Consider the following 44,641-nt stretch of genomic DNA (forward strand, 5'->3'; position numbering starts at 1 on the left):
CGCACCCGGGCCCCGCCGTGCGCTCCAACACGCCGCGCGGGCCCGCAGCTCCCGCAGCACGCCAACTCGCCGGTCGCCACCGGTTGGTGGAGCCGTCGGCCGCTACCGAGTGCCGCCCCCGGCGGATCGCGCGGGAGGCCTGACCTCCTGGACGTCGGAGGATTTCAGGAACGCGAGCCGGTGGTTGTAACGGATCGGGTAGTAGGTCTCCGTGCCGACCACCAGGGTCCGGTCGTCGGGCGCGTCGCCGTTGATGTTCTGGTCGTAGAAGAAGTCGCCGGGCTGTGGCGTGTCGTCGACGGCCGTATACGCCTGCCCCGCGGGGACGGTCGCGTTCAGTGCCACCACCGGGCGCGCCTTGATGGCGGGGTAGGGGCTGTACGCGGAGGCCTCGGGGAAGGCCCTGCCGTACACCGGGACGGAGTCGAGGCCGGGGCGCGGGGTCAGGACCGTCGGCCCGGCCGGGTTCGCAGGGTCGTCCGACCGGTCGGGCAGGGTCGGCGAGGTGGAACGCCTGTCCGTCCTGGCGGTGCGCCCGTTCGGGTTGAAGAACCAGCACTTCTGGCCGTCGTACCAGATTGCCGTCCAGTCGCCCTGCTGGTCGGCGACCACGTAGATGGCGCCGGTCACCGCCTTGTCGCTCCAGTCCTCGGCCTTGGTGGTGCCGCCGTTGACCAGTGGGGCGTCGGCGGCCGGCCGGGTGCGCAGATAGACGAAGTTCTCCGGCCGGGCTGCCACTTGGCTGACGGGAGGCTGGTTGGTCGCGTCGAAGGCCGGGGCGATGGTGACGGTGTCGCCGGCCTGCGGCGGGGCGTCGGTGCCGGGAGCGATCGGTGCCTTGAGCAGGTCCAGGTAGTGGGCCCAGTCCCAGAAGGTTCCCGGGTCCCAGTGCATACCGGCGGCGTCTGCCTGGGTCGGCGGGGGAACGTCGTCGTGACCGATGATGTGCTGACGGTCCAACGGGACGCCGAACCTTTCGGCAAGGTAGCGCACCAGCGCCGCCGAGGACTCGTAGAGCTGCTCGGAGTACCAGGTCGGTCGGTCCTTCGGAAGGGCGAAGCCCTCGTGTTCGATCCCGATGCTGTGCATGTTGACGGTCTTGTTGCCGGAGTGCCAGGCGATGTCCCGGGTGTGCACCAGCTGGGTGACGTGGCCGTCGTGGGCGCGTACGAGGTAGTGCGCGGTGGCCTGCTCGCGAGGGTTCTGGAAGGACGCGATCGCCCCGGCGTAGTCGCTCTCCGTGTCGTGGATGACGATGTAGCGGATCTTCTCGCCGTCCTCCGGCCGGTTGGCCGGGTTGTAGTTCCCGTAGGAGGTGGGATCGTTCGGGTCCGTCAGCGCGTATGCGGCGGGCGTGAAGTCGCACCCCAGACCGGCCGGGCACTCGACGCTCTCCCGCACGGCCCTGACCGGGACGGTTGCCGCAGGCCCGGCCACGACGAGCCCGGGGTCGGCGGGCAGGGTGACCCGTTGCCCCTCGGAGGTGGCGCGGGAGGCGCCCGCGCGCATGGTGGCGTACACCCGGTCCGCGAAGACGCGTCCGGCCGCCTCCCCGTCCTTCCCCGTCAGCCCGCCCCGCCCGAAACGGGCCACCGCGTCGTACCAGAGGCCGGGGTCGGCCGAGACGGGCGCGTCGGCGGCTCTCTGATACCGGGCCAGCAGGGCCGCACCACCGCGGATGTTCTGCGCGGTGTCGCTTCTGAGCTGCTCGGTGGGGCGGTGGATCAGTTCCGCTGCGTCGTCGAGCGTGTGCAGCGCGGGGGAGTCCACGAACGGGGCCGGCTCGGTGACGACGGACCGGTTGCGTCCCAGCGGCCCTCCCTCGCCCTGGCCGTCCGTCTCGCTACCGGAACGGCCGGCGGCGGAGGCGTTCTCGGCAGCGACATCGACCTGGGTCAGGCCGAACACTCCGTAGTTGCCCGTGGTGCTCGGCCGTCCCTGATGGGACTCCCAGCGGGTCTCCTGGTAGGCCAGCGCCAGCAGCACGCTCCGTGGGACTTCGAACTCCCGTGCAGCCAGGGTGAACTGTCGCTGCATCACCGCCGATGCAGCCGCCCCGGAACCGGCATCAGCCGCGGATCCCGGGCCGGTGTCGGCCGGCACGGCGAAGCCGGTCGCGCAGGCGGTGACCGTGGCGATCAGAGCTGTCGGCAGGCGCAGCCGACGGGCGGCGGCGGGCAGGGAAGGACGGTGGGCGGCCAACGAGGTCCTGGTCATCCGAGGACCGACAGCCGGGGAGCTGGTCATGGCTGACACTCTAGGTGACGACTTGTCACATCAGGTAACCGGCCGACCGGATGCCGTTCGGGCGGCAGGCGGCGGCAGCTCTCCGGATCGCGCTCGCCACCGGAGAACTCCGGTGCCCACAGCCCGGGCAGGGTCCGGCCCGGGGCCCTGCCGAAAGAGCCCGGTGTTCCACCGGGGGAAGCTGACGGTCCGTCCGGCCACTGTTCCAGGCGCAGCCCGGGTGCCTACGGAGAGCCGGGATCAGAACCCGAGCCGGTCAGTACGCGCCGGGCGCCAGCCGGTAACCGATGCCCCGTACGGTCTGGATGGCGCAGTCGGCCCCGGCCGCGTCGAGCTTGCGGCGCAGCGCCGCGATGTAGACCTCGACGATGTTCACGTCGCCGCGGAAGGCGGAGTCCCAGACGGCGTCCAGGATTTCGGTCTTCGGCACCGCCTGGTCCGGGCGCCGGGCCAGGGTCTCAAGAACCCCGAACTCCTTGACCGTCAGCCGTAGTTGGTTCTCGCCGACGGTACACCGCCGAGCCGCCGGGTCGATCCGCAGATCGCCGACGGTCAGCACGGTGGGCCGGCTCGCCGCACCGCGACGCAGCAGCGCACGCAGCCGGGCGGTCAGCACGACGTAGGAGAACGGCTTGCTGAGGAAGTCGTCGGCGCCGCAGTCCAGTGCCTCGGCCTCGTCGTACTCGCCGTTCTTGGCGGTGAGCATCAGGATCGGCACCGGGTTCTCGCTGCGGCGCAGTTCCTCGCAGACCCGGAACCCGTTGAGGCCGGGCAGCATCAGGTCGAGCACGACGGCGTAGTACTCCCCGGACTGCGCGAGCTCCAGGCCGCTCGGCCCGTCGCCGACCACGTCCACCGCGTACCCCTCGGCCCGCAGCCCCTGGCTGAGTGACTGTGCCAGCCGTTCTTCGTCCTCGACCATCAGAAGTCGCATCAGAACAGCATAGATCAATTGACGAACCCGACGGAGAGGGGCTGCCGGAAGTGCCGGGAACATCCGTTCTGAAAACATCTTCAGCTTGCCGAATCGGCCTCGCTGAATCAGCCTCGGGCCCTTTCGGATTGACGCCGGGTGAAATTCCTGCGGGTATATCCGGGCCTGAAACGTGAATGGCCGACATGCGGTTCCATGGCTGCCGACCACGCAGCCCCGGGCAGTTGACCGCAACCACCCGGGGGGCCGTGACAGCTCAGTCTCCCGGCCGCGCCGCCACGTGGTCGGTGAGCGTGTCGACCGCCGACAACGGGGCCGCCAGGTCGGCGGTCAGCGCATGGCGAGCCGCCAGCCAGGCCGGGTCGAGATAGCTCATCCATGCGGCTCCGGCATCGTCCTGCCAGACCAGTACCTTCAGCGGAAGGTCGATGGCGCTGAGCGGCGCGGCGACCATCGCGGGTGTGCCGCCCAAGGGGTTGCCGAAGATCAGCAACTTGGTGTCGCGGAGCACCAGCCCGACGTCCTCCGCCTCGCCGCTGTGGTCGATCAGGGAGAACACCCTGGCCCCTGCCGCCCGGACCGCCGTGGTGAGCCGTTCGACCGTCTCGCCGACGGGGTACGGACTGCGCTTGTGGACCACACCGGCGGTCGGGCGCGTCCCGGCCGGAGTCGCAGGGGGAGGTCCGCTCATGGTCTGCCTCCGGGGCGTTGGCGCTGGTTTTGACGTTGGCTCTGGCGTGCCGGTGCGGTGAAGGTGCTGCCGATGGCGGGGTGACGGAGCGTTCGTCCGTGCGCTGGCGGATGAAGCTCACGGGTCCGGCCTCCGCGGGCGACACCGCGCTCCAGTCTCGGTCCGATCGCCGCTGCCCCACGCACAGGGCCGGCTGGACGCGTGGAGAGCTCACCCGCATGGCGGCACCACTGGAGGGGGCCCGGGACACGCCGACCGCCCAGGCCCCGCCTGGTGGCTACTGCGCTGGGCGGAGCTCGGGCAGCGAAGCGGCGGTCCGATGCTGCCTGAACGGACAGCTGCCCTCCTACCGCTGCTTTCCTTCGGCCCGCAAGAGCGGCAGCCGACTGTGATCCGCGGAGGATGCGGCCTCGCCTACCGGGCGGAGGGCGAGGTGAGATTTCACTGAACTGCGGACAGAGCCCTGAATCCGGCCCACCCCGGGCTTCAGGGCGGCCAGGTCTGCTCGCCTTGCGTCCCCACCAGAGCGGGGGGCCGTGACGCCGACTCCCATCCTCGGCGCGCAGTTGACGGTGCGGTTCGCGAAATTCCTTGGCGCGGCAGCTTCTTGGGCTGCTGAAATGAGGGCATGAGCCTCTTGCCTACCGACGGGACCGACGTCGTTGTACCGGTCCTCGTCCGTGATCTGACGCCCGCGGATCTGCCGGCGTGCACATGGTCCGGTTCCGCCGTCCATCTGGGCCAGGTGGCAAAGGAGTTGGAGCGCGCGGCGTCCGGCGAGGTGGACTACCTGGCGGTCTGCACAGCGGTCGACCTTCCCGTGGCCATCGGCGGCGTCGACTACCAGGTCACGTCCGGAGCGGGCACACTGTGGCAGCTCGCGGTGCTTCCGGCGCTGCAGTCGTGCGGCCTCGGCTCTCTGCTCGTCCGGGCCGCGGAAGATCGCATCCGGTCGCGCGGGATCCTGCGGGCCGAACTCGGTGTCGAGGAGAGCAATCCGCGGGCCCGCGCGGTGTACGAGCGGCTCGGATACGTGGCCTACGACAGGCAGCCCGACGCATGGGACGTGCAGGCACCGGACGGTTCGATCCACAGGTACGAGACCATGTGCACGCTGATGCGCAAGGACTTGTCGTAAGGAGGGCGTCGGCGTGGCTTAGGAGAGGAGCATCGGCAGCTTGCGCATGTCGTCGAACACCACGGTGTTGGGGCCTTCGAGCCACTGCGCGGGGGTCAGCCCGCCGGCATAGCCGAGCGACCGCATGCCGGCCGCGCGGGCTGCCTGGACCCCGTACTTGCTGTCTTCGACGACGATGCAGGCCGAGGGGTCGACACCCATCCGCTGGGCCGCGTATAGGAAGAGATCAGGGGCGGGCTTGCCGTGAGCGACCTCACTGGCACTGAAGATGCGGCCCTCGAAGTACTGGTGGATCCCGGTGCGGCCAAGGGTGTGGCGCATCTTGTCGTGACTGCCGCTCGACGCCACACAGGTGGGAAGCACGATGGCGTCGAGCGCTTCGCGAATGCCGTCGACCGGGGTCAGTTCGGCATCGACTGCCTCACGGTGGAGCTGCTCGAACCTCTCCTGCCAGGCGGCGGCTCGACTCGACCCCAGCCGAGTGGCGATCTGCTCGCCCAGTGCACCGCCGCGTTCGACCAGACGACCGGCGTCGGCACCTATGTGGCCATGGAGTCCTTCGAAGGCTCGCTGCACGGCCGGAACGGCGCCTTCAACTTCGCACACCCGGCGACGACCTCAGGCAGCGACCGTACCGCCGAGTTCTTCGTCATCGCGCCCTCACGCGGGACCGGAGAGCCGGCCGGGATCGCCGGTGCCGGTGGGATGACGGTCGACGCCGACGGCACGCACCGGATCTGGTTCGACTACGAGATCGGCTGAGGGTCCGCACCGGCGTTCCCGGAGGCGGGGGGCCCGTCTGCGGCAGCGCCGGTGGCTCCGGTGGCCGCGGTCGACGCTCGGACGTCGTGGAAGTGCGGGCGCTGTTTCACCCGGGCGTTGTGTCACTCGGGTGCTGTCCAACCGGGCGATGTTCCACCGTGATGTCGAGTACTCGGTGGTCGAGAGGTGGCTTCTGCTCCCAGACTCTGCGCTGTTCGAGATGGACCGTGGCCCGTCCGGGGTGGAGAGCGTCGAGGACTGCCAGTTCGTCGACGCTGGCGCCGATCGGTCTGCCGGCGATCTCCGAGGCGGGGGCGGTGGTGACGGAGACGGCGAGCGCGTTGGAGTCTCCTTCCACACGGGAGGTCCAGGTGTAGCCGGCGGTGCCTCGGCCGGGCAGGCGCACGACGTAGCGCTCGCCTGTCCGGAGCCTGATCGCGGTGCTCTGTTCGCTCATGCCTTCTGCCCGTCCTGACAGCCGGGGCGGTGCCTGACCGCCCCGGCAGGGGATGCGGCTCCCTCGGGATGGACCGCGGGTCAGGCCGGGCCGATCAGAACTCCCTCGTTCCAGCCCGTGCTGTCGCGCCAGTAGTGCTGGAGCTGCCCGTCGTTGCGCAGGACGACGACCTCGAGATCGAATCCGAAGCTGCTCTCCAGCAGCCCGGCGACCGCGGCGACGTCGTGCCCGAAGGTCGCGCTGTGGTACCAGCTCATGTCGCCCTGGTTGTCGCGCCACCAGTGCTGCACCTGACCACCTGCGGCGACGCACAGCTCGAAGTTGCCGACGGCGTCCTCCGTGCTCATGCCGTACTGGCCCTGGATCATGACCGGGGGAGTGTCGATGCCGCTGCCGAAGACGGGACCGGGGTTCCAGACCATTCCACCGTCGTTGTCCCGCCACCAGTGCTGCATCTGGCCGTTGTTGAGGACGCAGACGAGCTCGAAGTTGCGGTGATTGGTGCCGTTGCCGCCTTCGATGAGGTTGCCGTTGTGCAGGCGACGCTTGGTCCACGGATCGGGGTTGGTGGCGAGGACACCGTACTTGGCATTGGTGTCGATGTTCACCTCGCCGTATCCGATCCGTACGTAGCCGCTGTCTCCCCAGTTCTTGCCCCAGGAGTTCTTGGCGATCCAGCAGTTGTCCACGTCGCTGTAGCCGACGATGGCCACGCAGTGCCCGCCCCGGTAGGTCCCGGTCGTGTGGTGGTAGACGCCCGAGCTGTAGGCGTCGAAGTCGGTGTAGACGTCGAAGCAGGCCTCGATCGGGCCCACGGTGTCCAGCCAGAGCTTCTGGTCGTCGGTGCTTCCGAGCGCCTGGTAGTCGTCGATCTTCACCGTGCGCCCTTCGCGGTCGGGCGTCGGCTGGTAGACCGGGTCGTCGGTGCGGTAGGGCCAGCATGCCGGGTCGCAGATTCCGTTGGCTTTGATCCAGTTGAGGTAGGTGTCCGGCCAGGAGCCGTCCGGGCACTTCAGCCCGAGCCCGTGTTGCTTGTCGGGTGGCTCTCCAGCACCGGAGCCAGGCGCACCGGGGGTACCTCCGAGGCCGGCTGCAGCCGCTCGGGCGCCCCGACGCCGAGCGGGTGCTCGACGACGGTGTCGCTGTCCCGAGGCGTGGGAAGCGCCTGCCAACGGGCGTTGGTCTCTCGGAGAACACGGCGGATCTCGCCATACGTGGCCATACTGGCTCCTCTTCGGGGGTCTCGTGGCTGCGCACGAGCAATCCAGGGCCGCGCCCTTCTGCCAGGTGGCAGCTCTTCGTCCGGGCGGGCCGGGAGGCCGGAGTCCTGCTGCGGCATCCAGTCATTGAGCGTATTTGCGGATGATTAGCTCCGGAGTATCGCAAATGGGTGAAAATATTAAAGTACGTGTCTGATCTTGATTTCTTGTGGCCGCCTGCCACGCGTCCACTGTTGACCGTGTGCATGCTGAATGCCTCGTGTGCGCCGATCGACCTCACGTCTGCTGACGGGTCGTCGCTGACGGCGAACCGGCCTTCGCGTGCTCCTGAACTCGCCGAAGAGGTGGGGAGTCGGCGCGAAGGCCATGGCTGGAACAACTGCCCCGCACATCCGTTGTATGCGTGTACGGCCAAGCACTGCCAAGCACTGCCAAGCAGAGCCGAGCGCGGTCGTCCACGGCCTCCGTGGCCGTCGACGGCAGAGGTCTCGGCCCGACCGGGAGGACAACCCGTGATCGTAGTAACCGGAGCAAGCGGCAACATCGGACGTGGCCTCGTCGGCCAACTCCTGGCGGAGGGTGCGCAGGTACGCGCCCTGACGCGCAACCCCGAGCGTGCCGGGCTGCCGGAGGCGGCCGAGTCCGTCCGGGCCGACCTGACCGACTCCGTATCCCTCGAACGTGCTTTCCAGGGCGCCGAATCGCTGTATCTCAACCTCGCGGCGGGCGGCAGCACCGTGGTGGGCCAGGTCGTCGACGCCGCCGTCAAGGCGGGCATTCGCCGTGTCGTCCTCAACTCCTCGCTGTCGGTGACCGACACCCCCGCCGACGACGAGGGATTCATCTCCCGGATGCACGTCCTGGCCGAGCGCGCGATCCGCGCCTCCGGGTTGGAGTGGACCTTCGTGCGCGGCGGGATGTACGCCACCAACACGCTCCAGTGGGCCGAGGGCATCAGGGCCGCCGGCGCGGTCCACGGCCCGTATCCGGAGGCGGTCGCCGCGCCCGTCCACGAGGCCGACCTGGCCGCTGTCACCGCCCGCGCCCTGCTGGACCGCAGTGGCGCCCACCTCGGTACCGCTCCCTACGTCACAGGACCGCAGGCGGTGACCCAGGCCGGACAGGTCGCCGCGATCGGGCGCGCCATCGGGCGCGAGCTCCGTTTCGAGACGGTCTCCCCGGAGGCGGCCGCCGAAGCGATGGCCGCTCCGGGCTTCCCCAAGGAGGCCGCCCTCCAGCTCATCGGCTACCTCGGCGCGTCGGTCGGAACCGAGCCCCTGATCACCGACGAGGTCCAGCGCATCACCGGACGCCCGGCCCGCACCTTCGAGGACTGGGCCCGCGACCACGCGGACGACTTCCGCTGACGCTCCGTCAACCGGCGGGGCCCGCCGCGCCTCAGGCCGGCGGGCCCCGTCATCGCCTCGGACCGGAGGCCCGGATCGGGGTGCGGCGCGGGCCTGCCCAGGATGGATGGTCGTGATCACCCACCGGGAGGACGGATACGAGATCTCGGCCGATCCGGACCGCCAGGCACCCCGGCTCGGCCGGGACACCTGGCTCACGGCCACTGCTCGCAGCAGCCGTGCGGGAGATGGCAGGCGCGGCCGGATCAGCCTTCGGCGATCTCGCGGACCTCGGAGGTGACGGTCCAGTGCTCCGGGTGGATCTGGAGGAAGCGCTTGGTCCACTCCAGAGCCTCGGCCTTGTCCTTCGCCCGGAGGATGGCGTAACCGCCGACGACCTCCTTGGTCTCGGTGAAGGGCCCGTCGGCGTAGCTGAGCCTGCCGCCGGACCAGGTGACCCGGGTGCCCTCGGAGGTCGGGGTGAGGGCGGCCGTCTCCAGCATGACCCCGGTCTTGGTGATCTCCTCGAACAGTGCGCCCATCCGCTCCGCGAACTCGGGGCCGGGATCGTCGGTGGGGGCGTTCTGCTCGTCGATGCGGATCAAAGTCAGGTAACGCGGCATGGTGACTCCTCGGTCGGGAGAGCTGGGACTTTCCCCGCCTCTCACCCTTGCGTCGAACGGGAGACGGCCGGATCGACGGCCCCCACGGAATTCTTCTGAGAATCTTCCGGGGCGGCCACCAGTGCGGTGAGCTGGTGGGCGGGCCGGCGGGCCGGGCCTATCGCCCGACCGGCATGGTGATGAAGCCCAGGGCGGCGACCAGCATGACGCCGGGGGCGACAGCCGAAACGAGACCGCGTCCGCCTCGCGGCACGAAGCGGACGACGGGCCACTGGAGTACCACGAGTACGACGGCCGCCGTGATGGCCGACTCCGAGAACGAGTACTGCGCGGAGGCCTGCGGACAGCCCGTCGACGTGCAGGGGTCGAAGGCCATGGCCGCGAATCCCGAGATGACGCGGACGACGGGGTAGAGCAGGATCGTCAGAACCGTCGACACCAGCGGCGCCCGCCACCGGGAACCGCTCGGGGCCGAGGTGTCGGGCAGCTTGCTTCGAGAGTTCGTCATACGGCGATCCTGTCCGCCGGCGAGGTCCGGCGCATCCGCCCCCGTACTCAGGGACGCCGGGACGACGTACTCATTCGCCCGCTCCCACGGCCGGGTCCTTGATCGCCTGCGACCGCTGGGCTCGTCCGGTCTGCCGTCCCCGGCCGGTCGCGCGCAGGTGAGGGCGAGGGGCATCTGCGCGAGGTCACGGCATCGGGGCGGCTCGGTCGTTCACGCGGCTGGGCGCAGCCGGCGGCGGTACTGGCCCGGCGGTAGGCCGTGGGTGCGTTTGAAGGCCTTGGCGAACGCGAACTCCGAGCCGTAGCCGACCAGTTCGCCGACTGCCCCGAGCGCAGTGTCCGACTCGCGCAGCAGCGTGGCCGCGGTGGTCATCCGCCAGCGGGTGAGGTAGGCGAGCGGGGGTTCGCCGACCAGTGCGGTGAATCGGCGGGCGAAGGCGGCGCGGGACAGGCCGACGCGATCGCCGAGGTCCTCCACCGTCCAGCGGCGGCCCGGGTCGCTGTGGATCGCGCGCAGCGCGGGCGCGATGGCGGGGTCGGTCAACGCGGCGGCCCAGCCCGCCTTCGCGTCGGCGGGCTGGTCGTCGTACCAGGCGCGCAGGATGTAGAGCAGCAGCAGGTCGATCAGCTCGGCGACGATCCCTTCGGAGCCTGGCCGGGGCTGCTCGACCTCCGCGCCGAGCATGTCGATCGCGTAGCGCAGCGCCTGGTGGCGGCTGCGGTGCGGGGACAGGTGGATCACCTCGGGCAGCGCGGCGAGCAGCGGGTGCGGCTGTTCCTGGTCGAGGTGGTAGGCGCCGCAGAGCAGGGATGTGCGGGGCCCGGGGCCGTCCACCGTGATCTGCCCGATGGGGGAGGAGGGATCGGCCCGCTCCGGTGCGAACTCGACGACGGGGGAGCCGGGGTTGTCGGTCAGGATGTGCTCCGCGCCGTTGCGCAGGAACACGATGTCACCAGGGCTCAACGGAATTGACGAGCCGTCAGGTGTGATGAGCCAGCAGGTGCCCGACATGACCACGTGGAAGCCGGTGCCCTTGCCTTCGGGGAAGCGCAGGCCCCAGGGCGCCCGGCACTCGGTGCGGGCGGAGCGCGGCCGGCCGGTCCGCATGGAGGCGACCACCTCGGTGAGGATGTCCATAGGGCGAGTCTAGGGCCATGACGGGCGAATGGGGAGGCTATAGCGAGACGATGAGACATTAATCAGAGATTCTTGGCCATTCATCGTCTCTCTGTGGCTCTCTATCGTTGGTTCCAGAGGCGGTCGGCAGCAGCCGGACCGCAGTCGGAAGGAGCAACCAGTCATGCGAGTCGTCACCCAGCAAGCCTTCGGAGCGCCCGAGGTCCTCCAGGTGGCCGAGGCCGCGAAGCCCGAGCCGCTGCCCAGCGAAGTCCTGGTCCGGGTGCACGCCAGCGGGGTGAACCCGGTCGACGCCTACGTCCGCGCGGGCGCATTCCCCTTGCTCGGTGAGCCGCCTTTCGTGCTCGGCTGGGACGTCTCCGGTGTGGTCGAGGAGGTGGTGCCCGGGGTCACCCGGTTCGCCGTCGGCGACGAGGTCTACGGCATGCCGTTCTTCCCGCGCGCAGCGGGCGGGTACGGCGAGTACGTCGCGGCACCCTCGCGCCAGTTCGCCCGCAAGCCCGAGGGGTTGGACCATGTGCAGGCCGCCGCGCTGCCGCTGGCCGGACTGACGGCATGGCAGGGACTGGTGGATGCCGCAGGTCTGGCGGAGGGCCAGCGAGTGCTGATCCACGGTGGCGGTGGCGGTGTCGGCCACCTGGCGGTGCAGATCGCCAAGGCGCGCGGCGCGGAGGTCTACACCACGGCCAGTGCGGCCAAGCGCGACTTCGTCCGCGAGCTCGGTGCGGACCACGTGCTCGACTACCGGACCACCGACTTCGCCGAGGAGCTCCGCGACCTCGACGTCGTCCTCGACACCATCGGCAACGGCTACGGCGAGCGCTCGCTGCGTACCCTGCGGGGCGGTGGTGCGCTGGTCACCATCGTGCAGCGTACCGACGCCGAACTCGCCGCCCGTACCGCAGCGGAGGGCAAGCGCTTCGCCGGCGTCACGGTGGAGCCGGACCACGTCGGCCTGGAGGCGCTGACCGGGCTGGTCGAGACCGGCCGCCTGCGACCCTACGTCGAGCACGTGCTGCCGCTGGAACAGGCCGCCAAGGCGCATGCGCTGGTCGAGTCGGGCCGCACCCAGGGCAAGATCGTGCTGACCGTCTGAACCGGACGCCGGACGGCGGCTCGGAGAGTGCCCCGAGGGGCGCGGTCCCGGGCCGCTCTCCGGGATCCGCCGGAGGAGTTGCTGTTTCCGCGGTGAGTGCCGGCAGATGCGAGTGGGGCAGTGAAGTAAGGCCCTGGCCGGAGCTGTTGGGCTTCCCACTGGTGAAGTCCAAGATCATCCGCCAGAATGGCGGCGGCCGGAGTCCCGGCCTCCATTTCTTCGCGCCCCGGGGGATCCCGCATGTCCGATCAAGCTGCGCCTGCGCCTGCGCCCGCCCGCAGAGGCTCCGCCAACCTGGTCGGCTGGCTGACCACTGTCGTCTTCAACGTCGTCGCGCCGATCGTGATCTACGGTCAGCTGAAGGACCACGGGTGCAGCGAGTTCACCGCGATCCTGCTCTCCGGCCTCGGTCCGGTGATCGACATAGCCATCTACCTGGCCTGGCACCGGCGGGTGGACGAGTTCGCGATCCTCTCGCTGGTCTTCGTGGCGCTCAGCCTGGTGATCTCACTCATCGGGCCGCACGATGCCAAACTGCTGCTGGCCAAGGACTCCTTCGTCACCGGTCTGCTCGGCGTGGTCTATCTCGCCACCCTGGCGATGCCCCGCCCGCTGATGTTCTACTTCGGTCGCAAGTTCGCCACCGACGGCACGCCGCAGATGATCGAGTGGTGGAACGGGATGTGGCAGTACGAGGGCTTCCGCCGGGTGCAGCGCAACCTGACCATCGGCTGGGGCGTGGCGTTCATCGCCGAGGCGGCGATCCGGATCGCCCTCGTGTACAGCCTCTCGGACGGCACCATGGTCACGGTCAACAACGTCCTGCCGTACGCGGTCATCGGCGGCCTGGTCTACTGGACGATCACCTACAGCAAGCGGGCCGGCGCCAAGGGTGCGGCGAGGCTGGCCGCGGCGCAACAGGCCGCGAGCGCTGAAGCTGCACAGATGTAGACCACTGCGGACGGACGGTGTCGGGCACGAAGCTCGGCGCCGTCCGTCCGCCCGGTCGGATCGGGCTCTTCTTGCTGATCACCGGTCCCGGCAGTTGGCCGGCCTGGTCGGGGAGTTACGGGAGGCCCTTCGCGACCGGGCCAGCGTGATCGTCGTCCCGCGGATGCATCTGGCGCACCTCGATGTCGAGGACCGGGGTGTGCTGCTCTACTGCCTGGCCGTGGGCCTGGGATACCCCACGGGTACCGATCCCCGGCAGAACCAGGTCGTGTGGCCGGTGACCGCCCGGGCGAAGAACGGCGAATACTTCGCCACCTACTCGGAGTTGGACTCCGAGGCCGCCTACCACACCGACGCGCAGTACTACCCGGACCCGGAGCGGTACTTCCTGCTCTACGCGGTGTGGTCCGCCCGTTGCGGAGGGGGCGAGAGCCGGCTCCGGACCAACGACCACATCATGGAGCACCTGAGTGCCAGCGGCGAGGGCCGCCGGGCGCTCAGGGTACTGCGGGCCCTGGACGTTCCCTTCAGGATTCCGACCGTCTACACCGGCAGCGGCAGAGCCGAGGAGAAGAAGTACACGCTCGCGCCCGTCATAGGGGAGAAGAACACGCTGCGCTGGCGGAAGGACACGGTCGAAAAGGGCCTTGCCGAACGCCCCGAATACGACCACCCGGATCTGCGCGACTCCCTCAGGACGCTTGAGACGGCACTGGCGGAGGCACCGCACGAAGTCCGGTTGACCCTGGGCGACGACAGTCTCGTACTGGTCGACAATCACCGGGCGGTGCACGCGCGTACGGCGTTCACCGATCACCAGCGCCATCTTCTGCGCATCCGGTTCCACGACCGTCAGCACGTACGCTGATCTGCCCTCTGAGGTAATTCGTTCGGCGGCATCGGATAAATCGAGGAGACCTGTTCATGGTCATGCGCTGGACGCGCGCTCCAGCCGGCGGCGGCCTGGCGGTTCCGGCCACCGGTGGGGCGGGAGAGCGCGGCGGCACTGACGGTCCGTCCGGGACGGTCCTGTCGCCCACCCGGAAGCGGCTGGTGCTGACCGTCGCGTGTATGAGCACCGTCCTGGTGAACCTGGACAACACCATCGTCAACGTGGCGTTGCCCGGGATCCGTGCGCAACTGCACCCGAGCCTGTCCGGCCTGCAGTGGATCGTCGACTCCTATCTGATGACGCTGGCCGCGCTGCTGATCCTCAGCGGGTCCCTGTTCACCGTCATCGAGGTGCCACGGCTCGGCGCCGGTTCGGGCCTGATCCGGGGAGGCATCGTCGTCACCGTCCTGTCCGCTGCCGCCCTGGTGATGGTGGAGCGCCGTCGCACGGACCCGCTCATCGACTTCCGGTTCTTCCGCAGCGTGCCCTTCTCGCTCTCGATGCTCATCGCCGTGCTGACCTACTCGGCCATGGGGGGATTCCTCTTCCTCAACACCGTCTACCTGCAGGACGTCTGCGGCTATGCGCCGTTCCGGGCCGGCCTCTACACCCTGCCGATGGCGCTCGGCACGATCGTCGGAGCGCAGCTGGCCGCGTGGTTGGTCCGGGTGCGGGGTGCGGTGGTCGCGCTGGTGGCGGCCGGGGCCAGCATGACGGGCGCGGCGGTGATCACCGGCGCGGTCGTCGGCAGCGACACGTCGTTCTTCCTGCTGACCGGCTACACGCTGCTCGGTCTGGGGTTCGGCGGTGCCAACACGCCGGTCAACAACACCGCGATGGCGGGGATGCCGCGCAGCCGGGCGGGGGTTGCCGGCGCGCTCGCCTCCAGCAGCAGACAGCTGGGCCAGTCGCTCGGGGTGGCCGTCTACGGGGCCATCTCCAGCGCCGGTTCCGGGAGGTACTCCGTTGCCGCCTATGCCTCGGTGAGCCTGCCTGGGTGGTGCGTCATCGCGGGAACCGGGCTCGTCATCACCGTCCTCGGCGTCGTGGCCTCCAGCCGCGGTGCCCGGCGGTCGGCCGAGCGCGTCTCCGTCGGCTTCGACGAGTCCTGAGCCCGGGGCGCCGGCTCGCCCTGTATGCGTCGGTGCCCCCACGGCGGGTTCTCCCGAACCAGGCGCAGGATCAACCCCCTTGCCTCCTCGGGTATCGGCGGTCGGGGAACGGCGGGTTCCGGCAGGCCTGCGGCGGGCTTCGTCGGCAGCGCGGTTCGGCCGGCTCGGGCGCGGCCGGCGTCAGGCGTTCTGGACTCGCTGACGGGCGCGGTAGGCCCGCAGGTTGGCGGCGTTGCCGCAGGTTTTGACGTCGTGCCAGACGCCGCTGTTGTTGCGTGAGCGGTCGTAGAACGCGGCGCGACAGCGGGGGTTGCGGCAGGTCTTGAGGCGGCGGCGGGTGTCGGCCCGCTGCCCTTCGAAGGCGGCGACGAGCACGAGCGAGGCCAGGCGTCGCCAGCCGGTGCCGCGCGACTCCAGGCGGACGAGGCCGTCCTCGCCGAGCTGTAGCGCGGCAGTCGCGCTGTGCAGCACCGGCACCGCCGATTCGGTCTCCGGCACGTCCTCGCGTGCCTGGGTGGTCAGTCGGTGTAGCTCGTCGCGGAAGGCTCGCAGCTCGTCCAGGCCGTCGGCGTCCAGCGCCACCTGGGGGACGGGCTGCCCGGTGACGGCAGACCACTGGGCGGTCGCGTCGTCCACCCAGGCTTGCGCGGCAGCGAGGTCGGAGAGAAGATCCGCTTGCCGCGGTGCGCCTGCGGCGACGGTGTTGAGCAGGTCCTGGACCAGGCCGAGGCCGCCAGGGGCGGACTCCAGCTCGTAACGGGCGGTTGCGGGCCAGGTCATCGCGGAACACCTCCTGAACGGCTGACGGGCTGTCCATCCTTGCACAGCTGATCGACACGCCCGGCGGCCCTGTCGTCAGCCGCCCTGGAAATCCAGGGGGTGGCGTCGGTCTTGATGCTCTCGCTCATGGCGGACGACTCCTGACTTGGGCGCCGGCCGTCCCTGGCGGGCGCCAACGCCTTGATATGTAAGAGCCGTAACTCTGTAAGATGTGTCAGGCAAGGGATGTCGCCATCGACGGCTGATCGGCCTGGCCGTGCCCGGCGCAGGGCCGGAGCATCGCTGGTGTCCGGTCATGGACGGCTGCCGGTTCCGTGCACCGACGCACCTGCGGTTACTGGATCGTGCCCTTCGTGGGCATGCCCAGGGGGATGTTCTCGAGCCGCCAGACATCGGAGGGGCGCTCCAGTGCCCCGTCGATGAGCTCGCGGATCCGTGCGTAGACCCGTCCGTGGGCGTGCGCCTGGAGGTGTTCGGGTGTGGTCCAGCGCTCGACGATGAGGACCGACTCGCCGTCCGTTTGGACGGCGAACAGCTCGCAGCCGTGCTCCTGGTGGATCAGCGGGACTGTCTCGCGGTAGGCGTCCAGGACCTCCTGCAGGCGGCCGGGTTCGGGGTGTACGTGGGCGATGACGATGGCCATGCCGTCTTCTCCTCGGGTGGCTTTCCGGTCACACTCCGGAACCCGGCCGCGGATACAGGGCAGCCGGATCACCGGAGAGAGCGGCCTTGACCTGACGGCTCATCTCGTCGGCGAGGACCTCGTATGCCCCGGCCTCGATGCCGTCGAGGGCGGCCCGCGCGACCTCGGCCGGGTCGGACTTCGGACCTTCCTGACCAGCGGCCAGGTCGGTGTCCATGAGGCCGACGTGCAGGGCCGTGACCTGGGTCCGCTGCTCCGCGAGCGAGATCCGCAGGGAGTTGGTGACCGACCATTCGGCCGCCTTCGCCGCGCAGTACGCGGCGGTTCGGGGGACGGCGAGCCAGGAGAGCACGGACAGGACGTTGAGCAGGGCGCCGCCGCCGTTTCGGCCGAGGACGGGTGCGAAGGCCCGGCTCACGTCCAGGGTGCCGAAGACATGGGTGTCCATCTCGCGGCGGTAGTCCTCCAGGCTGCCGTCCAGCACGCCGGAACCGGTGGAGATTCCGGCGTTGTTGACCAGCAGGTTGACGTCCTGCGCGCGCTCGGCCGCTGCCCGGACCGACGCCGGGTTGGTGATGTCGAGCGCGAGCGGCACCGCGCCCGGAACGCGGACGGCGTCGGGATTGCGGGCGGCCGCGTAGACCTTGGCCGCGCCGCGGTCGAGAAGCGCCTTGACGAACTGCTCGCCCAGGCCGCGGTTGGCTCCGGTGACCAGGGCCACCGCTCCGTTGATCTGCATGGCTGACGTCTCCTCGGGGGATCAGGCGTGGTGGAAGTGGTCGCGCTCGACCTTGCCGGTCAGCCGGGTGATGATCAGGCCGGCCCCGCCCCGCGCCCGACGGGCGTAGTAGGCGGCGACGTCCGCGCCGGGTACACCGCCGGGGGAGAACTGCCTGGTCACCGGCGCCATGGCGATCCGGTTGTGCAAGGTCAGGTCGCCGAGGGTGAACGGCCGGTCGAGCAGTCGTGCCGCTCGCGAGTCGTCGGGCGTCGATGTCATGGTCCACTCCTCAACCGTGCAACAGTCGCTTACGAAATAACCGTAACACGTATGGCTATGTTGAGTTGTGGGATGCCGACCCGGGGCGAGCCGTACGCGAGCCGAGCGATGACCAGGCCACGTCGCACAAGGCCCCGCCTCGCACCTCGTGCGCCGGCGCGGGCGCCGAGCTCAAGGCGGGGGATCGAGGCGGGGGATCGAGGCGGGGCTGGTTCGCCTTGGAAACGGCGGTGGCTGCAGTCCCAATTCCTGGCGATCATCCAGCGGTGCCAGGCCGGCAGGATTCCCGGCTTGACGGGAGAGACCTGAACGCAGCTGCCGCGCGGTGTCAAGCGGGACAGAGCGGAGAACTGGAGCCGGACGACCGGCTTCTGGAGCCTCGCGCCCCTGGGATGCCCCGTCCTGACGGGTTGCCTACTGGCGGACACTCTTGGCGCACCGGGACTTCAACCGCTGCCGCAGGACCGCGTTCGCGTGCCGCAGCGCCGGCGCCTCGGCATTCGTGGAGGCCCCGCTGTGCGCAGGCGCACAGCGGGGCCGGAAAGCAGCTTCCAGGTCACCGGTACAGCACCGGGATGATCACCGAGCCCCACAGGGCCGATCATCAAGAGATCCGGCGAGGGGCATGGGGCTCGCTGCCCCGACACCGACGGGAGAGCGAGTGCCTCCCGTCGGCGGGGGCGGTACCTCCGGCAGGCGGAGCGGATACGTCAGCCGGCCGCGGTCCCACGGCGACGGCGCAGGTAGACCGCGCCGCCGCCGACGGTCAGCAGGGCTGCCGCACCGGCTGCGGCGGGCTGCCAGGACGACGGGGAAGCGGGCTTGGGCTGGTCCTGGGCCAGACCGTAGCCGCCGGCCAGCCCCTTGCGGTCGTAGCTGGAACCGGGGAGCTTGTCCCCGTAGCGCGCGGTGACCAGTTTCTGGTACGCGGCGAGGGTGACGCTGTGCTTGCCGCCGAGGCCGGTGGTCGCCTCCTGGTTGAGGGGCTCGACGGTGCCCTTCTCGGTGAGGCGGTACCAGGCGTGGATCTGCGGCTCGGTGAAGGTGCGGGCCTGGGCGGTGCCGCGCTCGGCGAGGCTCACGTCGGCGTCGCCGTCCCGGATGCCGGCCAGTTGCCAGCTCCGGTCCTTGGGCTGGGGCGCCAGCAGGACGGCGGCCTGGTGGCCGTCGGCGGCGGTCACGCGGGAGGCGAGGTAGGAGAGCCGCAGAGCGCTCGGTGGCGTCGGCTGTGCCTTGCCGGAGACGAACTCGGGGGTGAGTTCGTAGAGCGGTACCGGGTCCTTGAGGTCGAAGCCGGGTGCCGCGCCGACCGCGTTCGGTGTGCTCCGTGGGGCGCCGACGGTGCCGCCGTCGGCGGCCGGGGCGGCGGCATGCTCTGCGGCGGTGAGGAAGCGGGAGACGGTGTCGTGCACCTGGCCGGAGCGGAGCACCTGCTGGGCGGCGCCGTAGTCGGGTACTCCGGACCCGTCGGCTGCCTGTGCCCGGGCGGTGGCGCACACGGTGGTGAGGGCGGCCCCGGCAAGGACGGCGGTGAGGGCGAGGAATCTCGTCTTCTGCATGGTCGGTCGCCTCCTCAGGCGTGGATGCCGATGCGGGAGTGGGTCCACTGGAACGAGCTGTTACTGCTGTAGGTGGCGTAGTTCCACCAGGTGTAGGTCTGGGTACTGGGCCAGGGATCGCCGACCGCGATCATGTTGCTGGTGCTGTCGTAGCCGTAGATGACGTTCATATGGCCGCCGCCGGTGGACCAGCCGATCCGCACCGCGAACGGTCGGCCGGAGGCTATCTCGCCCGCGACCTCGCCGAAGGAGGCGCTGCGGTTCAGGTTGTAGCCGCTGTTGCGGAATCCCACGTGGGACAGGCCGTTGGCCATGTCGTCGAGGGTGGCGGGCTGGTCGTTGCAGTCGAGCCAGCGGCCCTGCGCGGCGAGGTGGCAGAAGTCGTACTGGCTGTACTGGGTGTAGCCCCAGTAGTTGGCGATGGTCAGGCCGGAGGCGTCCCAGCACCACTCGTCCTGGACCTGCTTCTGCATGCTGATGTTGAGAGCCGTCCAGCCGGCCGGGCGGGTCGAGCTGCAGACCGGCAGGTTGCCGGTGTCCTCCGCGATGAAGGCGTCGGCAACGTAGTACACGCCGGACCAGATCCACCGGGAGTCGTTCTCGACCAGGTCGCCGCTGATGCGGCAGATCATCGGAATCCGGTCGCCGACCATGGAGGTACCGGTGATCTGGGACGACAGCGACGGCAGGGTGCGCTGGTTGATGGTGCTGTAGTTGCCCTGCCCGGCGACGACGGTACCCGTGATCAGGCCGGCCTGGGCGAAGGCGCCGATACCCAGCAGAAGCGCGCCGGACAGTGCCGCGACGATCGCTGCCAGCAGGGCCTTACGGCGCGACGATTTACGGAGCCTGTGCATATGTCAGATCTCATTCCCCGTCAGATGAGTGAATGCGGGGAAGTCTGTCAGAGCCGCTCCGGCTGTCGAACCCGCCGATCTTCGCGGGAAGAATTGCCTCGCCGCGACAGATCTGACGCTTCATCAATGCGCCCTGATAGCCGACTACTTGTCAGTGTTCGGATGCTATGGTCTAGTCCACTGTTGTCGAATCGTTATATCCTGAGGCCCATTGCAAGACTGTCTGTCAGCATGTGCAATTGCACACCGTAGGTGCAATGTCACGATGCATGACGTTCCAGAAGCAGCTTTTGATGAATTCATAGCCGCCCTTATGGTCGCGTCTCCTCGACGATCACCGGTGCGCGGTGGCCGCCCCGGCGGAGCGGTCGAGGCGGGGGTGCCCGTGGCCGCAGTGGCGGTCCGTCGCGATTCCGCGGAACGCGGGCAACAGGGTGATTCCGCAGGAGTCGACGTGACCTCGGGGTGATCGCTTCGTTGGCGAGTTCATGGGATTCGTGGTTGCCGCGCCGCGCCGCACGAGCGTGACCACGGCCTGACGAACGCGACTCGACCAGCCATGCCCGTGGATCTCGGGCCGGGAAGGGATCATGAACAAGCTGCCTCGGATCACCCTGGCTTTCTGGGTCATGAAGATCTGCGCGACAACCCTGGGCGAGACGGCCGGAGACCTGGTCTCCATGACCTTGAAGGTCGGCTATGCCGCAAGTTCAGTGATCTTGGTCGGGCTCTTCCTGGTCAGTGTTGTGGCGCAGTTGAGGGGCAGGACGTTTCACCCGGTGCTGTACTGGACGGTCATCCTGACAACCAGCACGGCCGGTACCACCATGTCGGATCTGATGAACCGCACTGCGGGGCTCGGCTACACCATGGGTGCGCTCGTCCTCGGCTCCGCGCTGGCGGTGGTGTTCGTGGTCTGGAAGCTCTGCGGCCAGACCTTCGACGTCGAGCACATCGGTACCTTCAAGGGCGAGATGCTGTACTGGAGTGCAATCCTGCTGTCCAACACGCTGGGCACCTCCACCGGGGACTTCCTGGCCGACACCTCCGGCCTCGGTTTCGCCGGAGGCACGCTACTGATCACGGGCTTGCTCGCACTGATCGTCATCGCCAAGCACTTCAGCCCGGTGTCCAACACGCTGCTGTTCTGGATGGCCTTCGTCCTGACCCGCCCGTTCGGCGCGAACGCGGGAGACTTCTTCAGCAAGCCGACCCGATCGGGCGGCTTGGGATTCGGGCCGCTGGGCGCCTCCCTCGTCCTCGCGGCGATCCTGATCGCGCTGATCCTCTACACCGTCCGTCGGCAGCGACGGGACCAGCGGCCAGGGGCGGCCGAGGAGTGGGGGCGGGTACCCACAACGCTCCAGTGACCGATCGCTGCCGCACGAGCGCCGGAGGTGCTGAGCCGCCGTCCGCCCGCCGGCGGCAGGCGAACGGCCCGGGTGCATGTCGGGGCGGCGCTCCATCGTGGTCGGCGAGTCCGCCTACCGGCCGACGGCTCCGTCGATCTGCTCGCGGAGAATGTCGGCGTGACCGGCGTGCCGAGCGGTCTCCTCGATCATGTGCACCAGGACCCAGCGCATCGACGGCGGAGGTGTCTCACGGAGCGATCGAGCGCCTGGCCGATCCAGGTCGTCGCAGGCTTCGACGATCCCGTTGCACCGCCGGACCGCCTCGCGATATGCCGCGAGCAGGCCTTCGGCGGTGTCGTCGGCAGCGGGCTGGGATTCGTCGTCGCAGAGTGCGACGTCGGCCCCGGCATAGGCCCAGGCAAACCAGTTGAGCTCAACCGCAGTCAGATGCTTGATCAGGCCGAGGATGCTGGTGCCGGACGAGACCCCGGCACTGCGGACTTCCCGGTCGCAGAGCCCGGAAGCCTTGGCAGCGACCGCATCCCGCAGGTAGTCGAGGAAGGCCAGCAGTGTCGTCTTCTCGTCGGCGTCAAGGCTCGGCGGGCGCAGATCGCCACGCGAATCGGTATCCGTCACGCCGTGACCCTACTCGTCAACTGCACCTGGATGCAGAGATCTTCAGCCGATCGCACCTGTCGACCTCCACAGCCGGCCACCCCGAGGGGGGTCGGTCAAGGTGCCCCGACGACCGCCGGGGGATTCTCGGGGCTGAGCCGAATCGGCGGGATCGTCGTCACGCGGGTTCTGGACTTTTTGTCCAGTCTGGACGTACAGTCCAAACATGGGGAACGTGGAAGAGGGCCGGGACCCTCGTGTGGCGATGTGGGCGCCGGTGTGCCAGGCCGTGGCGCTGCTGCTCGGTCCGTACGCCGAGGTCGTCCTGCATGATCCGGAGACCGACCGGGTCCTGGAGATCTGGAACCCGATGACCTCCCGCGGCCCGGGGGATCCTTCGCTGCTCGGCGAACTGGACGAGCTCGACCCGTCCGCGCGGGACGTGTACGGGCCCTACGAGAAACTGCTCGCGGACGGCCGTCGTCTGACATCGGTCAGTGCGGTCCTGCGAGATACGCGGGACCGGCCGTCGGCGGTGCTGTGCATCAATCTCGACCGCACGCCGCTGGAACAGGCTGCGGCAGTCCTGTCCGCCTTCGGCGCACCGACCGTGCAGCGCCCCGAGCCGCTGTTCGAGCAGGACTGGTCCGAGCGCATCCAGCACGTGATCGGCACCTATGTCCGCGAAACGGGCCGCCCCGTCGAACGCATGACCCGCCAGGACCGCCTGGCCGTCCTCGGCCGGCTGGACGAGGCCCGGGTGTTCGCGGTGCGCCGCGCTGCCCCGGTCGTCGCCGGGGCGCTGCGGGTGTCCCGGTCCACCGTCTACGGCCTGCTGGCCGAGCTCAGAGCACCAAGCGCAAAGGACTGACCACCATGACCCGGCTGCCCGACTTCCGACTGGAAACGTACTTCTCCCGCTGGGAGTTCACCGCCCGCCACCACCTGACCGCCTCCGACGTCCAGACCATGACACTCGGCGAGCTGCTCGACCTGGCCGACGACAAGGACCGAGACGCCTTCGAGAACCTGTCCCTGGGCTACACCGAGACCTTCGGCGACCCGGCCTTGCGGGAGGTGATCGCCCAGACGTACGAGCTCGCCGGCGCAGACGACGTCATCTGCTTCGCGGGCGCCGAGGAGGCCCTCTACCTGGCGATGAACGTCCTGCTCGACGCGGGTGACCACGCGGTGGTGGTGACCCCGAACTACCAGGCCGCCGAGACCGTGCCGCTGGCACTGTGCGAGGTCACCGGCGTGGCCCTCGACCCGGACCGGGACTGGGCCCTGGACCTCGACGAGGTGGCGGCGGCAATCCGGCCGAACACCCGGGTCGTCTCGGTGAACTTCCCCAATAACCCCACCGGCAAGGTCGTCGGCGCCACCGACTTCACCGCGCTGGCCCGCCTGTGCGACGAGCGCGGCATCCACCTGTTCAGCGACGAGGTCTACCGCGGCCTCGAACGCGACCCGGCCCGCATCCTGCCGCAGGCCACCGACCTGTCCGAGCACGCACTGTCATTGAACGTGACCTCGAAGTCCCTGGGCCTGCCCGGGCTGCGCATCGGCTGGATCACCTGCCGTGACCGCGCGCTGCGCTCGCGCCTGGAGCGGGCCAAGCACTACACCACCATCTGCAACTCCGCGCCCAGCGAGGTCCTGGCCCGCATCGCGTTGAAGGCCCGCGAGACGATCCTGGACCGCAACCGGGCCCTGATCACGGCCAACCTGCCGGCTTTCGAGGCGTTCTTCGCCGAGTTCGCAGACGACTTCGAGTGGCAGGTGCCGGACGGCGGATGCGTCGCCTACCCGCGCTACCTCGGCGCCGACGGGGTGGAGGAATTCTGCACTCGCCTGGTGGAGGAAGCCGGCGTCCTGCTGCTGCCCGCGAGCATCTACCGCTCCGAACTCACCGCCACCCCCACCGACCGGTTCCGCATCGGCATCGGCCGCCGCAACCCGGAAGAAGGCCTGGCCGCCTTCGCCGAGTGGATGCGAGCACGCCGGTAACCTTTCCCGTCCTCGACGTGCTGATCCGCTCGGCTGCCACGGCAACCGGCCTCGGTCTTCCGTCCAGCCACGCGCAACCGCTCCGGAGATCTGTCAGGGGCAGTTGGTTCAACCGTCCTTCGGCGGGGTGGTAGAACCCTTCACGGGCAGAGCTGACACTCCGTCAGGATCTGGAGGTCCCTTGCGCTTTGCGGAGTTGAGCCGCCGTAGCGGGGTGTCTTCGGCGAGCATCAGATTCTACCTGCGCGAAGGGCTCCTGGAGCCGGGAACACCGGATGACCGCCCGCCAGGCCGAGTACGGCGAGGAGCATCTGCGCCGACTGCGGCTGATGCGCGCGATGCTGACGGTCGGCGGTATGTCCGTCGCCCAGGCCCGGGGCGTGCTCGCGGTGGCCGACGACCCGGCGTTCGGCCGCCACGAACGCCTCGGCATCGCCCTCTGCAGGCTGTCCCCGCAGGTCACCGCTCCCGGCCGGCGCGACCCCCAGCACGAGCTGTGGACCGCCGTCCACGCGGAACTGCGCGCCCTTCTCGACGAGTTGGGCTGGCGGATCTACGACGAGGCGCCCGCGCTCAACACCCTGACCCGGGCGGTGGTCGCCCCCGCTGCCGGGCCGCCGTTGAGAACGATCACCTGAGTCATCACGGCGCCGGAGCAGAGGCGCCACCGCAGGAGCCGAAGGGATTTCCGGTGGGCCCTGCCAGGCCCGCCGCAACCCGGTGAACCTACCCGATCACAGTACCTGTGAGGCCGGGGCCGTCTCGATGGTTGGCCGCCGCGGACCCCGGCCCGAGATCATGTTCCCCACCGTGCTGAGCGGAAGGTGGGCGGCACGTGTCAGGATGCCTCCATGGACAACGTGTTCTTCAACATCACCATCAACGGCCAGGACGAGGGGCGGATCGTCTTCCGGCTCTTCGACGACGTGGTTCCCAAGACGGCGCGCAACTTCCGCGAGCTCGCCACCGGCCAGCACGGCTTCGGATACGCGGGCTCGACGTTCCACCGGGTCATTCCGGAGTTCATGCTCCAGGGCGGCGACTTCACACGCGGCGACGGCACCGGCGGCAAGAGCATCTACGGCGAGACGTTCGCCGACGAGAACTTCACCCTCAAGCACGACCGGCCGTTCCTGCTCTCCATGGCGAACGCCGGGAGGCACACCAACGGCTCGCAGTTCTTCGTCACCACGGTGGTGACGCCGTGGCTGGACGGCAAGCACGTGGTCTTCGGCGAGGTCGTCGAGGGTGAGGAGCTGGTGCGCAAGATCGAGTCCCTGGGGTCGCGCAGCGGCAGCACCAAGGCGAAGATCGCCATCTCGGAGTCCGGGGTCGTCCCCTCCGAGTAGGTTCCCCGTCAGCCCCTGCCCCGCAACTGCCGGCTGCCCGCCGAGCCATCGGGCTCGGCGGGCGGCCGGGCGACGAGTACGGACCCGCCTCGTGCGGCCTGCTGCTACATGTCCTGTGCGCACCAGCCGGTCCAGCGGGTGACGCTGATCGCCACGACCGGACCCGCGGGGGGCTGCTCGCCGTACTGGCGGCGGTACTTCTCCAGGAGCGGGGCCAGCAGGGCGGCCGATGCCGTCGACTCGGTGGCGGATGCCAGGACCCGGGCGCTGCCGTCGGCCCGGGACCACCACAGGCGCGTCCAGTCCTCGTCGTAGCGGTCCGCGAGGAGCACGACGGCGGGGTTGGCCGCGATGTTGGCCAGTCGCGTGAGGTGCCGCGATCGCTTCGGCTTCTGGTCGACGGCGAAGACCACGGTGTCGCCGCGCACGGCGAAGACCACCGGCACCAGGTGCGGATGCCCCGCCGCGTCCACCGTCGCCAGCCGGGCCACCCGTTCCCGGGCGAACCGCTCCCGCGCCTGATCGCTCGTCAGACTCGCCACCGGAGAACTCTGTTCAGCGGAACCGGGCCGCAGCCTCGGCCAGCTTGTCCAGGCGCTCCAGCGACTCCTTCTCGGGGTGGGTCGGCAGGTAGAAGAGCAGCCGATCGACGTCGAGCGCCGCGTACTGCTCGATCGCCTCGGCCCGATGCGACGCCGCGTACACGGTGACCGGCACGGCGCGGCCGGCCACCTCGCGCAGCCGCTCGATCTGCGGGCTCAGTGCCTGCGGTGACAGGCTGTTGGCCAGCCATGCGTCACCGAACTCCGCGACGCGCCCGAACGCGCCCTCGCCGCCGCCGACGTAGATCGGCGGATGGGGGCGCTGCACCGGCTTCGGCCAGCAGAACACCGGGTCGAAGTCGACGAACTCCCCGTGGAACTCGGCCTGGTCCTGCGTCCACAGCGCTTTGATCGCGCGCAGTCGCTCGTCGACGAGCCGGCCCCGGGTGGTGGGGTCGGCGCCGTGGTTCTCCATCTCCTCACGGTTCCAGCCGATCCCGACGCCGAACACGGCTCGACCGCCGCTGACCAGGTCGAGGGAGGCCACCTCCTTCGCCGTGATGATCGGATCCCGCTGCGCCACCAGTGCGATGCCGGTGCCGAGCAGCAGCCGTTCCGTCACCGCGGCGGCTGCGGCGAGCGTGACGAAGGGATCGAGCGTGCGGTAGTAGATGTCCGGCAGCTCGCCTCCGCCCGGGTAGGGCGTTCGGCGCTCCACCGGGATGTGGGTGTGCTCGGCGATGAACAGCGAGTCGAACGCGCGCTCCTCCAGCGCCGGGGCGAGCGCGGTCGGCGCGATGCCCTGGTCGGTGACGAAGGTGGCGATCCCGAATTCCACGACGGCTCTCCTCCAGATGGCGGACGCTCGGAAGGGCGGGTCACAGCAGTGGCGTCCAGGTTCTCACAGAAGCCCCGCATCCCCGGCGCTCGACGCGGCCCGAGGGAGAACGGTGCCCTACGGCGGCCGGGTGCGTCACCAGGCTCCGACGACCGCACAACCCGATGACCCCACCGCTGAAGGAGACCGCCATGACCGCCGTCCACGAACCGCCCGCCGCCTTACCAGCGGACGAACCCGGGATCCCGCCCCGGGGATGTCGCCGGCACCGGTACCGGTGCCGGGTGCGCGCCAACCCGGCCGGGTCGTGGACTCCGCCGTCAGAACGGTTCGGTGCCGCTGCCCTTGATCTCCAACCGGCCCTCGGCAACCGTGTGGCCGGTAGTCGTGAAGTGACTCTCCCTGCCACCGGGCAGGCGCAGGACTCCCCAGTGGCTGCCCGGCAGCGTCCAGAAATCGGCATCCTGATCGGTGTCGGCTGTGGCCCGGACAGTGCCCCGCCATGTGGACACGTCCTCGGTCGGGTGTTCGGCATGGAGGTCCGCCTCGACGGGAATCTCCATGCCGCCGTGGATGACGACGGCCGGGCCGTGGTAGCTGCTCATGTCCTCAGGCTATGCGTGGCCGGCCGGTAGCAGACCGGCTTGCGGTGGGCCATCAGGCGTCGGCTGGACGATCGGGTGCGGTGGCCAATGCCCGCTTGACCTCAGAGCTGCCTTCGGATGCTGCTCGATGGTGAAGACGACCGCCGTGCGGTCCCGGGCGGGGTACGGAGGGTGCGGGCGTGGTGCCTGGCACTGACGCCTTCTTGATCCCGCTACCGGAGGTCCTTACGCCGCGTTGCCGTCCCGGACCTCGGCGGGCTGCTTCAAGTGCGCCGCTGGTGGCGCGCTGGGATCGAAGCGGTAGCCGACCTGCCGGACGGTCGAGATGGTGTCCCGGTGCTCCGGTCCGAGCTTGCGGCGCAGGCGGGCGACATGGACGTCGACCGTGCGGGTATCGCCGAACCCCGGTTGGTCCCAGACGGCGGCCAGCAGTTGGCGGCGGGTGTAGACCCGCAGGGGGTTGGCCACGAGGTGGGCGAGAAGCTCGAACTCCATGAAGGTGAGGCTCAGCGACCGGCCGCTCACGGAGGCCGTGCGCCGTTCGGGATCGACCACGACCACGACACCGGCCTCGGCATGGCGGGGTGGCGGCTCGCGCCGACTACGGCCGCCAATGCGAAGGGCCACTGCGGTCGTGACGGTCGGAAGGTGCGCGTGGATGCGGGAGACCCGAGGGTAGTGCAGGGACATGTCTGCCTCCTTGCAGGTGCGTCAGAGGGGACGTGCTGTTCGGTGCTGTCCTCAGCGGTCAGGATCCCAGTGGGCTCCGAGTCGGCGTGTACCGTCCTGGGTGGTGACGGTTCGCCAGCCGGCGTGCATCCGGACCGTCGGGTGAGCTGGACGGCGGCCCTGGCCGGCACCGGGGCCGCCCAGGGTCCGCATCACGGTGTGGTCGAGGGGGCTGTCGACGAGCCGCCGGACGATGGCGACCAGGACCGCATGTGCGGATCCGCGTGTGCGGGTGGTAGGGATGTGCGCAGGGGTGTGGAAGGCGCCGAGAACGGTCATGTGGACCTCACCTCCGTGAAGTCGTCGGATGCGGTGGCAGTGTCGGATGTCGGTCTTGTTCGGCTGCTTGGTGACCTCCGGGCCGGTCGCTCGGTTGCCGACCTCGCGGACGCCAAGGCCCCCGGCGCCCGTGCGCGGCCCGTTCTGCTCGACGCAGTCCGGACGCGGTGCCGGGTACTGTCCTCGCCGACCCGGGCGGGGAACGCCTTCGACACTAGGCCCGATCGGGTGCGGCGAATGCTTTCCTGACGCTCCGTTGACTGCCTGGGCGTCGTCTCTGACAGTGCCTTGACGGTGTTGGGGGGTGCAGGCGAGGGACGATGGCGGTGCACCTGCGGGCGCAGGGGTAGGACGTTCACGGCGCAACCGGCCCGTGGGCAGGACGGGCGTCAATGACGCATCAGGGCTGCGCGGACAGGAATTAACGATGCGTCATGAGATGACACACGTGGATGCGCGCCACTTAGAGTCGCAGCGAACCCGGCCGGGAGTCGTCGGCGGGGTGCTCCGCAGGACTGCAAGAGGAGACGTACGCGCGATGACGGGTACCGCTCTTGGCCGGGAGATGTCGGGCAAGGGGACGGTGGAGTTCGCCGTGCAGCCAGGGTCCACGACGCTTCGCCTTGATCCGCGTACTCGGGGCGAGCCTCGGGCCGATGCCCGAGCCACGCTCACCACTGAAATCCGCAAGTCCGAAGTGCCGTGAAGGGATCTGAGAGTCATGATGGTTACTACTCCCGTACCTGTGGATCTGGCGCAGGTCCTGCCCGGCGACCTCAGGTCCGACCAGGCCGCGTCCGAGGATCTCCGCACCCTGTTCGACCAGTCGGGTCTGAACATGGCCTACCTCGACCCGAATCTGACCATCCAGCAGGTGAACCAGGAGTTCCTCCGGCAGTTCGGCGGCTCCTCGGCGGATGTCTGCGGCCGGAACTTCTGCGACCTGGTTCATCCCAGTGTTCAGCAGCCGTTGCGGCACCAGTTCTCCAGACTCGTCGAGGGCAAACGCAATCGCTTTGCCACCGACGTGATCGCGGTGGGGCCGGAGGGCTCCGCGTTCACCGTGCCCCTCACGGCTGTCGCCGCGTGTGGCGGGGCGATACCCGACGTTGCCGCGATCCTGGTGCTGATGCCCTCGGCGCGGGGCGCCGAGAACACAGGCGTCGTCACCACCCGCAAGAAGATTCTCAGTGAGATAGACGCACGGATCCTTGAGGGCATCGCCGCCGGAGTCTCCACGATTCCCCTGGCCGCACGGCTCTACCTCAGTCGGCAGGGCGTCGAGTACCACGTGACCTGCCTGCTCCGGAAGCTCAGGGTCCCCAACCGCGCAGCGCTGGTTTCGCGTGCCTACTCCATGGGAGTTCTCAAGGTGGGGATCTGGCCGCCCAAGGTCGTGGAGGACTTCGTCAAGTGATGTCCGCTCCGTCCGTCAGGACCGGGGCCGTCTCTTGCGGATCACCGTGCGGACCAGGACATCGCCGGCCAGGCAGGCAGGAGCGGCGCGAGCATCCGCCGCTCCCCGCCGTCAGCCGACCTGTGGGGAGCTCTGCATGGTGTCCAGCGCGGCACCGGCCTGGTCCGCCAGGGTCACCGCGACGAGGCGGGCCTCCAGCGAAGGGATGGCGCCCGGGGTCGGGTCGAGCATGAACCTGCCGAAGAAGCGACCGTTGCCGAACACCCGCAGCTCGACCTCCTCGTCCGGGAACCCGAGCCGGTCGACGTCCCAGTTCCTGCGGCCGAGGACGACGGAGCCGTCCGGTTCGAGGCGTGGCGGGTGTCCCAGCAGAGTTCCGTACTCGAAACGGCAGCCGCGCAGGTGGAGCAGGCCGACGAGCTGCGCTCGCACCTGGTCGACCACAGCGCCGCCGGAGGTTGCGGACTGCGCCATCCTGGCGGTGTGGTGGATCTGGGAGAGGTAGTCGGCGTCCGTGATGGCGATCACCTGGAGGCGGCGGGTACGGGCGGCCAGCTGGGACACCGCCAGCCCGACCAGGAGAAGCAGGACAGCGGTGGTGATGTCGGACGACTTGGTGATCGAGAAGTGCTCGTAGGGCCGGGTGAAGAAGAAGTCGAACCACAGGGCGGCGGAGGCGGCTGCGACTGCTCCGGCCAGGCGGTGCCCGACGACGGCCGCTGCGACGACCACCACGACCAGGATCAGGGCGACGTTGGTGTTGGCGATGGTGCTGCGGAAGGGCAGCAGGGCCGCACAGACGGCGAGTGGAGCCGCCAGTGCCGCAGGGATGGCGAGGGGACCTCGGGTGAGGACGTGAGGCATGGTGCACCTCCTGTGTTCAGGTGTAACAGGGGGCGCGCACGGTGCGGACGGTCGGCACAAGCCTTAACGCGTCCCTGGCGGGCGATGCCGCGCACCGGTGCCGCGTCGTCGGCCCGCGCTCGTCGGCTTCGGCCAGGCGTCCAGCCCGGCCGGGACACGGCGACGGTGCTCAGTCGTCTGCGGCCTTCGGGCGCTGCCGTGCAGCAGGCGTCCGTGGTGACTGTCGGGGACGGCGAAGGGACCAAGGCAGGATGAACCACAGGCCGACGAACATGACGAACGTGGCGGTGGCGATCGTGGCCGCTGCCGCGGGGCCGAGTACGACGTTCATGAGGAGCAGGACGGCGCCGCTCAGTGCCAGTGCGAGGAAGGCCAGGCCGACCTGCGCGAGTCGGGCGGAAAGGTCGACGATCCGTCGTTTGGCACCGCGGTGGAACAGGCCGCGGTGCAGGGCGACCGGGGTCGCGAGCACTGCGGAGGCGATCACCGTGAGGAGCAGGGTAGTGACGTAGGTGTTGCGTTCGAAGCCGTTGAGCTGCGGGAATCGGCTGGTGAACGCAAGGCTGAGGAGGAAGGCGAAGACGATCTGCACACCGGTCTGGACGACCCGCAGTTCTTGCAGGAGTTCGACCAGGTTCCGGTCAGCCCGCTCTTCGGGTGTCTCGTGGCGAAACGGTGATGGGCTGCCATCCGGTTCCACGGACGCGGCCTCCTCTGTCCTCGGCCTGGTTGGGCGCACCGGGGGGCGCTCCACTGGCATCGTGGGTGGGATCCGTCTCGGGCAGCTCATCACCAGTCGGCCCGAGACGGAGCGGGCTTCGCGCAGATCCTGCTGAACCCCGACGTCAGGTCACACCGCGCAAGACCGTCGCTCGACAGTTCGACCGCCCCAACTTCCCTCTGCGGGCGACTTCCTGCTGACCACCTGGGCTCGGCCCGACCCCCACCGCGACGTCCGCGTCGCAATCGCCGCGACGCCCTGCGTACTCGACTACGGAGCGGTGCAGATGACCTGGGCGGCCAGCATCTGCGCGAAGCCGCCGGTGTTGGTGCCTCGGACTTCCCAGCGGCCACCATCGGTCGTGGCGGCCGAGCTGTTGACGAAGGTGTTCTCCCGGCCGACGGCTCCTCCTCCGGTGGGTGCTTCGCCTGCCGGGCAGTTCACCGCCGTGGTGGCGGTCTGTCCCGGTTGTAGGACTACTTGAGGGCCGAAGTGCTGGTCGTGGGCCGCCTTCGTGCGCGGTGCACGGGGCGATGACGTCGGCCTCACGTGGTCCTGCGCAGCAGCGGTGGTCGTGCCGAAAGCACAGATCGTGACGGCTGCCAGGACGGGAATTCTGAAACGCCTCATCCCGACCTCCAGGTCTCGTGATGGGAGATGAACATGTCTGAGGGTTTCCGCGGACGCTCGTATGAATGCGCCCCTTCGCCCCTCATTAGCCCGTTCTGGAGGATTCTTCATCCCTCGTAGGTTCTACGTGGGCTGGTCATACACATCATCATCAACCCTTGCTGTCCGGGCGGTCGCGCCAGGCGGGGGCGAGTGCGGTGAGCATCAGTGCGGCGGTGACGGCGAAGGCCGGCGGATAGCCGGTCCCGCCGGCGAGAGCGCCGAAGGCAAGGGCGCCGACGCCCATGCCCGCGTCGGAGGCGAAGTTCCACAGGGCGCTGACGGTGCCGTAGCCGGAGGCGGGAACCCGTGCGTACATCAGGGACAGGGTGGCGTTCTGGGCGACCCCGAAGCCGATCCCGAACAGGGCCACACCGGCGACGACGGCAACCGGGCTGCTGTTCAGCGAAATGAGCAGCGTTCCTGCGGCCGAGACGACCAGGGCGGGCAGGACGAGTCCGGCCGGTCCGTGCCGGTCGCCGTGCCGGCCGGCGAGCCAGCGCGCCACGGTTGATGCCGCGGGCTGGACGAACAGGGCCACGGCGACGAGTCCGCCGGAGGCCGACGGGACGGCAAGGGGAAGGAAGGTGACGATGATTCCGGCAGCGAGCGTGGTGGCCGCGAAGACGACAGCAGGCCGCAGAAGAGCGGCCGTTCGGAAGCCGGCCAGCACCCCGATCGGCCGTCCCGAGGCCGGCTCCCGGCCGGGCAGGCCCGGCACCGAGACGATCGCGGCCAGCGCGGCCAGGGCACCGGCGATGCAGACCGGTGCGTACCCCACGTGGTGGACCAGCCACACGCCCAGCGGCAGGGCCAGCAGCGACGGTACGCCGGACACGATGCCGATCAGCGCCAGCCCCTCACCGCGGCGCTCGGGCGGGATCAGCGATGCCGTCAAGGCGCCGCCCGCGACGACCGTGACCGCGAAGCCCAGCCCGCGCACGAGACAGACCGCCACGATCCACGCCATGCCCCCGGAGACGGTCAGCACCAGCGCGGGCGCCCCGAGCAGGACCAACCCCGCCACCAGCGCCAGGCGGTAGCCGAAGCGGGCGACGAACCGGGGAGTGGCCAGCTCACCCGCGACCGTGGCCAGCATCAGCGCACCCGTGGCGAGCCCCGCGGCGTTGCCGCCTCCACCGGACGCCTCGGCATAGAGCGGAACGACCGACAGCAGCAGGTAGAAGCTCGTCGAGGCACCGATGATCGAAACGAAACGCAGCAGCAGCGGCCGCGTCACCAGCGGTGGTCGTGAACCGGCCGCCCGAGCTTGAGAGTTGATCGTCGTGGTCACAGAACGACGCTAGAGGCCGGGCGGATCGCGGGTAAGCTCCAATTCCATGCCGCTGGAGTGGTCCGGTCTGTCCCCCGAGCTGTTGCTGGTCATCGACCGGGACAGCGGCGAGCCGCTGCGGTCCCAGCTGGAACGCCGGGTACGGGACGCGATCCGGACCGGGCGCATGCAGGCCGGCGAACGGCTTCCTTCCTCCCGTGAACTCGCCCGGATGCTCGGGCTCTCGCGTGGGCTGGTACAGGACTGCTACGCCCAGCTCCAGGCCGAGGGCTACCTCGTGGCACGGGTCGGCTCCGTGACCCGGGTGGCGGCTGGCGCAGGCGTTCCGCCGGCTCCTGCCCCCAGCCTCCGGCCGGGGGTACCCCCTTCACCGCCCGAGGCACACCGGCGCCTGGTGGCCGACTTCAGGTGGGGCGTCCCGGATCTGAGCAGCTTCCCACTCACCGACTGGCTGTGGGCCATGCGCGAGGCGGCACGCACCATGCCGGCGTCGGCGCTCGACTACGGCGACCCGCGCGGCAGCGCCGAACTGCGCGAGGTCGTGGCCGGATATCTGCGCCGGGTACGCGCCGCCGAGGCGGATCCCGAACGGATCGTGATCTGCTCCGGCTACGCGCAGGGCCTCGGCCTGGCCCTGCGCGCCCTGGAGGACGTAGCGGCAGCACCCGGGCCGCTTGAGGTCCGGGGGAGAGGCGGCCTCGGTCGGCGTGTGCGTTCACGAACATCGGTACCTGGGGATGGTCCGAGGCGGGGTGCGGCAGGTCAGATCAGGATGACGACGGCGATCAGTGCGACGAGGGTGATCACTGTTGTGGCGGTGATCACGGCGGATCGTGCCGGAGCGAAGACGCCGGCCTCCAGCTGTTCGCCGATGGATCTGTAGCGCACTGTCCCATAAGCGCTGACCAGCAGGCCGGCGAAGATCAGGATTGCCCCGGCGACCACGGCGTGGACCCCCCGGTGCGGGGCGAACTTTGCGACGGCCACGCCGAGTGCTGCCACGCTGATGCCGGTCCGCAGCCATGCCAGGTAGGTCCGCTCGTTGGCCAGGTGATCCCGGGCACGGCTACCGGTGTTGGGAGGGGCGTCCTTGGGAAACTCACGGCTCATCTGTCTCTCCCGTGGTCCGAAGTCAGCTCTGGACCTCGTTCAGACGCATGCCCGGAATGGCGAGATCGCCACCGATCAGGCGCGCCTGGAAGACGGTTGCGTCTTCGAACACGAGTGTCCGGTCGGGTGAGCTCGGCGCGGCGGCATCCGGACCGTAGAGCCACTGCGGGACGGAGTCCGGGGCGATGGTGACGGTGCGCTTCTCCGGTAGTGGGCCGTCCCCCAGTCCGGTGATCGTGCCGGACAGTTCCTCCGCGTACATCGTCACCGAATCGCCGGCCAGGGTTGAGGTGCTACCGGGGTCGCCCTGAAGATGCCAGGTTGCGCTGTCCCGCTTGATCGCCAGGTCGAGGTCGCCGACCGCCACCGACCGGGCGGTGAACTTCAGCACCGGCCTGGGTCCGGTCGAGGTCACCACGGTCACCACGTCGAGGACACTGTCGCGGAGTACGAGCCTGTGCGCGTTCAGGTTCCAGCGGCCTCCCGACATCCCCACGGACGCCTCGTCCGTCGGCGCGCCCGGGGTGACGGGCTTTCCGGGACCGGCGGTGCCCGGCCGCGCTGCGGGAACGGAGCTCGGGCGAGCCGTGGCAGTCCTGGCGGCACCCTTCGGTGCGGGCGAACTGCATGCAGGACTCGCAGTGCCCGCACCGCGCACCCCGCCTTGGGCCGGGATGTCCGCGACGACCGACCCCGAGGCGTGCGGCAGCGGCTCCTCGCGACCTGGCACGGCGCTCGCTGACGGGGTGCCCGACGCCGATGCCAAGGGGACCGGGGCCGGCTGCGGTCGGCCTGGGGCGGAGTTCGCGGCAGCGGGGCAGTCCTCTCCGAGGTACGCGTCGGCGGAGCCGGAGCGGGCCGCGACGATGCCGCGAGGGGCCGGCTGCCCGGCTGCGGACAACGCCTTCGTCGGAGCCGTCGCGGCCAGGAGCAGTGCCGCCGGTACAGCGGTCAGTGCCAGCAGACTGCCTACCGGTCGCTGCAACCAGCTGAACGGGTCGGCTGTCGGCAACGGGTCAGGGGCACCGCCGGGGCAACCTGTGCGCGGCGCACCATCGGTCCGGCCGGCCCGAGTACCGTCACTCCCCACCGTGACCCTCGCTCACGGAGTTGGCCGGGGCCATGCCCTGTGCCTGCATGTACGGCACTGCGGCGCATCGGTCCTCGGCGGCCGCCGAGGGCGCGTAGGTCTCGCGGGCTTCGCTCGGCGGAGCCCAGGCGCACGCCAGTGAACCGCCGATGAGAGCGGGGAGCAGGCCGAGGAGGAAGCCGCCGAAGTTGGCGACCGGAACGGAGATCAGGGCGAGCAGGATCGTCGCGACTCCGGCGAAGACCCGCATCTGCGGCTGGAGCCACAGGGTGATGCCCAGGACGACGAGCAGGATCCCGATGACCAGTGATCCGGCTCCGGCGGTGGTGGACAGTGCCAGGGGCAGCCCTGCCAGGGTGAGGTGGGTGTAGGGGAAGTACATGATGGGGGCGCTCGCCGAGCTGGTCAGCAGTCCGGCCCAGAAGGGGCGGGTGCCGCGCCAGACTCGGAATCTCTGCCGTGCTCCGGCGATGTTGCCGAGCAGCCTGGGCAGGTCATCAGTGGTCGGATTCATCACGCTGGCAGCTCCTGGTCCGCGCCGTGTCCGGTGGTGCGAGGCAGGGTCAGAAGCACTCGTTCTTGCCGGCCTTGAGTGATGCGTGCAGGCCTGGCAGGTCGATGGTGCTGGCCGAGGCCGCGACCCCGGTGGCGCGCACGTTGGTCAGCGTGGCCGAAGTGCCCTGCAGTGCGAAGCCGTTGGGGTCGAAGAACGGGGATTCCCGGTCGCCGCGGCTGATTTCTCCGGTGGTGAGCGAGCCTGCGGCGATACCGAGGTCGACGTTGTGGAGGACGGCCTGGCTGGCCCGTTGGACGGACGTGTCCAGGAAGAGGTTCTTCACCCTGGCGGGCGTTCCGTCCTCGCCGCCGGTGAGCCTGAGCGTGTAGGGGCCGAGTACCGGGACCTGGATGACCACGGACTGGCACAGTGCTTCGATCGTCGCGGACCTGACTCCCGTGACCAGGACCGGAATATGGTCACCGTTCCTGGTCACGTCCACCATGCCGTAAATGCTCAGGCCCTCACCGGTCAGTGTTCCCGCGGCCGTCTTGAACTCCTCGCCGGAGATGAAGAACGAAGCGGCCAGGGCTCCCTGGGCCAGGCTGATGGCGACGGCGGAGGCAGCCGCCATGCTCGGTAGCAGTACGGCGGCGAAGCGCCTCCAACGGGTTCCGCCGAGATCTCTGGGCATACCCTTCCTTCTCCTTCGACGCGGAGTCACCTTCCGGTAGGCACGCCTGCCGGTGGTGCGCCTGGGCGCAGGACATCCGGACCGAATTCCGGCGACCGCTCCCGAAGGGCAGCAGGCGACCGCGCCGCAGCAGCGGAACTTCATCACCGAAAAAGCGAGTACCTTTTCCGGCCTGGAAGCCGGACAGGTTCGGTGACCGCCGGTCGACGCTTCTGCATGTCACGTCCTGACCGACTGCTGAAAGCCGATGACAGCCCGACACGGCCGATCATCAGGCACGCGAAGTGGCCGCGCAAGTCTGGCGCCGAGCCGTTGCTCCACGCCACTCAATCAGCCCATCTCGACCAGCCCGCGACGAGCCGTGCCACGGAATTCACGTTCCGATTCGACCCCGCCCGCGCCGACGGATATTCCCCATAAGGCTGGCGCTGGTAATTATTATTTACATTCCTCGGGGCGCTACCGGTCGGGCCGCAGGGAGTGCCAGGTGCTGTCGGGCAGGATGCGCGCGGCGGTCGCCTCGCCCCGTTGTTGCCGAGGAGACACAGGCGCACTACCTCTACGCCGGTGGAGTCGTGCACACGGGCAGGTCCGGGGCGCGTGCCATCACCTGGCCTGACGTTGCCCAGCTCAAGACCTCTACCGGTGCCGCGACCAGAGCGACGTCGGCAAGGTCATCGGCTACCGGCTGGAGGCCGGCGACGGCACGTCCGCGCGTCGCTGCCGTAGCCACTCGAGCAACGATCTGAAAATGGCAGCCAACCGGAATGCGGCGAGCCGTGCCTGTGCTTGGGTCAGCTCGTCTCGGCCCGCTTCTCCCGGTGAGTGCGGGTGGCTGTGCCGGGGGTGGTGAGGCTTCCGAGGAAGTTCAGGGCTTCCTCGGCGGGGCTTCCGGGTGGGGCCGTGTAGATGACCAGGAGGTGGTGGGCCGCTCCGGGGGCCTGGAAGGTCTCGTAGTGGAGCGTTATGTCCCCGACGACGGGATGGCCGAATCGTTTGGGTCCATGGGTCTTCTCGTGCACGTGGTGGCTGGCCCACAGGGTGCGGAAGGTCGGGCTGCCGAGCGAGAGTTCGCCGATGAGGCGGACGAGTTCCGGGTCGTGCGGTTGCCGTCCGGCGGCCATGCGCAGCATGCCGACCGTGGTGCGGGCGGCTTCGTCCCAGTCGAGGTGCACCCGGTGTGCGTGGGGGTCCAGGAAGATCCTGCGGGCCATGTTGCGTTCGCGTGGCGCGAGCTTGGGGAAGTCGGCGATCAGCGCGGCGGCCAGGTGGTTCCAGGCCAGCACGTCGTTGCGGTCGTTCATGATCACGGCTGGCGTCGTCGGGATGGCCTGGACCACCTGGCTCAGCGCGTGGCGCAGGGTCTCGCCCCGCGCGGTGACGGTCGCGGTCGCGGTGGTGCGGCGGGGCGGCCGGGCCAGGTCGTACAGGTGGGCGCGCTCGGCGGAGCCGAGGCGCAGTGCCCGGGAGAGGGCGTTCAGGACCTCGTCGGAGGGGCGGTCGGCGCGGCCCTGCTCCAGCCGCACGTAGTAGTCGGTGCTCAGTCCGACCAGCTCGGCGACCTCTTCGCGGCGCAGCCCGGGCACCCGTCGGCGGCCGGTCGGCTGGAGACCGGCATCGGCGGGCGATACCAGGGCACGCCTGGCCCGGAGGTAGTCGCCGAGGCTGTCGGTGATCATGATCATGTCGGCCATGCGTCCCAGTATGGCGGTGCTGCCGGGGCCGCGGCGGGCCGAAGGTGGCCCTGTGATTCCCAGGGAACGCGGGTCTCTTCATCCGATGGTGAGGCTCGCGAAGCATCGAGGCATGCCCTCTTCTTCCTCTCTCGACGGCTCGCGTCCCTCTCTTCACGGCTTGCTGCGGCCCGATCCGGCTCGCGCGGGAAGCACCGGGGGTCCCGGCGGTGCTCCGGCCGCCGTGCCGATCCCGAGCCGACCCTCGGACTCCGACGGACGCGGCTTCTGGCCCACGGTGGTCGCGGTCGCGTCCGCCAGCGTGATGCTGCCGTTCTCCGTGACCGGGGCAGCGGTGGCGCTGCCGAGCATGACGGCGCACCTGGGCTCCTCGGTCGGCACCGGACAGTGGATGCTGAACGCTTTCAACATCACTTTCGCCGCACTGCCTCTCGCGGCCGGAAGCCTCGCCGACCGGGTCGGCCGACGGCGCGTGCTGCTGACCGGCATCGCACTGGTGGGCGCGATGTCCCTGCTGGTCGCGCTGGCGCCCTCGATGGCCGTGGTCGATGCGGCCAGGGCCGTCCAGGGCTGCGGGGCGGCGGCCGTGCTGGCCTCGGGAGCGGCGGTGCTGGCCCATTCCACGTCCGGGCGGCGCCGACAGCTGGCCTTCGGAATCCTGGGCACCTCCTTCGGCTCCGGCCTGGCGATCGGCCCGCTGGTCGCCGGGGCCCTGGTCGAAGTGGCCGGCTGGCGATCGGTGTTCGTCCTGGTAGCGGCCATGTCCGTGCCGGCCTGGCTGTGCGCGACCCGGGCCCCGGAATCCCTCAACCCCGACCAGCCCGCCCTCGACCTGGCCGGTCTCGTCACCTTCACCGCCGGGCTGGCCTGCCTGTCCTTCGCCTTCGTCCGAGCCGCCACCGCCGGCTGGGCCGCACCGAGCACCCTGCTCCTGCTCCTGGCCGCTCTCGTGCTGGTCGCCCTGTTCGCGGTGGTGGAGATCCGTCTGGCCGACCGGGCGATGTTCGACGTCCGCCTGTTCCGCAGGCCCGAGTTCCTCGCTGTGGTCTGCCAGCCCTTCACCGTCACCCTCGGCTTCGTCGTCCTGCTGGTCTACCTGCCCGCCTACCTCCAAGGCGTCGGCGCCCGCACCACCTTGGCCAGTGGCCTGCTCCTGTTGCCGATGACCGCCCCGGTGCTGGTCCTGCCGCTCCTCGCCGGCCGCCTGGCCGCCCGTACCTCGGTGCGGACGGTGCTGACCTGCGCCTCCGCGCTGATCGTGGCCGGGGCACTGCTGCTGGCCACCCTGCACAGCAACGGATCATGGCTGGCGTTGGCGCTGCCACTGCTGCCTTTCGGCGTCGGGGTGGGACTGGCCTTCGGGGTCATGGACAACGCGGCCGTCAGCACCGTCCCGGTCGAGAACGCGGGAGTCGCCGCAGGCATCTTCAACACGATGCGCATCACCGGCGAATCCGTCGCCGTCGCCGGCGCCGCCGCCTGGCTCACCACGCTTACCGCCGCACAGCTGCGCCGGAGCGGCCTGGGCGCCACGCCCGCGGCCCGACTCGCCGGACAGGCCGTTCAAGGCCAGGCGGCCGGAACGCATCACGCGGCCCTGGCCGCCGGCTTCAGCAGCGCCTTCCACACCCTCGGCTTCGGCCTCGCGGCCCTGTCCACCGTCGGCGCGGTCCTCACCTACCTCGCGCTCGCACCCCAGCGCGTCCCGTCAGCCCGCTGAGCAGGGCGGCTCGATCAGCGTCTCGATTCCGGCACAGAGCAGCCGCAGGCTGCGGCTGAACTTCTCGTCCTGGTCGTAGGCGGACGCGGCGGCGACGGTCATCGGAAAGCGCTCGTGGATGTCGGCGCCGTCCTGGGCGCTGATGGTGAGGGCGGGCGGCTCGCTCTGTTCCTGGAGCACGAATCCGGTGATGTGACTGAGCAGCGTGTCGGCGGCGATGCTGCGGTGCTCGTCGGGCACCCCGGCGTCGCTCAGGGTCTGCAGCAGCCGTTCCATCAGCGACAGCGCTCCGGTGCTGAGTACTTTCGGGCTGTCGGCGAGCATGATCGCCCCGCCGGGGTGCTGCCTGATGCTCTGACGCAGTGTGAGGGCCTGCGCCTCGACCCTGGCTCTCCAGTCGGCCCGGTCGGGCAGTGCGGCCAGTGCGGCGCTGCCCGCGTCGTACGCCTGCCCGGCCACCCGGTCCGCCATCAGCTGGAGCAGCGCGCTCTTGCTGGGCACGTGGTAGTAGAGGCTTCCGGCGTGTGCGTCGAGTCGCTCCGCCACCTGTCGCATGGACAACCCGTGGTATCCGGATTCGGCGAACACGGCCATGCCCGCGTCGATGATCCGGTCTGCGGTCAGCTTCATGGGGCTCAGCCTAACGGGCGATTTTCAAACAGTGTTTGAATCTTGGTGCCGCCGTCGCTAGAGTCGCCATCAGCAAAATCAAACGGGGTTCGAAGGGGGGTCGGTGGCGATGGGCGGACTGCTGTTCAACGTGACCACTGCGGTACTGATGGTGCTGATGTTCAACGGTGGTCTGGCCCTGATCGGTCAGGGCACGCTGGGTCGGCGCCGGATCCCCTGGGCCGCCGTCGGGCTGACCGCGCTCGCCCTCGCCGGGGTGGTGACGCAGCTCTGCTGGTCGGGAGCGATGGCGGCGTTCGACAGCGACCCGAGCAGGTCGGGCTGGTGGCGTGTCGTCACGTCGGTCTTCATGCAGAACGGGGGCTTCCTCGGGGCGGCGTGGAACCTCGCCACCCTCGCCGTCATCGCCGCGTTCGCCGAGTGGTTCTGGGGCGCGCCCCTGATGCTGGGCCTGCTCGCCGCGGGCATCCTCCTGCCGCAGCACATCGACTCGCTCTTCGGCCAGACCAGCGGCAGCACCGACCCCCGCAACTTCGCCGGAAGCTCGGGATCGACCTACTTCCTCGCCGCGACGCTGGCCGCCGCTCTCCTGCTGCGCGGCGGCGATCACAGGGAGAACCCGAAGGAGAAGCTGCTTGCGCTCAGCGCGCCGGTACTCGGCCTGGCGGTGTGGTTCGCCCAGTCCAACGCACACGGACTGGTGACGGTCTACGGGTTCGTCCTCGGCGCTCTGGTCCGGGCCCTGGGCCGCCATGTGCTCCGTCCGGACCGCGACCTCCAGCGGCCCCCGCGGACGACCATGGCCTCGCTGGCAGCGATCGTCGGCAAGCGGCACGGGCAGGCCGACCGGCACGAGGCACTCTGCCGCGAGCTGAGCGCCGAGCTCGCCGGGGTGACCATGCCCGGCTTCGCGCCGGCCGAGGGGCATCCGCCGGTGGACACGGAGCCGTTCACCGGCACCTACAAGCGTGAGGGCTTCCTCATGACCATCACCGACGGTCCCGCTGCAGAGGGCACGCTGCAGCTGAGGTACGAGGGTGCCGAGGGCCTGAAGGGCACCTTCGACCCGCTCGTCTGGCACCTGTCCCCGGTCTCGGACACACCGTCGAAAACGGTGTTCGCCGGGCGCCGCAACGAGAAGGACGCCTGGATACCGGTGGTGTTCTACGCCCTGGCGGACGGCAGCCGGTACGTCCATTTCGGCGTACGGGCCACAGCCAAGTCCGGGCGAACCTGACCGGGGCGGATCACGCGCTCCGCCGTGGGCGGTGTCCGGGAGTGCCGTACCTCCCGCGTTGCCGAGTGACCTCGCTGATCGTCTGATAATGACTATGGGTAATGCGGGGTGGCTCCATCACCTGCGAGGAGCAAGATGAACGCCTCCAGCGATCCTGCCGGTGGTGGGCCGTCGCCGTTCGGCGACATCGCGGCCGTCGTGGTCGACGGAGCAGGGGTCGTGCTCCAGTGGTCCCGTGCGGCCGCCAAGCTGCTGGACCGTACGGCGGCAGAGGTATGCGGACAGCCGATCCGCCAGCTGGTCGAAGCACAGCACCCGGATACCTGCGGTGTTCCCGCGGCCGGGCGGGCCGTGCTCCGGCACCGCTCCGGTCGGAAGGTCGAGGTCGCCTTCCACGCGCTGCGACTGGACGGCTCGTCCGATCTCCTGGTCCTGGCAGCGCCCCTCCAGCGCGTGAGCGACCGGGAGCAGGGCACGGCCTTCCTGCGCGCACTGCTCACCCAGGACCGGATCGGGATCGCCATTCACGACACCGACCTGAACATCGTGCGGACCAACCGCGCGCCGGCCGCGTTCGGCGGGGTGGCCGCGACGGTCGGCGGCCGACTGCGCGAGGCCGTCTTTCCCGAGGAAGCCGACGAGGCCGAGGCGGCGCTGCGCCGGGTGCTGGACACCGGAGTACCGCTGATCGACCGGGAGCTGCGGGCACGGTCACAGCACGTGCCCGGCCCGCAGGGTGCGCTGTCCCTCTCCGCTTTCAGGCTGGAGGACGACAAGGGCCGCCCCACGGGTGTCGCCGCGGTGCTCGCCGATGCGGCGGCGCAAGGGCGGCGCCGGGACCTGCGCCACGAGGCGTCGGTCCGGATCGGGGACTCCCTCGACGTCATGCGCACCGCCCAGGACCTGGTGGACGTTCTCGTCCCGGCCTTCGGGGACCTGGCCTGGGTGAGCGTCGCCGACCCCGTACTCGACGGCGACGAACCCCCGAAGCTGGCCGGCGCGGGATCGTGGCACCTGCGCAGGGTCGCCGCGGCCTCGGTCGGCTCCTGGCCCGCGGGCTTCGTCCCGCCGGGCTTTGCGGACCCGCCGGTGCCGGACCTGCCCGTCCTGCGGCGGGTCCAGCGCGGTGAGACCGTCGTCGTGGCCGACCGGGCGAGCGCGATCGCCATGGCCGAGGGCCACCCTGAACTGATCCCGCTCCTCATTCCCGAGAACGGGCATTCGGCCGTCTCGGCTCCCCTGTTCGCCCGTGGCCTCGTGCTGGGCGCGGTCGCGGTCTGGCGCACCGAGCGGCCCGAGGCCTTCGACCAGGCGGACGCCGACCTCCTCACGGAGATCGCCTCCCGCGCCGCGCTGAGCGTGGACAACGCCCGCCGCTACACCCGCGAGCACCGCGCAGCCGTCGCCCTGCAGCAACGCCTGCTCCCGCCCGCCGCCACGGACCATCCGGCCGCCGAGACCGCAGGCCTCTACCGACCGGCCGGCGGCGGGGCCGACATCAGTGGCGACTGGTTCGACGTCGTCCCCCTGCCTTCCCTGCGGGTCGCGTTCGTCATCGGCGACGTGGTCGGCCACGGGCTGCACGCCACCGCCACCATGGGCCGTCTCCGCGCAGCCATCCACACCCTCGCCGATCTCGAGATGGAGCCCGACGAACTCCTCACCCACGTCGACGACCTCGTCCAGCAACTGGCCGGCGAGGCGTCCCCCGGGCACGGGGACGAGGTCGGCGCCACGTGCCTGTACGCCGTCTACGACCCGGTCACCGGCCACTGCACCCTCGCCAGTGCCGGGCATCTGTCGCCGATCGTCGTCCGACCCGACGGCACCGCTCACGTCATCGAGGTCACACCCGGCCCTCCGCTCGGTGTCGGGGGCATGCCGTTCGAGATCGCGGAGACCGATCTGCCCCCGGGCAGCACCCTCGCTCTGTATACCGATGGGTTGATCGAACGCGCCGATGACGACCTCGACGCCGGAATCCGGCGGCTGACGGACAACCTTGCCGCACTGTGCCGCTCCGAGCGGACCCTGGACGACATCGGCCGCTCTCTCCTCGCCCGCACCGGCGATACCCCGCCCCGCGACGACATCGCCCTGCTCATCGCCCGCACCCGCGCGGTCTCGGCGGACAACACCGCGAGCTGGGAACTCCCCGCCGACCCCGCCATCGTGGCCGACGCCCGCGGAGCAGTCGCCCGCCAGCTCGCCGCCTGGGGGCTGGAGGACATCACGTTCACCACCGAACTCGTGGTCAGCGAACTGGTCACCAACGCCATCCGTTACGGCGGCGCCCCGGTCGGACTGCGACTCATCCGCAACACGGTGCTGGTCTGTGAGGTCTCCGACTCCAGCAACACCCAGCCGCGCCTGCGTCGGGCCCGCGCCACCGACGAAGGCGGCCGCGGTCTGTTCCTCGTGGCCCAGCTCGCCACGCGCTGGGGCTGCCGCTACGGCCGCTCCGGAAAGACCATCTGGGCCGAACAGTCCCTCACCGCGACCCGCCCGCCGGCTTGAGCAGTCCTGTCGGCAGGTACGGCGAGCGGACGAAGGAAGTTGTGACCGTCCATCACCGAGCCTTCGGCGAGGGCGCCTGCCCGTTCCGTGCCGGTGAACCATGTCCGCGACCAGCACAGGAACCAGGTATGACTGTGAGGATGGTCGGGTGCCGCCCCGGGCGGTGGTCTGGCCCGAGGTACGACTGGCGCTTATGCCTTGAGTTTGATCTGCCGA

Annotated in this window: 46 protein-coding genes and 2 pseudogenes; 17 read left to right on the forward strand and 31 right to left on the reverse strand. The window is 69.9% G+C overall.

Annotated features, from left to right (window positions below):
- Positions 1–102 precede the first annotated feature (102 nt).
- The 3 genes from P3T39_RS17105 to P3T39_RS17115 all read right to left on the reverse strand — a co-directional run bounded on the left by P3T39_RS17105 (position 103) and on the right by P3T39_RS17115 (position 3,872).
- Entirely contained in the window at positions 103–2,247 is a 2,145-nt protein-coding gene (locus P3T39_RS17105; RefSeq protein ID WP_280698520.1) for an N-acetylmuramoyl-L-alanine amidase, read from the reverse strand.
- 256 nt (positions 2,248–2,503) lie between these two features.
- Positions 2,504–3,181, reverse strand: coding sequence for a response regulator transcription factor (locus P3T39_RS17110; protein ID WP_280698521.1), 678 nt, complete (start codon positions 3,179–3,181; stop codon positions 2,504–2,506).
- Positions 3,182–3,437: 256 nt separating this feature from the next.
- On the reverse strand, positions 3,438–3,872 hold the full coding sequence (locus P3T39_RS17115; RefSeq protein ID WP_280698522.1) for a DUF302 domain-containing protein: 435 nt from the start codon (positions 3,870–3,872) through the stop codon (positions 3,438–3,440).
- Positions 3,873–4,500: 628 nt separating this feature from the next.
- Between P3T39_RS17115 and P3T39_RS17120 the strand changes: the two genes are divergently transcribed.
- Positions 4,501–5,010: a GNAT family N-acetyltransferase gene (locus P3T39_RS17120; protein ID WP_280698523.1), complete on the forward strand. Its 510-nt coding sequence runs from the start codon at positions 4,501–4,503 to the stop codon at positions 5,008–5,010.
- An 18-nt stretch (positions 5,011–5,028) separates the two neighbouring features.
- Here P3T39_RS17120 and P3T39_RS17125 read toward each other — a convergent pair whose 3' ends face one another.
- The gene (locus tag P3T39_RS17125) at positions 5,029–5,532 is read right to left on the reverse strand and encodes an HAD family hydrolase (RefSeq protein WP_280698572.1); all 504 of its coding nucleotides are present in this window, start codon (positions 5,530–5,532) and stop codon (positions 5,029–5,031) included.
- Between P3T39_RS17125 and P3T39_RS17130 the strand changes: the two are divergent.
- Positions 5,515–5,772, forward strand: a pseudogene (locus P3T39_RS17130) (DUF3224 domain-containing protein); the annotation flags it as partial. The gene P3T39_RS17125 and the pseudogene P3T39_RS17130 overlap by 18 nt on opposite strands.
- 106 nt (positions 5,773–5,878) lie before the next feature.
- Here the strand turns inward: P3T39_RS17130 and P3T39_RS17135 are convergent.
- The 3 genes from P3T39_RS17135 to P3T39_RS17145 form a co-directional block, all read right to left on the reverse strand.
- Complete coding sequence (locus P3T39_RS17135) at positions 5,879–6,229, reverse strand: protease inhibitor I42 family protein (RefSeq protein ID WP_280698524.1); 351 nt, start codon at positions 6,227–6,229, stop codon at positions 5,879–5,881.
- An 80-nt stretch (positions 6,230–6,309) separates the two neighbouring features.
- Positions 6,310–7,245 carry a C1 family peptidase gene (locus P3T39_RS17140; RefSeq protein WP_280698573.1) on the reverse strand — a complete coding sequence of 312 codons (936 nt, stop codon included), beginning with the start codon at positions 7,243–7,245 and terminating at the stop codon, positions 6,310–6,312.
- Positions 7,242–7,451, reverse strand: coding sequence for a hypothetical protein (locus tag P3T39_RS17145; protein ID WP_280698575.1), 210 nt, complete (start codon positions 7,449–7,451; stop codon positions 7,242–7,244). Before P3T39_RS17145 ends, P3T39_RS17140 begins: the two co-directional genes overlap by 4 nt.
- Before the next feature lie 510 nt (positions 7,452–7,961).
- Between P3T39_RS17145 and P3T39_RS17150 the strand changes: the two genes are divergently transcribed.
- Positions 7,962–8,816, forward strand: a complete 855-nt coding sequence (locus P3T39_RS17150; RefSeq protein WP_280698525.1) for an NAD(P)H-binding protein — start codon at positions 7,962–7,964, stop codon at positions 8,814–8,816.
- A 245-nt stretch (positions 8,817–9,061) separates the two neighbouring features.
- On the opposite strand, the gene P3T39_RS17155 is transcribed toward P3T39_RS17150, so the two are convergent.
- From P3T39_RS17155 to P3T39_RS17165, 3 genes are all read right to left on the reverse strand, one after another.
- Positions 9,062–9,418 carry a YciI family protein gene (locus tag P3T39_RS17155; protein ID WP_280698526.1) on the reverse strand — a complete coding sequence of 119 codons (357 nt, stop codon included), beginning with the start codon at positions 9,416–9,418 and terminating at the stop codon, positions 9,062–9,064.
- A gap of 157 nt (positions 9,419–9,575) precedes the next feature.
- Positions 9,576–9,926 carry a hypothetical protein gene (locus P3T39_RS17160; RefSeq protein WP_280698527.1) on the reverse strand — a complete coding sequence of 117 codons (351 nt, stop codon included), beginning with the start codon at positions 9,924–9,926 and terminating at the stop codon, positions 9,576–9,578.
- A gap of 210 nt (positions 9,927–10,136) precedes the next feature.
- Positions 10,137–11,063 carry an AraC family transcriptional regulator gene (locus P3T39_RS17165; RefSeq protein ID WP_280698528.1) on the reverse strand — a complete coding sequence of 309 codons (927 nt, stop codon included), beginning with the start codon at positions 11,061–11,063 and terminating at the stop codon, positions 10,137–10,139.
- Positions 11,064–11,226: 163 nt separating this feature from the next.
- Here P3T39_RS17165 and P3T39_RS17170 point away from each other — a divergent pair, with 163 nt between their 5' ends.
- The 4 genes from P3T39_RS17170 (at position 11,227) to P3T39_RS17185 (ending at position 15,114) form a co-directional block, all read left to right on the forward strand.
- Positions 11,227–12,159 (forward strand): NADP-dependent oxidoreductase, encoded by a 933-nt coding sequence (locus P3T39_RS17170; protein ID WP_280698529.1) that lies wholly within the window; start codon positions 11,227–11,229, stop codon positions 12,157–12,159.
- A 240-nt stretch (positions 12,160–12,399) separates the two neighbouring features.
- Positions 12,400–13,110, forward strand: a complete 711-nt coding sequence (locus tag P3T39_RS17175; RefSeq protein WP_280698530.1) for a VC0807 family protein — start codon at positions 12,400–12,402, stop codon at positions 13,108–13,110.
- Positions 13,052–13,978 (forward strand): TauD/TfdA family dioxygenase, encoded by a 927-nt coding sequence (locus tag P3T39_RS17180; RefSeq protein WP_280698531.1) that lies wholly within the window; start codon positions 13,052–13,054, stop codon positions 13,976–13,978. Before P3T39_RS17175 ends, P3T39_RS17180 begins: the two co-directional genes overlap by 59 nt.
- A gap of 56 nt (positions 13,979–14,034) precedes the next feature.
- A complete protein-coding gene (locus P3T39_RS17185; protein ID WP_280698532.1) occupies positions 14,035–15,114 on the forward strand; it encodes an MFS transporter in 1,080 nt (359 codons plus the stop codon).
- 180 nt (positions 15,115–15,294) lie between these two features.
- Here the strand turns inward: P3T39_RS17185 and P3T39_RS17190 are convergent, their stop codons facing one another.
- The 6 genes and pseudogenes from P3T39_RS17190 to P3T39_RS17215 form a co-directional block, all read right to left on the reverse strand.
- On the reverse strand, positions 15,295–15,894 hold the full coding sequence (locus tag P3T39_RS17190; protein ID WP_280698533.1) for a CGNR zinc finger domain-containing protein: 600 nt from the start codon (positions 15,892–15,894) through the stop codon (positions 15,295–15,297).
- Positions 15,895–16,228: 334 nt separating this feature from the next.
- Positions 16,229–16,537, reverse strand: a complete 309-nt coding sequence (locus P3T39_RS17195; protein ID WP_280698534.1) for an antibiotic biosynthesis monooxygenase — start codon at positions 16,535–16,537, stop codon at positions 16,229–16,231.
- Between the two features lie 28 nt (positions 16,538–16,565).
- Positions 16,566–17,276, reverse strand: a complete 711-nt coding sequence (locus tag P3T39_RS17200) for an SDR family oxidoreductase (protein WP_280698535.1) — start codon at positions 17,274–17,276, stop codon at positions 16,566–16,568.
- A gap of 66 nt (positions 17,277–17,342) precedes the next feature.
- Positions 17,343–17,537: pseudogene (locus tag P3T39_RS17205) on the reverse strand (12-oxophytodienoate reductase); the annotation flags it as partial.
- A 710-nt stretch (positions 17,538–18,247) separates the two neighbouring features.
- Positions 18,248–19,096 carry a hypothetical protein gene (locus P3T39_RS17210; RefSeq protein WP_280698536.1) on the reverse strand — a complete coding sequence of 283 codons (849 nt, stop codon included), beginning with the start codon at positions 19,094–19,096 and terminating at the stop codon, positions 18,248–18,250.
- Positions 19,097–19,110: 14 nt separating this feature from the next.
- A complete protein-coding gene (locus P3T39_RS17215) occupies positions 19,111–19,953 on the reverse strand; it encodes a papain-like cysteine protease family protein (protein ID WP_280698537.1) in 843 nt (280 codons plus the stop codon).
- 590 nt (positions 19,954–20,543) lie between these two features.
- On the opposite strand from P3T39_RS17215, the gene P3T39_RS17220 reads away from it, so the two are divergent.
- Positions 20,544–21,323, forward strand: a complete 780-nt coding sequence (locus P3T39_RS17220; RefSeq protein WP_280698538.1) for a hypothetical protein — start codon at positions 20,544–20,546, stop codon at positions 21,321–21,323.
- Between the two features lie 114 nt (positions 21,324–21,437).
- Here P3T39_RS17220 and P3T39_RS17225 read toward each other — a convergent pair whose 3' ends face one another.
- Positions 21,438–21,941 carry a DinB family protein gene (locus P3T39_RS17225; RefSeq protein WP_280698539.1) on the reverse strand — a complete coding sequence of 168 codons (504 nt, stop codon included), beginning with the start codon at positions 21,939–21,941 and terminating at the stop codon, positions 21,438–21,440.
- Positions 21,942–22,146: 205 nt separating this feature from the next.
- Between P3T39_RS17225 and P3T39_RS17230 the strand changes: the two genes are divergently transcribed.
- The 4 genes from P3T39_RS17230 to P3T39_RS17245 all read left to right on the forward strand — a co-directional run bounded on the left by P3T39_RS17230 (position 22,147) and on the right by P3T39_RS17245 (position 25,279).
- Positions 22,147–22,791 carry a PAS domain-containing protein gene (locus tag P3T39_RS17230; RefSeq protein WP_280698540.1) on the forward strand — a complete coding sequence of 215 codons (645 nt, stop codon included), beginning with the start codon at positions 22,147–22,149 and terminating at the stop codon, positions 22,789–22,791.
- Positions 22,792–22,796: 5 nt separating this feature from the next.
- The gene (locus P3T39_RS17235) at positions 22,797–23,930 is read left to right on the forward strand and encodes a pyridoxal phosphate-dependent aminotransferase (protein ID WP_280698541.1); all 1,134 of its coding nucleotides are present in this window, start codon (positions 22,797–22,799) and stop codon (positions 23,928–23,930) included.
- A 275-nt stretch (positions 23,931–24,205) separates the two neighbouring features.
- Positions 24,206–24,568 (forward strand): MerR family transcriptional regulator, encoded by a 363-nt coding sequence (locus P3T39_RS17240; protein ID WP_280698542.1) that lies wholly within the window; start codon positions 24,206–24,208, stop codon positions 24,566–24,568.
- A 213-nt stretch (positions 24,569–24,781) separates the two neighbouring features.
- Positions 24,782–25,279 carry a peptidylprolyl isomerase gene (locus tag P3T39_RS17245; protein ID WP_280698543.1) on the forward strand — a complete coding sequence of 166 codons (498 nt, stop codon included), beginning with the start codon at positions 24,782–24,784 and terminating at the stop codon, positions 25,277–25,279.
- A gap of 104 nt (positions 25,280–25,383) precedes the next feature.
- Here P3T39_RS17245 and P3T39_RS17250 read toward each other — a convergent pair whose 3' ends face one another.
- From P3T39_RS17250 to P3T39_RS17270, 5 genes are all read right to left on the reverse strand, one after another.
- A complete protein-coding gene (locus P3T39_RS17250; protein ID WP_280698544.1) occupies positions 25,384–25,821 on the reverse strand; it encodes a TIGR03668 family PPOX class F420-dependent oxidoreductase in 438 nt (145 codons plus the stop codon).
- A gap of 13 nt (positions 25,822–25,834) precedes the next feature.
- Positions 25,835–26,659: an LLM class F420-dependent oxidoreductase gene (locus tag P3T39_RS17255; protein WP_280698545.1), complete on the reverse strand. Its 825-nt coding sequence runs from the start codon at positions 26,657–26,659 to the stop codon at positions 25,835–25,837.
- Positions 26,660–26,979: 320 nt separating this feature from the next.
- Positions 26,980–27,264: a DUF4873 domain-containing protein gene (locus tag P3T39_RS17260; RefSeq protein WP_280698546.1), complete on the reverse strand. Its 285-nt coding sequence runs from the start codon at positions 27,262–27,264 to the stop codon at positions 26,980–26,982.
- A gap of 225 nt (positions 27,265–27,489) precedes the next feature.
- Positions 27,490–27,954, reverse strand: a complete 465-nt coding sequence (locus P3T39_RS17265) for a winged helix-turn-helix domain-containing protein (protein ID WP_280698547.1) — start codon at positions 27,952–27,954, stop codon at positions 27,490–27,492.
- A gap of 51 nt (positions 27,955–28,005) precedes the next feature.
- Positions 28,006–28,272 (reverse strand): hypothetical protein, encoded by a 267-nt coding sequence (locus P3T39_RS17270; RefSeq protein ID WP_280698548.1) that lies wholly within the window; start codon positions 28,270–28,272, stop codon positions 28,006–28,008.
- 745 nt (positions 28,273–29,017) lie between these two features.
- Between P3T39_RS17270 and P3T39_RS17275 the strand changes: the two genes are divergently transcribed.
- Positions 29,018–29,689 carry a PAS domain S-box protein gene (locus P3T39_RS17275; RefSeq protein WP_280698549.1) on the forward strand — a complete coding sequence of 224 codons (672 nt, stop codon included), beginning with the start codon at positions 29,018–29,020 and terminating at the stop codon, positions 29,687–29,689.
- 111 nt (positions 29,690–29,800) lie between these two features.
- Here P3T39_RS17275 and P3T39_RS17280 read toward each other — a convergent pair whose 3' ends face one another.
- The 4 genes from P3T39_RS17280 to P3T39_RS17295 form a co-directional block, all read right to left on the reverse strand.
- Positions 29,801–30,553 (reverse strand): DUF4118 domain-containing protein, encoded by a 753-nt coding sequence (locus tag P3T39_RS17280; protein WP_280698550.1) that lies wholly within the window; start codon positions 30,551–30,553, stop codon positions 29,801–29,803.
- 169 nt (positions 30,554–30,722) lie between these two features.
- Positions 30,723–31,253: a DUF6328 family protein gene (locus P3T39_RS17285; protein ID WP_280698551.1), complete on the reverse strand. Its 531-nt coding sequence runs from the start codon at positions 31,251–31,253 to the stop codon at positions 30,723–30,725.
- A 291-nt stretch (positions 31,254–31,544) separates the two neighbouring features.
- The gene (locus tag P3T39_RS17290) at positions 31,545–31,718 is read right to left on the reverse strand and encodes a hypothetical protein (RefSeq protein ID WP_280698552.1); all 174 of its coding nucleotides are present in this window, start codon (positions 31,716–31,718) and stop codon (positions 31,545–31,547) included.
- 337 nt (positions 31,719–32,055) lie between these two features.
- Positions 32,056–33,237, reverse strand: coding sequence for an MFS transporter (locus P3T39_RS17295; protein WP_280698553.1), 1,182 nt, complete (start codon positions 33,235–33,237; stop codon positions 32,056–32,058).
- A gap of 46 nt (positions 33,238–33,283) precedes the next feature.
- On the opposite strand from P3T39_RS17295, the gene P3T39_RS17300 reads away from it, so the two are divergent.
- Positions 33,284–34,120 carry an aminotransferase class I/II-fold pyridoxal phosphate-dependent enzyme gene (locus tag P3T39_RS17300; protein WP_280698554.1) on the forward strand — a complete coding sequence of 279 codons (837 nt, stop codon included), beginning with the start codon at positions 33,284–33,286 and terminating at the stop codon, positions 34,118–34,120.
- A gap of 249 nt (positions 34,121–34,369) precedes the next feature.
- Here the strand turns inward: P3T39_RS17300 and P3T39_RS17305 are convergent, their stop codons facing one another.
- From P3T39_RS17305 to P3T39_RS17320, 4 genes are all read right to left on the reverse strand, one after another.
- Positions 34,370–34,843 carry a hypothetical protein gene (locus P3T39_RS17305; RefSeq protein WP_280698555.1) on the reverse strand — a complete coding sequence of 158 codons (474 nt, stop codon included), beginning with the start codon at positions 34,841–34,843 and terminating at the stop codon, positions 34,370–34,372.
- A gap of 583 nt (positions 34,844–35,426) precedes the next feature.
- The gene (locus P3T39_RS17310; protein WP_280698556.1) at positions 35,427–35,951 is read right to left on the reverse strand and encodes a DUF6114 domain-containing protein; all 525 of its coding nucleotides are present in this window, start codon (positions 35,949–35,951) and stop codon (positions 35,427–35,429) included.
- A gap of 49 nt (positions 35,952–36,000) precedes the next feature.
- Positions 36,001–36,627 carry a DUF6230 family protein gene (locus P3T39_RS17315; protein WP_280698557.1) on the reverse strand — a complete coding sequence of 209 codons (627 nt, stop codon included), beginning with the start codon at positions 36,625–36,627 and terminating at the stop codon, positions 36,001–36,003.
- A gap of 794 nt (positions 36,628–37,421) precedes the next feature.
- Positions 37,422–38,321 carry a helix-turn-helix transcriptional regulator gene (locus P3T39_RS17320; protein WP_280698559.1) on the reverse strand — a complete coding sequence of 300 codons (900 nt, stop codon included), beginning with the start codon at positions 38,319–38,321 and terminating at the stop codon, positions 37,422–37,424.
- Between the two features lie 223 nt (positions 38,322–38,544).
- Here P3T39_RS17320 and P3T39_RS17325 point away from each other — a divergent pair, with 223 nt between their 5' ends.
- Positions 38,545–40,041 (forward strand): MFS transporter, encoded by a 1,497-nt coding sequence (locus P3T39_RS17325; protein WP_280698560.1) that lies wholly within the window; start codon positions 38,545–38,547, stop codon positions 40,039–40,041.
- Here P3T39_RS17325 and P3T39_RS17330 read toward each other — a convergent pair.
- Positions 40,030–40,671 carry a TetR/AcrR family transcriptional regulator gene (locus tag P3T39_RS17330; protein ID WP_280698561.1) on the reverse strand — a complete coding sequence of 214 codons (642 nt, stop codon included), beginning with the start codon at positions 40,669–40,671 and terminating at the stop codon, positions 40,030–40,032. The two genes, P3T39_RS17325 and P3T39_RS17330, sit on opposite strands and share 12 nt — an antisense overlap.
- A 109-nt stretch (positions 40,672–40,780) precedes the next feature.
- Between P3T39_RS17330 and P3T39_RS17335 the strand changes: the two genes are divergently transcribed.
- Together P3T39_RS17335 and P3T39_RS17340 are read left to right on the forward strand one after the other, a co-directional pair.
- Positions 40,781–41,908, forward strand: coding sequence for a hypothetical protein (locus P3T39_RS17335; RefSeq protein ID WP_280698574.1), 1,128 nt, complete (start codon positions 40,781–40,783; stop codon positions 41,906–41,908).
- A 135-nt stretch (positions 41,909–42,043) separates the two neighbouring features.
- Positions 42,044–44,425: a SpoIIE family protein phosphatase gene (locus P3T39_RS17340; RefSeq protein ID WP_280698562.1), complete on the forward strand. Its 2,382-nt coding sequence runs from the start codon at positions 42,044–42,046 to the stop codon at positions 44,423–44,425.
- Positions 44,426–44,641 lie beyond the last annotated feature (216 nt).

The organism is Kitasatospora sp. GP82, assembly GCF_029892105.1.
Lineage (GTDB): Bacteria > Actinomycetota > Actinomycetes > Streptomycetales > Streptomycetaceae > Kitasatospora.

What these genes read in the sequence shown, in the direction of transcription:
- P3T39_RS17340 (WP_280698562.1), top strand. Translation starts at nt 42,044, where the DNA reads ATGAACGCCTCCAGCGATCCTGCCGGTGGTGGGCCGTCGCCGTTCGGC.
- P3T39_RS17270 (WP_280698548.1), bottom strand. Translation starts at nt 28,272, where the DNA reads ATGACCGTTCTCGGCGCCTTCCACACCCCTGCGCACATCCCTACCACC.
- P3T39_RS17120 (WP_280698523.1), top strand. Translation starts at nt 4,501, where the DNA reads ATGAGCCTCTTGCCTACCGACGGGACCGACGTCGTTGTACCGGTCCTC.
- P3T39_RS17185 (WP_280698532.1), top strand. Translation starts at nt 14,035, where the DNA reads ATGGTCATGCGCTGGACGCGCGCTCCAGCCGGCGGCGGCCTGGCGGTT.
- P3T39_RS17220 (WP_280698538.1), top strand. Translation starts at nt 20,544, where the DNA reads ATGAACAAGCTGCCTCGGATCACCCTGGCTTTCTGGGTCATGAAGATC.
- P3T39_RS17135 (WP_280698524.1), bottom strand. Translation starts at nt 6,229, where the DNA reads ATGAGCGAACAGAGCACCGCGATCAGGCTCCGGACAGGCGAGCGCTAC.
- P3T39_RS17280 (WP_280698550.1), bottom strand. Translation starts at nt 30,553, where the DNA reads ATGCCTCACGTCCTCACCCGAGGTCCCCTCGCCATCCCTGCGGCACTG.
- P3T39_RS17310 (WP_280698556.1), bottom strand. Translation starts at nt 35,951, where the DNA reads ATGAATCCGACCACTGATGACCTGCCCAGGCTGCTCGGCAACATCGCC.
- P3T39_RS17315 (WP_280698557.1), bottom strand. Translation starts at nt 36,627, where the DNA reads ATGCCCAGAGATCTCGGCGGAACCCGTTGGAGGCGCTTCGCCGCCGTA.
- P3T39_RS17245 (WP_280698543.1), top strand. Translation starts at nt 24,782, where the DNA reads ATGGACAACGTGTTCTTCAACATCACCATCAACGGCCAGGACGAGGGG.
- P3T39_RS17320 (WP_280698559.1), bottom strand. Translation starts at nt 38,321, where the DNA reads ATGGCCGACATGATCATGATCACCGACAGCCTCGGCGACTACCTCCGG.
- P3T39_RS17330 (WP_280698561.1), bottom strand. Translation starts at nt 40,671, where the DNA reads ATGAAGCTGACCGCAGACCGGATCATCGACGCGGGCATGGCCGTGTTC.
- P3T39_RS17190 (WP_280698533.1), bottom strand. Translation starts at nt 15,894, where the DNA reads ATGACCTGGCCCGCAACCGCCCGTTACGAGCTGGAGTCCGCCCCTGGC.
- P3T39_RS17230 (WP_280698540.1), top strand. Translation starts at nt 22,147, where the DNA reads ATGGGGAACGTGGAAGAGGGCCGGGACCCTCGTGTGGCGATGTGGGCG.
- P3T39_RS17105 (WP_280698520.1), bottom strand. Translation starts at nt 2,247, where the DNA reads ATGACCAGCTCCCCGGCTGTCGGTCCTCGGATGACCAGGACCTCGTTG.
- P3T39_RS17210 (WP_280698536.1), bottom strand. Translation starts at nt 19,096, where the DNA reads ATGCAGAAGACGAGATTCCTCGCCCTCACCGCCGTCCTTGCCGGGGCC.
- P3T39_RS17110 (WP_280698521.1), bottom strand. Translation starts at nt 3,181, where the DNA reads ATGCGACTTCTGATGGTCGAGGACGAAGAACGGCTGGCACAGTCACTC.
- P3T39_RS17335 (WP_280698574.1), top strand. Translation starts at nt 40,781, where the DNA reads ATGGGCGGACTGCTGTTCAACGTGACCACTGCGGTACTGATGGTGCTG.
- P3T39_RS17195 (WP_280698534.1), bottom strand. Translation starts at nt 16,537, where the DNA reads ATGGCCATCGTCATCGCCCACGTACACCCCGAACCCGGCCGCCTGCAG.
- P3T39_RS17300 (WP_280698554.1), top strand. Translation starts at nt 33,284, where the DNA reads ATGCCGCTGGAGTGGTCCGGTCTGTCCCCCGAGCTGTTGCTGGTCATC.
- P3T39_RS17265 (WP_280698547.1), bottom strand. Translation starts at nt 27,954, where the DNA reads ATGTCCCTGCACTACCCTCGGGTCTCCCGCATCCACGCGCACCTTCCG.
- P3T39_RS17215 (WP_280698537.1), bottom strand. Translation starts at nt 19,953, where the DNA reads ATGCACAGGCTCCGTAAATCGTCGCGCCGTAAGGCCCTGCTGGCAGCG.
- P3T39_RS17115 (WP_280698522.1), bottom strand. Translation starts at nt 3,872, where the DNA reads ATGAGCGGACCTCCCCCTGCGACTCCGGCCGGGACGCGCCCGACCGCC.
- P3T39_RS17260 (WP_280698546.1), bottom strand. Translation starts at nt 27,264, where the DNA reads ATGAGCAGCTACCACGGCCCGGCCGTCGTCATCCACGGCGGCATGGAG.
- P3T39_RS17170 (WP_280698529.1), top strand. Translation starts at nt 11,227, where the DNA reads ATGCGAGTCGTCACCCAGCAAGCCTTCGGAGCGCCCGAGGTCCTCCAG.
- P3T39_RS17155 (WP_280698526.1), bottom strand. Translation starts at nt 9,418, where the DNA reads ATGCCGCGTTACCTGACTTTGATCCGCATCGACGAGCAGAACGCCCCC.
- P3T39_RS17145 (WP_280698575.1), bottom strand. Translation starts at nt 7,451, where the DNA reads ATGGCCACGTATGGCGAGATCCGCCGTGTTCTCCGAGAGACCAACGCC.
- P3T39_RS17235 (WP_280698541.1), top strand. Translation starts at nt 22,797, where the DNA reads ATGACCCGGCTGCCCGACTTCCGACTGGAAACGTACTTCTCCCGCTGG.
- P3T39_RS17240 (WP_280698542.1), top strand. Translation starts at nt 24,206, where the DNA reads ATGACCGCCCGCCAGGCCGAGTACGGCGAGGAGCATCTGCGCCGACTG.
- P3T39_RS17200 (WP_280698535.1), bottom strand. Translation starts at nt 17,276, where the DNA reads ATGCAGATCAACGGAGCGGTGGCCCTGGTCACCGGAGCCAACCGCGGC.
- P3T39_RS17175 (WP_280698530.1), top strand. Translation starts at nt 12,400, where the DNA reads ATGTCCGATCAAGCTGCGCCTGCGCCTGCGCCCGCCCGCAGAGGCTCC.
- P3T39_RS17160 (WP_280698527.1), bottom strand. Translation starts at nt 9,926, where the DNA reads ATGACGAACTCTCGAAGCAAGCTGCCCGACACCTCGGCCCCGAGCGGT.
- P3T39_RS17165 (WP_280698528.1), bottom strand. Translation starts at nt 11,063, where the DNA reads ATGGACATCCTCACCGAGGTGGTCGCCTCCATGCGGACCGGCCGGCCG.